This window comes from Burkholderia sp. SRS-25 (assembly GCF_004343765.1).
Classification (GTDB): domain Bacteria; phylum Pseudomonadota; class Gammaproteobacteria; order Burkholderiales; family Burkholderiaceae; genus Burkholderia; species Burkholderia contaminans.
Genome location: NZ_PTXM01000013.1, coordinates 169900 through 226719, shown reverse-complemented (window position 1 = coordinate 226719; position 56820 = coordinate 169900). Strand labels below are relative to the sequence as shown.

General features: G+C 68.4%; 50 protein-coding genes (1 of these 50 only partly in view). 21 read left to right on the top strand and 29 right to left on the bottom strand.

Annotation, left to right across the window (positions count from 1 at the left end; genetic code table 11):
• Positions 1 to 59 precede the first annotated feature (59 nt).
• Positions 60 to 1958, bottom strand: coding sequence for a penicillin-binding protein 2 (locus tag C5O79_RS19230; protein ID WP_122475650.1), 1899 nt, complete (start codon positions 1956 to 1958; stop codon positions 60 to 62).
• 421 nt (positions 1959 to 2379) lie between these two features.
• Positions 2380 to 2724: a DUF3564 family protein gene (locus tag C5O79_RS19225; protein WP_039356890.1), complete on the bottom strand. Its 345-nt coding sequence runs from the start codon at positions 2722 to 2724 to the stop codon at positions 2380 to 2382.
• 651 nt (positions 2725 to 3375) lie between these two features.
• On the opposite strand from C5O79_RS19225, the gene C5O79_RS19220 reads away from it, so the two are divergent.
• The gene (locus C5O79_RS19220) at positions 3376 to 4587 is read left to right on the top strand and encodes an SDR family oxidoreductase (protein ID WP_047850099.1); all 1212 of its coding nucleotides are present in this window, start codon (positions 3376 to 3378) and stop codon (positions 4585 to 4587) included.
• A 55-nt stretch (positions 4588 to 4642) separates the two neighbouring features.
• Here the strand turns inward: C5O79_RS19220 and hpaR are convergent, their stop codons facing one another.
• Positions 4643 to 5083 (bottom strand): homoprotocatechuate degradation operon regulator HpaR, encoded by a 441-nt coding sequence (gene hpaR / locus C5O79_RS19215; protein ID WP_039356885.1) that lies wholly within the window; start codon positions 5081 to 5083, stop codon positions 4643 to 4645.
• A 152-nt stretch (positions 5084 to 5235) separates the two neighbouring features.
• On the opposite strand from hpaR, the gene C5O79_RS19210 reads away from it, so the two are divergent.
• The 7 genes from C5O79_RS19210 to hpaI all read left to right on the top strand — a co-directional run bounded on the left by C5O79_RS19210 (position 5236) and on the right by hpaI (position 11250).
• Positions 5236 to 5925, top strand: coding sequence for a fumarylacetoacetate hydrolase family protein (locus C5O79_RS19210; protein WP_122475652.1), 690 nt, complete (start codon positions 5236 to 5238; stop codon positions 5923 to 5925).
• On the top strand, positions 5922 to 6686 hold the full coding sequence (locus tag C5O79_RS19205) for a fumarylacetoacetate hydrolase family protein (RefSeq protein ID WP_122475654.1): 765 nt from the start codon (positions 5922 to 5924) through the stop codon (positions 6684 to 6686). The genes C5O79_RS19210 and C5O79_RS19205 overlap by 4 nt, the downstream gene beginning before the upstream one ends.
• Before the next feature lie 22 nt (positions 6687 to 6708).
• Complete coding sequence (gene hpaE, locus C5O79_RS19200; protein WP_046547657.1) at positions 6709 to 8172, top strand: 5-carboxymethyl-2-hydroxymuconate semialdehyde dehydrogenase; 1464 nt, start codon at positions 6709 to 6711, stop codon at positions 8170 to 8172.
• Between the two features lie 160 nt (positions 8173 to 8332).
• On the top strand, positions 8333 to 9181 hold the full coding sequence (gene hpaD / locus C5O79_RS19195; RefSeq protein ID WP_046547658.1) for a 3,4-dihydroxyphenylacetate 2,3-dioxygenase: 849 nt from the start codon (positions 8333 to 8335) through the stop codon (positions 9179 to 9181).
• A 33-nt stretch (positions 9182 to 9214) separates the two neighbouring features.
• The gene (locus C5O79_RS19190) at positions 9215 to 9607 is read left to right on the top strand and encodes a 5-carboxymethyl-2-hydroxymuconate Delta-isomerase (RefSeq protein WP_122475657.1); all 393 of its coding nucleotides are present in this window, start codon (positions 9215 to 9217) and stop codon (positions 9605 to 9607) included.
• A 20-nt stretch (positions 9608 to 9627) separates the two neighbouring features.
• The gene (gene hpaH, locus C5O79_RS19185; RefSeq protein ID WP_039356866.1) at positions 9628 to 10431 is read left to right on the top strand and encodes a 2-oxo-hept-4-ene-1,7-dioate hydratase; all 804 of its coding nucleotides are present in this window, start codon (positions 9628 to 9630) and stop codon (positions 10429 to 10431) included.
• Between the two features lie 12 nt (positions 10432 to 10443).
• Positions 10444 to 11250, top strand: coding sequence for a 4-hydroxy-2-oxoheptanedioate aldolase (gene hpaI, locus C5O79_RS19180; RefSeq protein ID WP_046547660.1), 807 nt, complete (start codon positions 10444 to 10446; stop codon positions 11248 to 11250).
• Positions 11251 to 11331: 81 nt separating this feature from the next.
• Here hpaI and C5O79_RS19175 read toward each other — a convergent pair whose 3' ends face one another.
• Complete coding sequence (locus tag C5O79_RS19175; RefSeq protein WP_122475659.1) at positions 11332 to 12123, bottom strand: helix-turn-helix transcriptional regulator; 792 nt, start codon at positions 12121 to 12123, stop codon at positions 11332 to 11334.
• A gap of 95 nt (positions 12124 to 12218) precedes the next feature.
• Here C5O79_RS19175 and C5O79_RS19170 point away from each other — a divergent pair, with 95 nt between their 5' ends.
• Both C5O79_RS19170 and C5O79_RS19165 read left to right on the top strand, forming a co-directional pair.
• Positions 12219 to 12470, top strand: coding sequence for a hypothetical protein (locus C5O79_RS19170; protein WP_046547662.1), 252 nt, complete (start codon positions 12219 to 12221; stop codon positions 12468 to 12470).
• A 46-nt stretch (positions 12471 to 12516) separates the two neighbouring features.
• The gene (locus tag C5O79_RS19165; RefSeq protein WP_122475661.1) at positions 12517 to 13482 is read left to right on the top strand and encodes a zinc-binding alcohol dehydrogenase family protein; all 966 of its coding nucleotides are present in this window, start codon (positions 12517 to 12519) and stop codon (positions 13480 to 13482) included.
• 181 nt (positions 13483 to 13663) lie between these two features.
• On the opposite strand, the gene C5O79_RS19160 is transcribed toward C5O79_RS19165, so the two are convergent.
• The 5 genes from C5O79_RS19160 to C5O79_RS19140 form a co-directional block, all read right to left on the bottom strand.
• On the bottom strand, positions 13664 to 14755 hold the full coding sequence (locus C5O79_RS19160) for a porin (protein ID WP_122475663.1): 1092 nt from the start codon (positions 14753 to 14755) through the stop codon (positions 13664 to 13666).
• Positions 14756 to 14912: 157 nt separating this feature from the next.
• Positions 14913 to 15980, bottom strand: coding sequence for an ABC transporter ATP-binding protein (locus tag C5O79_RS19155; protein ID WP_122475665.1), 1068 nt, complete (start codon positions 15978 to 15980; stop codon positions 14913 to 14915).
• Positions 15973 to 17745: an iron ABC transporter permease gene (locus C5O79_RS19150; RefSeq protein ID WP_046547666.1), complete on the bottom strand. Its 1773-nt coding sequence runs from the start codon at positions 17743 to 17745 to the stop codon at positions 15973 to 15975. The genes C5O79_RS19155 and C5O79_RS19150 overlap by 8 nt, the downstream gene beginning before the upstream one ends.
• 112 nt (positions 17746 to 17857) lie before the next feature.
• Positions 17858 to 18958 carry an ABC transporter substrate-binding protein gene (locus C5O79_RS19145; RefSeq protein ID WP_046547667.1) on the bottom strand — a complete coding sequence of 367 codons (1101 nt, stop codon included), beginning with the start codon at positions 18956 to 18958 and terminating at the stop codon, positions 17858 to 17860.
• Between the two features lie 215 nt (positions 18959 to 19173).
• On the bottom strand, positions 19174 to 20664 hold the full coding sequence (locus tag C5O79_RS19140; protein ID WP_122475667.1) for a PLP-dependent aminotransferase family protein: 1491 nt from the start codon (positions 20662 to 20664) through the stop codon (positions 19174 to 19176).
• A gap of 102 nt (positions 20665 to 20766) precedes the next feature.
• Here C5O79_RS19140 and C5O79_RS19135 point away from each other — a divergent pair, with 102 nt between their 5' ends.
• The 3 genes from C5O79_RS19135 (at position 20767) to C5O79_RS19125 (ending at position 24414) form a co-directional block, all read left to right on the top strand.
• Positions 20767 to 22005, top strand: a complete 1239-nt coding sequence (locus tag C5O79_RS19135) for a multidrug effflux MFS transporter (protein WP_122475669.1) — start codon at positions 20767 to 20769, stop codon at positions 22003 to 22005.
• Between the two features lie 125 nt (positions 22006 to 22130).
• The gene (locus C5O79_RS19130; RefSeq protein WP_046547670.1) at positions 22131 to 22811 is read left to right on the top strand and encodes a response regulator; all 681 of its coding nucleotides are present in this window, start codon (positions 22131 to 22133) and stop codon (positions 22809 to 22811) included.
• Positions 22812 to 22992: 181 nt separating this feature from the next.
• Positions 22993 to 24414 carry a sensor histidine kinase gene (locus C5O79_RS19125; protein ID WP_122475671.1) on the top strand — a complete coding sequence of 474 codons (1422 nt, stop codon included), beginning with the start codon at positions 22993 to 22995 and terminating at the stop codon, positions 24412 to 24414.
• Positions 24415 to 24498: 84 nt separating this feature from the next.
• Here C5O79_RS19125 and C5O79_RS19120 read toward each other — a convergent pair whose 3' ends face one another.
• The 8 genes from C5O79_RS19120 to C5O79_RS19085 form a co-directional block, all read right to left on the bottom strand.
• Complete coding sequence (locus C5O79_RS19120) at positions 24499 to 25365, bottom strand: MOSC N-terminal beta barrel domain-containing protein (RefSeq protein WP_122475673.1); 867 nt, start codon at positions 25363 to 25365, stop codon at positions 24499 to 24501.
• An 88-nt stretch (positions 25366 to 25453) separates the two neighbouring features.
• Positions 25454 to 26407, bottom strand: a complete 954-nt coding sequence (locus C5O79_RS19115) for an ABC transporter substrate-binding protein (protein ID WP_122475675.1) — start codon at positions 26405 to 26407, stop codon at positions 25454 to 25456.
• A 37-nt stretch (positions 26408 to 26444) separates the two neighbouring features.
• Positions 26445 to 27629 (bottom strand): cytochrome c, encoded by a 1185-nt coding sequence (locus tag C5O79_RS19110; RefSeq protein WP_122475677.1) that lies wholly within the window; start codon positions 27627 to 27629, stop codon positions 26445 to 26447.
• A 50-nt stretch (positions 27630 to 27679) separates the two neighbouring features.
• Positions 27680 to 28507, bottom strand: coding sequence for an ABC transporter ATP-binding protein (locus C5O79_RS19105; protein WP_122475679.1), 828 nt, complete (start codon positions 28505 to 28507; stop codon positions 27680 to 27682).
• Positions 28501 to 29607, bottom strand: coding sequence for an ABC transporter permease subunit (locus tag C5O79_RS19100; RefSeq protein ID WP_122477416.1), 1107 nt, complete (start codon positions 29605 to 29607; stop codon positions 28501 to 28503). Before C5O79_RS19100 ends, C5O79_RS19105 begins: the two co-directional genes overlap by 7 nt.
• 4 nt (positions 29608 to 29611) lie before the next feature.
• On the bottom strand, positions 29612 to 30646 hold the full coding sequence (locus C5O79_RS19095) for an ABC transporter substrate-binding protein (protein ID WP_046547676.1): 1035 nt from the start codon (positions 30644 to 30646) through the stop codon (positions 29612 to 29614).
• A 32-nt stretch (positions 30647 to 30678) separates the two neighbouring features.
• Complete coding sequence (locus C5O79_RS19090; RefSeq protein WP_047850082.1) at positions 30679 to 31518, bottom strand: class II aldolase/adducin family protein; 840 nt, start codon at positions 31516 to 31518, stop codon at positions 30679 to 30681.
• A 33-nt stretch (positions 31519 to 31551) separates the two neighbouring features.
• Positions 31552 to 32637 carry an LLM class flavin-dependent oxidoreductase gene (locus C5O79_RS19085; protein ID WP_039356814.1) on the bottom strand — a complete coding sequence of 362 codons (1086 nt, stop codon included), beginning with the start codon at positions 32635 to 32637 and terminating at the stop codon, positions 31552 to 31554.
• Positions 32638 to 32943: 306 nt separating this feature from the next.
• Here C5O79_RS19085 and C5O79_RS19080 point away from each other — a divergent pair, with 306 nt between their 5' ends.
• Positions 32944 to 34296 carry an acyl-CoA dehydrogenase family protein gene (locus tag C5O79_RS19080; protein WP_122475681.1) on the top strand — a complete coding sequence of 451 codons (1353 nt, stop codon included), beginning with the start codon at positions 32944 to 32946 and terminating at the stop codon, positions 34294 to 34296.
• 64 nt (positions 34297 to 34360) lie between these two features.
• Here C5O79_RS19080 and C5O79_RS19075 read toward each other — a convergent pair whose 3' ends face one another.
• Positions 34361 to 35335, bottom strand: coding sequence for a LysR family transcriptional regulator (locus C5O79_RS19075; RefSeq protein WP_174242143.1), 975 nt, complete (start codon positions 35333 to 35335; stop codon positions 34361 to 34363).
• A 17-nt stretch (positions 35336 to 35352) separates the two neighbouring features.
• Here C5O79_RS19075 and C5O79_RS19070 point away from each other — a divergent pair, with 17 nt between their 5' ends.
• Both C5O79_RS19070 and C5O79_RS19065 read left to right on the top strand, forming a co-directional pair.
• Positions 35353 to 35919 carry a cysteine dioxygenase gene (locus tag C5O79_RS19070; protein ID WP_046547681.1) on the top strand — a complete coding sequence of 189 codons (567 nt, stop codon included), beginning with the start codon at positions 35353 to 35355 and terminating at the stop codon, positions 35917 to 35919.
• 116 nt (positions 35920 to 36035) lie between these two features.
• On the top strand, positions 36036 to 37664 hold the full coding sequence (locus C5O79_RS19065) for a rhodanese-related sulfurtransferase (protein ID WP_122475683.1): 1629 nt from the start codon (positions 36036 to 36038) through the stop codon (positions 37662 to 37664).
• 57 nt (positions 37665 to 37721) lie between these two features.
• On the opposite strand, the gene C5O79_RS19060 is transcribed toward C5O79_RS19065, so the two are convergent.
• Positions 37722 to 38864 carry a glycerophosphodiester phosphodiesterase gene (locus tag C5O79_RS19060; RefSeq protein ID WP_122475685.1) on the bottom strand — a complete coding sequence of 381 codons (1143 nt, stop codon included), beginning with the start codon at positions 38862 to 38864 and terminating at the stop codon, positions 37722 to 37724.
• 376 nt (positions 38865 to 39240) lie between these two features.
• Between C5O79_RS19060 and C5O79_RS19055 the strand changes: the two genes are divergently transcribed.
• Entirely contained in the window at positions 39241 to 40305 is a 1065-nt protein-coding gene (locus C5O79_RS19055; protein WP_131931571.1) for a phytoene/squalene synthase family protein, read from the top strand.
• A 491-nt stretch (positions 40306 to 40796) separates the two neighbouring features.
• Complete coding sequence (locus C5O79_RS19050) at positions 40797 to 42011, top strand: porin (protein WP_122475687.1); 1215 nt, start codon at positions 40797 to 40799, stop codon at positions 42009 to 42011.
• A gap of 223 nt (positions 42012 to 42234) precedes the next feature.
• Here the strand turns inward: C5O79_RS19050 and C5O79_RS19045 are convergent, their stop codons facing one another.
• The 8 genes from C5O79_RS19045 to C5O79_RS19010 form a co-directional block, all read right to left on the bottom strand.
• Entirely contained in the window at positions 42235 to 43725 is a 1491-nt protein-coding gene (locus C5O79_RS19045; protein ID WP_122475689.1) for an efflux transporter outer membrane subunit, read from the bottom strand.
• 10 nt (positions 43726 to 43735) lie between these two features.
• Positions 43736 to 44890, bottom strand: a complete 1155-nt coding sequence (locus tag C5O79_RS19040; RefSeq protein WP_046547686.1) for an ABC transporter permease — start codon at positions 44888 to 44890, stop codon at positions 43736 to 43738.
• Entirely contained in the window at positions 44887 to 45846 is a 960-nt protein-coding gene (locus tag C5O79_RS19035; RefSeq protein ID WP_046547687.1) for an ABC transporter ATP-binding protein, read from the bottom strand. Before C5O79_RS19035 ends, C5O79_RS19040 begins: the two co-directional genes overlap by 4 nt.
• Entirely contained in the window at positions 45843 to 46808 is a 966-nt protein-coding gene (locus C5O79_RS19030; protein WP_047850073.1) for an HlyD family efflux transporter periplasmic adaptor subunit, read from the bottom strand. The genes C5O79_RS19035 and C5O79_RS19030 overlap by 4 nt, the downstream gene beginning before the upstream one ends.
• Positions 46805 to 47503 (bottom strand): TetR/AcrR family transcriptional regulator, encoded by a 699-nt coding sequence (locus tag C5O79_RS19025; protein ID WP_122475691.1) that lies wholly within the window; start codon positions 47501 to 47503, stop codon positions 46805 to 46807. The genes C5O79_RS19030 and C5O79_RS19025 overlap by 4 nt, the downstream gene beginning before the upstream one ends.
• 267 nt (positions 47504 to 47770) lie before the next feature.
• Complete coding sequence (locus C5O79_RS19020; RefSeq protein ID WP_047850071.1) at positions 47771 to 48193, bottom strand: cupin domain-containing protein; 423 nt, start codon at positions 48191 to 48193, stop codon at positions 47771 to 47773.
• A 10-nt stretch (positions 48194 to 48203) separates the two neighbouring features.
• Positions 48204 to 48641: a carboxymuconolactone decarboxylase family protein gene (locus C5O79_RS19015; RefSeq protein ID WP_006479143.1), complete on the bottom strand. Its 438-nt coding sequence runs from the start codon at positions 48639 to 48641 to the stop codon at positions 48204 to 48206.
• A 94-nt stretch (positions 48642 to 48735) separates the two neighbouring features.
• Positions 48736 to 50220 carry a PLP-dependent aminotransferase family protein gene (locus C5O79_RS19010; RefSeq protein WP_047850070.1) on the bottom strand — a complete coding sequence of 495 codons (1485 nt, stop codon included), beginning with the start codon at positions 50218 to 50220 and terminating at the stop codon, positions 48736 to 48738.
• 232 nt (positions 50221 to 50452) lie between these two features.
• Between C5O79_RS19010 and C5O79_RS19005 the strand changes: the two genes are divergently transcribed.
• Positions 50453 to 51370 (top strand): LysR family transcriptional regulator, encoded by a 918-nt coding sequence (locus tag C5O79_RS19005; RefSeq protein WP_046547692.1) that lies wholly within the window; start codon positions 50453 to 50455, stop codon positions 51368 to 51370.
• A 151-nt stretch (positions 51371 to 51521) separates the two neighbouring features.
• A complete protein-coding gene (locus C5O79_RS19000; RefSeq protein WP_039356765.1) occupies positions 51522 to 52271 on the top strand; it encodes an SDR family oxidoreductase in 750 nt (249 codons plus the stop codon).
• Between the two features lie 96 nt (positions 52272 to 52367).
• Here the strand turns inward: C5O79_RS19000 and C5O79_RS18995 are convergent, their stop codons facing one another.
• Positions 52368 to 54005, bottom strand: coding sequence for a glycoside hydrolase family 32 protein (locus C5O79_RS18995; RefSeq protein WP_122475693.1), 1638 nt, complete (start codon positions 54003 to 54005; stop codon positions 52368 to 52370).
• Between the two features lie 176 nt (positions 54006 to 54181).
• On the bottom strand, positions 54182 to 55759 hold the full coding sequence (locus C5O79_RS18990; protein WP_046547694.1) for a glycoside hydrolase family 68 protein: 1578 nt from the start codon (positions 55757 to 55759) through the stop codon (positions 54182 to 54184).
• Positions 55760 to 55931: 172 nt separating this feature from the next.
• Between C5O79_RS18990 and C5O79_RS18985 the strand changes: the two genes are divergently transcribed.
• A protein-coding gene (locus C5O79_RS18985) for a substrate-binding domain-containing protein (protein ID WP_122475695.1) crosses the window boundary here: on the top strand, positions 55932 to 56820 show its 5' portion. 140 nt of this gene lie beyond the right edge of the window; the window shows 889 of its 1029 coding nt (coding positions 1-889); it begins with the start codon at positions 55932 to 55934; the stop codon falls past the right edge of the window.

The window sequence follows — 56820 nt, the reverse complement described above, 5'->3', positions numbered from 1 at the left end:
ATGACGAGGAAGTCTGAGGCGGCGACGAGGCCGGCGGCGCGTCGCGCGGGCTGCGCCGATCAACCCGCCGCCGTGTTTGCCTGCACTGGCGCTCTCGACGGCGCGGCAGTCTTCAGCGGTGCAGCGCTTTTCGGCGCAGCGGCCGTTTTTGCCGGCGTCGCCGCCGCTTTCGGTGCAGCCACCGTCTTTTGCGGCGCAACGGCCTTTGCCGGCGGCGTCTTCTCGGGCTCGACCGGCGCGTCGGGCGGCACGCCGAGCAACTGCAGCGAGCCGCTCGTGACCGACGCGAATACCGGGCCGGCCACGGTGCCGCCGTAATAGCCCTTGCCGCGCGGCTCGTCGATCATCACCGCGACGATCAGGCGCGGGTTGCTCATCGGCGCCATCCCCGCGAACAGCGCGCGGTACTTGCCCTTCGCATAGGTCGCGCCGACCTGCTTGCGCGCGGTACCCGTCTTGCCGCCGATCCGGTAGCCGTCGACGCGCGCGCGGCGCCCCGTGCCGCCTTCGCCGACCGCCATCTCGAGCATCGAGCGGATCGCCGCGGCCGTTTGCGGCGACGTCACGCGGTGGCCGCGATGCGCGTCGATCGTCTGCTGGTCGGTGCCGTTCTTCAGCAGCGACACCGGGTGCAGCGTGCCGTCGCCGGCATAGGCCGTGTAGGTCTGCGCGATCTGCAGCAGCGACATCGACAGGCCGTAGCCGTACGCCATCGTCGCCTGCTCGATCGGCCGCCAGCGCTTGTAGCCGCGCAGCCGGCCCGACGCGACGCCCGGGAACGTCAGTTCCGGCGCACGGCCGATCCCGTATTCCTGGTATTTGTTCCAGATCGTTTCGGCGGGCAGGTTCAAGGCGAGCTTCGCGAGCGCGACGTTGCTCGACTTCTGCAGCGCCTGCGACACCGTCAGCGACCCGTGGTTCGACGTGTCGTGGATCACGGCCGGGCCGATCTTGTAGGTGCCCGGCGACGTGTTGATGATCGTGTTCGGCGTGACCTTGCGCTCGTCGATCGACAGCGCGACGACGAGCGGCTTGATCGTCGAGCCCGGCTCGAACGTGTCGATCACCGCACGGTTGCGCAACTGCTGGCCGGTGAGGCGCGCGCGGTCGTTCGGGTCGAAGGTCGGGTAGTTCGCGAGCGCGAGGATCTCGCCGTTCTGCGCGTCGAGCACCACGACGCTGCCGGCCACCGCGTTGTTCTCGACCACGGCCGCCTTGAGCTGGCTGAACGCGAGCTGCTGGATGCGGCGGTCGATCGTCAGTTCGATCGTCGCGCCGTGCTGCGCCGGGACGAGCGGGCGCGTGTCCGACACGATGCGGCCGAGCCGGTCGCGGATCACCTCGCGCTGCCCGGACGTACCCACCAGGCGCGCATTCGCCGCGAGCTCGACGCCTTCCTGCCCCTTGTCCTCGACGTTCGTGAATCCGACCACGTGCGCGGCCGATTCGCCTTCCGGGTAGAAACGCTTCGAATCGGCGATCTGCGTGACGCCGTCGATCGCGAGCTTGTCGAGCTTGCCCGCGGTGTCCGCGTCGACCTGCCGCTTGAGCAGCACGAACGTCTTGTCGTTGCCGAGGCGCCGCTTGACCTCGGCGAGCGGCATGTCGAGCAGCTTCGAGATCTGCGGGTAATCGGTGTCGGCGACCTGTTTCGGGTTCGCCCAGATTTCATAGGTCGACAGGCTGACGGCAAGCATCGCGCCGTTGCGATCGACGATGCGCCCGCGCGTCGCGTCGAGCTCGATCGTGCGCTGGTAGCGCTTCTGGCCCTGGCCGACGTAGAACTCCTTGTTCGCGACCTGCACCCAGAAGGCGCGGCCGATCAGCGCGGCGAACGCGAGGAACACGAGGATCACGATCAGCTTCGAGCGCCACATCGGCAGGCGCGATGCAAGCATCGGATTCTTCGTCGCGGTCGCGTACGGATCGGCGGGGTGGGTCTTCTTTTTCACGCTCATGCAATGGCCGGGTCGGGCCGCCCGAGGGCGGTGAGTCAGTCTGAATAATGCGATTGTAATAAATGAGTAAACACCGTGTGGGGAAAGTATGTTCCGGCCCCGAGAAAAAGCGGTTGTCGGCGCGTTGACACTGGGTGGAAACGGGGAAGGGAATGCTGAGGCGGAAGCGACATTTCACCGAAGCAGCAGACGATGAAATTCGGGGGACTCGCGACGTGCAGGTCGGGGGCGGGCGATTTCAGGTACGGATCGATGCCGATCCTCCCCGGTGTGCGATCAATTGATCGGCACGCGGTTATTTCTTTAAACCGGAAAATGAAAAACGCCCCGAATTGGGGCGCCGTTAATGCTGAATATCGAAATGAATATCATTGAAACCGGAATAAACCCGAAAACCGCAGACGAATTACTTCGGTAATTTCTATCGGGCGACGGAAATGAATTCGCGGTATTCCGGCTCGCTCGTGCAACGATCGACAGCCTGCAGTCGCCACGCGCCGGGATGATTGCCGGCGAGTACGGCGGGCCCCTGTTCGCGCTGGGTCGCACCGAACGACAGACCCTTCAACTGGCACACGGCATTCCCGCCGTCGGCCGCGCAGAGCGCCATTGCGCCCTCGACGTCGCGAACCTTGCCCCAGGTCGGAAGATCCAAGCCTTGATGTGCCTCGCGCGACCACAGGCCCTCGTCGGTATCGACCCACAGTACCGCGAAGGCTTGCCGGGTTGCCGATTCGCTGCCATTAATCCGAATGGTGAGGCGCATTGTGATCGTCTCCTAAAAAAATGACACATTCGACCGTTTTGACTTGATCAGTCTAGATAGACTGGTGTGAAACGCAAGTGATAATCCGCAATAAATCCGAATTGAGTTCATTGCGGTTTCAGATGGAACGACGTCTGACGATTCATGGTTATGCCGATGGAGCAGCCGCAAACACACGCGTAGCGGCGATCGCGGTGCCGAGGGGAGGATGGCCGGCCATCGAGACATGGGATGACATGGCCGCGAGGCGCGTCGATCGGTCGCGCCTGACTCGCCGGGGAAACCCGGCCGACCGGGCGACGCCCCACCGTCGGAACGCGGGCCGACCGGATGTCGCGGCATGTTGGCGGCGCGCCCGGTACGACACACTCCGACAATCCCGTACAAATCGGCACACTTTCGCGAAACTTTCGGGACAGACTTGCTTGCGGTCGGGCCCCACACTGGGGTCTTCCCGATCCAGTGCCGCGGACGCCCGTCCTCGGCGGCTGCCGCCGCCTCGTGCCAGAGACGCGATCGACGCGATCGCGGGCCGCACGCCCGATCGGGACTGCCGGGGCGCGCGTCAGGCCCCGGCCCGGCCGGTGAGCCGTGCGCAGCCCGCAACCGCGGGCGTCGCGCCGCCCGGCCGACTCTTCGAAGGAGACTATCGTGCTGATCTGGAAAACCGCGTTGTCGCTCAACTGGCGGACGAGCCTCGTGTCGCCGGCCAGCGCACCGGTCGCGGCGGCGAACGTCGGGCGGCTGGTGCTGACCGGCGCAACCGGCTTCATCGGCAGTACCGTACTGACGGCGCTCGTCAATGCGGGGCTGCTCGACCGCATCGTGTGTGTCGTGCGTGCGCAGGATCGCGGTCACGCCGTTGCGCGGCTGCGCGAAGCGGCGCTGCGCGCGGGGCTGGCGCCGTACTGGGCGTCACGCCTGACCGATGCGAACGTGATCGTCGGCGCGCTAGGCGACGTGTGGCAGGGCGCTGACGCGCCGCGCCTCGCCGCCGCGACGCACGTGATCCATTGCGCAGGCCATGCGTCGCCGGCCGACGGCGCGCACCTGCGGGCCGACATCGCCGACGCGGTGCGTTTCGCGGAGCGCTTCGCCCGGGCGCCGCGCCTGCAGCGCTTCGTGTACGTCGGCACGGCCTATGCGCACGCGGGCCGCGGCGGGATCGTGCAGGAGCAAGCCGCGGCCGACGCGGCGAACGACGTCGCGCGCGACGCAGAAGGCTTGCCGGGTGCGGTGCTCGCGGCGGACTACCTGCATGCGAAGGTCGAGACCGAGCAGCGCCTGCGGGCGCTCGGGCTGCCGCTCGTCGTGGTGCGGCCGTCGCATGTGGTCGGCCACACGGTGCTCGGCACGCGGCCCGCGCCGAATTCGTTCTGGATGTTCCGGCTCGCGCATGCCGCGCGCCGCTTCACCGCGCGGCCGATGACGCGTATCGACATCGTGTCGGTGGACGACGTGGCGCGTGCGACGATGCTGCTGGCCGTCAAGCCGACGCTCGCGCACGACCTGTATCACGTGTCGGCCGGCGACGAGGCGCCGCAGGTCGCGCAGATCGTGCGTGCGATGGACGAGGCGGCGGGGATGACGGGCGCGCCGCGCTACGCGGCGTGTGCGCCGGCCGAGTTGCCGCTCGTGGTGCGCGATGTGCTCGGGCGGACCGATCCGGCACTCGAACGCGTGATCGGCCGGGCACTGCAGCGCTGCGGGGAATTCGCGACGGTCGATCGCGTGTTCGACAACCGCCGCGTGCGCGACGAAATCGATTTCGAGCCGTTGCCGTTCATCGATTACGTCGAGGAATGCATGCGCACGTCGCGTGGCGTGGCCGTGACCGAACTGATGCGCGGCGCGGTGCACTGATCGCCCGCGCCGCACCGGCGCCCGTTCCCGCGGCTGGCGGGAATGGGCGCCGTTTTCACGTGTTGCCGCCGAGCTCGATGAGCCGGTCGAGCGCGCGATAGATGTCTTCGAGGCCGTCCTGGCCGAATCGCGATTCGAGCTGCCGGTACTGCTCGTCGATCCGCGGACCGATTTCCGTGACCAGTTTCCTGCTTTGCGGCGTCAGGCTGACCAACAGCCGGCGCTGATCTTCCTGCGCGCGCGTGCGCGTGATCAGGCCGTCGCGCTCCATCCGTTCCAGCACGCCCGTGAGGCTCGGGCTCAGGATGCAGCAGCGCCGTGCGATCTGTCCCGCTTCGAGCGCCTGCGCCGGTTCGCCGTCGAGCACGCGGATGATCCGCCATTGCTGTTCGGTCAGCGCGAATTCCTTGAGAATGGGGCGAAACAGACCCATCAGCGTTTCGCGGGCCTCGAGCAGCAGCATGGCCAGGTTGCGGTGGTCGAGCGTACGGTTCATCGGGGAGAGCAGAGGACGGGGACGCATCAATCTTAACAGCCGCGGGTAGTGAATTTCGCCTATCAGGGTAATCGAGGTTGCCAGCGTTCGATTGTTTACTTAAGATATTAACTATTGACGATGCGCCGCGACGCGCGGCAGGGGAATGACGCATGGAGCTGTCTTGCACGACCGCCGCGGCGCCGCCGTTGCCGGTCGCCATCGGTACCGTCTACGGTGCGCTGCTCAACGAGCGCGCGGCGCTCGATGCGCTCGGCGACGCCGTGAACGCACCGCCTTACGGCCGGCCGCCGCAGGCGCCGATCCTGTACATCAAGCCCGCCAACACGCATGCGAGCGACGGCGCGGCCGTCGTCGTGCCGGCCGGCGTCGACGCGCTGGAGATCGGCGCGTCGGTGGCCGTCGTGTTCGCCCGCCGCGCGACGCGCGTGCCGGCCGAACGGGCGCTCGACCATGTGCACGGCTTCACGCTCGCAAGCGATGTGTCGGTGCCGCATCCCGACTACTACCGCCCGGCCGTGCGCTTCAAGTGCCGCGATGGTTTCTGCCCATTGGGCCCGGTCATCGTTCCGGTTGCCGCGCTCGACGATGTCGACGCGATCGGCCTGACCGTGCGGATCGACGGCGAGGTGGCCGTGTCCGCTTCGACGGCCACGCTGATTCGCCCGGTGCGCGAGCTGATCGCCGACGTGACGGCTTTCATGTCGTTCGATGCGGGCGATGTCCTGCTGCTCGGCGTTGCCGGCGGCGCGCCGCGTGCCCGCGCGGGCAGCACGATCGAGATCGCCGCGGCGGGCATCGGCACGTTGCGGCACACGTTGATGGCGGAGGAACCACGATGAAGACGGCGCGCGTGATCTACAACGGCGCACTGCATGCGGCCGAACCGGCCGGCGACGGTGCGATCCGCCTCGATACGGGGCGCGTCGTCGCGGAAGAGCGGGTCGAATGGCTGCCGCCCGTCGCGCCGCGCACGACGTTCGCGCTCGGTCTCAACTACGCCGACCACGCGAAGGAGCTCGCGTTCAAGGCACCGAGCGAGCCGCTGATCTTCCTGAAGGGGCCGAACACGTTCATCGGCCACCGGTCGCGCACCGTGCGCCCGGCGGATGCCACTCACATGCATTACGAATGCGAGCTGGCCGTCGTGATCGGCCGGCCTGCGCGCAACGTAAGCCGCGCGCAGGCGCTCGACTACGTGGCCGGCTATACGGTTGCGAACGACTACGCGATCCGCGACTATCTCGAGAACTACTACCGTCCGAACCTGCGCGTGAAGAACCTCGACACCTGCACGCCGCTCGGGCCGTGGTTCGTGAGCCGCGACGAGATCGGCGACGCGGGCGACCTGACACTGCGCACGACGGTGAACGGCCGGGAGACGCAGCGCGGCAGCACGCGCGACATGATCTTCGACGTGCCGGCGTTGATCGAACACATCAGCGGTTTCATGACGCTCTCGCCGGGCGACCTGATCCTCACCGGCACGCCCGAGGGGCTGGCGGACACGAAGCCGGGCGACGAGGTCGTGACCGAGATCGAAGGGATTGGCCGGCTCGTGAACACGATCGTCGGCGAAGCAGACTACTATCGCGCCGGCTGAGCCCGTCGCCCAAGGAGAGAGCATGACCATCAAGCACTGGATCGACGGCCGGGAAGTCGAGAGCCGCGAGCGGTTCACGACGCTGAATCCCGCGACGGGCGATGTCATCACCGACGTCGCGTCGGGCGGCGAGGCCGAAGTCGACGCGGCCGTGCGCGCGGCGAAGGAAGCGTTCCCGAAATGGGCGGGCACGCCGGCGAAGGAGCGCGCGAAGCTGATGCGCAAGCTCGGCGAGCTGATCGAGAAGAACGTGCCGATGCTCGCGGCGCTGGAGACGCAGGACACCGGCCTGCCGATCGCGCAGACCAGCAAGCAGCTGATTCCGCGCGCGTCCGAGAACTTCAACTTCTTCGCGGAAGTGTGCGTGCAGATGAACGGCCGCACCTATCCGGTCGACGACCAGATGCTGAACTACACGCTGTACCAGCCGGTCGGTGTGTGTGCGCTGGTGTCGCCGTGGAACGTGCCGTTCATGACCGCGACCTGGAAGACGGCGCCGTGTCTCGCGCTCGGCAACACGGCCGTGCTGAAGATGTCGGAACTGTCGCCGCTGACGGCCGACCAGCTCGGTCGCCTCGCGCTCGAAGCCGGCATTCCGCCCGGCGTGCTCAACGTGGTGCAGGGCTATGGCGCGACGGCCGGCGATGCCCTCGTGCGCCATCCGGACGTGCGTGCGGTGTCGTTCACGGGCGGCACGGTGACCGGCAAGCGGATCATGGAGCGTGCCGGTCTCAAGAAGTATTCGATGGAGCTTGGCGGCAAGTCGCCGGTGCTGATCTTCGACGATGCCGATTTCGACCGCGCGCTCGATGCATCGCTGTTCACGATCTTCTCGATCAACGGCGAACGCTGCACGGCCGGCTCGCGGATCTTCGTGCAGCGCACGATCTACGACCGTTTCGTGCAGGAATTCGCGCGCCGCGCGAACAATCTGGTGGTCGGCGATCCGTCCGATCCGGCCACGAACCTCGGCGCGATGATCACGCGCCAGCACTGGGAGAAGGTGACGGGCTATATCCGCATCGGCGAGCAGGAAGGCGCGCGCGTGGTCGCGGGCGGCGCGGACAAGCCGGCGGGCCTGCCCGACCATCTGCGCAACGGCAACTTCGTGCGGCCGACCGTGCTGGCCGACGTCGACAACCGGATGCGCGTCGCGCAGGAAGAGATCTTCGGGCCGGTCGCGTGCCTGATCCCGTTCGAGGACGAGGAAGAAGGGCTGCGGCTCGCGAACGACACGTCGTACGGGCTGGCTTCGTACATCTGGACGCAGGATGTCGGCAAGGTGCATCGTCTCGCGCGCGGAATCGAGGCCGGGATGGTGTTCGTGAACAGCCAGAACGTGCGCGACCTGCGCCAGCCGTTCGGCGGCGTGAAGGAATCGGGTACCGGGCGCGAGGGCGGCGAGTACAGTTTCGAGGTGTTCGCGGAGATCAAGAACGTGTGCATCTCGATGGGTTCGCACCACATTCCGCGCTGGGGCGTGTGACGGGCGCGGGTCGTCCGGCAGCGCGAATGATTCTTTGGCCGGCAAGCCGGCCGAGCATGGGGCTGGAGTAAGCGCTAAAGCGCTAACTCCAACCGACCGCGAAGCATGGGGTTGGAGTAAGCGCTAAAGCGCTAACTCCAACCGACAGGAGACTTGAACGATGGGCAAACTGTCCCTCGCCGCGAAGATCACGCACGTGCCGTCGATGTACCTGTCGGAAATGCCCGGCAGGCATCACGGCTGCCGCGAAGCGGCGATCCGCGGCCATCAACTGATCGGCGAGCGCTGCCGCGCGCTCGGCGTCGACACGATCGTCGTGTCGGACGTGCACTGGCTCGTCAACGCCGGCTATCACGTGAACTGCAATGCGCAGTTCTCGGGCACGTACACGAGCAACGAGCTGCCGCATTTCATCCGCGACATGCAATACGCGTATCCGGGCAACCCGGCGCTCGGCCGGCTGATCGCCGAGACGGCCACCGAGCGCGGGATCGCGACCCGCGCGCACGAGATCGACAGCCTCGAACTCGAATACGGCACGCTCGTGCCGATGCGCTACATGAACGCCGACCAGCACTTCAAGGTCGTGTCGATCGCCGGGTGGTGCATGTGGCATCAGCTCGACGAAAGCCGGCGCTTCGGCGAGGCGCTGCTCGAAGCGATCGAGAAGAGCGATTCGAACGTCGCGTTTCTCGCGAGCGGTTCGTTGTCGCATCGTTTCAACGACAACGGCAGCCCCGAGGAATCGATTCACGAGATCAGCCGCGAATTCTTCCGGCAGGTCGACCTGCGCGTGGTCGAGCTGTGGAAGCAAGGCGATTTCAAGACCTTCTGCGCGATGCTGCCCGAGTACAACACGCATTGCCACGGCGAAGGCGGGATGCACGACACGGCGATGCTGCTCGGCTTGCTCGGCTGGGATCGATACGACAAGCCTGTCGAGATCGTCACCGACTACTTTGCAAGTTCGGGAACCGGGCAGATCAATGCGATCTTTCCGTTGTCCTGAACGCTGCGCCACGCCTTCGACAGGAGACCAGCCATGCCCCATATCGTCGTCGAGTACACCGCGAACATCCGCGACGACGCGCACATTCCCGCGCTGCTGCGCACGATCAACGCCACGCTGATCGCGCAGGGCGGCGTGTTCCCGACGGGCGGCATCCGTTCGCGCGCGATCGAGCTGCAGGACTATTGCGTGGCCGACGGCACGGAGGACGACGCGTTCGTCCACGTGACGCTCAAGATCGGCTCGGGCCGCACCGACGAGCAGAAAAAGGCCGCGTGCGATGCACTGTTCGACGCAATCAAGACGCATTTCGCGGCGCTTTACGCGAAACGCTACCTGGCGCTGTCGATGGAACTGACCGAGTTCAGCGAAAGCGGCTCGTACAAGCACAACAACATCCATGCCCGCTACAAGCGGGCAGGATGAACCCCATTCCCGATCCGACCATGCTCGAACCCGCCATCATCGACCAGCTTGCGCGGCGTCTGCACGACGCCGAGCGCGAGCGCACGCAGATCCGCCAGATCTCGCTCGACCATCCCGACATCACGATCGACGACGCGTATGCGATCCAGCGCACGTGGGTCGCCCTCAAGCTCGCGGAAGGCCGCACGCTGAAGGGCCACAAGATCGGCCTGACGTCGAAGGCGATGCAGAACACGTCGCAGATCGACGAGCCCGACTACGGCGCACTGCTCGACGACATGTTTTTCGCCGACGGCGGCACGATTCCCACCGGCCGCTTCATCGTGCCGCGCGTCGAGGTCGAGCTCGCGTTCGTGCTCGGCAAGCGGCTGACCGGCCCGGACTGCACGATCTTCGACGTGTACGACGCGGTCGACTACGTGGTGCCGGCGCTCGAGATCATCGACGCGCGCAGCCAGTCGATCGACCCCGACACGAAACGGCCGCGCAAGGTGTTCGACACGATCGCCGACAACGCGGCGAACGCGGGCGTCGTGATCGGCGGGCGGCCCGTGAAGCCGCAGGACGTCGACCTGCGCTGGGTCGCGGCGATCATGTCGCGCAACGGCGTGGTCGAGGAAACGGGCGTCGCGGCCGGAGTGTTGAACCATCCGGCGAACGGCGTCGCTTGGCTCGCGAACCGGCTGGCGCGCTTCGACGTCGCGCTGGAACCGGGGCAGATCGTCCTCGGCGGCTCGTTCACGCGGCCGTGCGCGGCGCGCCCGGGCGACACGTTCAGCGTCGACTACGGCCCGCTCGGGACGATCCAGTGCTACTTCGAATGAGGTAAGCGAACGATGCAGATTCCTTCGAATGTCTTCAAGACCGCGCTCGCGCGTGGCGACGCGCAGATCGGGCTGTGGCTCGGGCTCGCGAATCCGTACAGCGCAGAGGTGGTCGCGGGCGCTGGTTTCGACTGGCTGCTGATCGACGGCGAGCATGCGCCGAACACGGTGCCGACGATCCTCGCGCAACTGCAGGCGATCGCGCCGTATCCGTCACATCCGGTCGTGCGCGTGCCGTGGAACGATCCGGTGATCGTCAAGCAGGTGCTCGACCTCGGCGCACAGACGTTGCTGGTGCCGATGGTGCAGAGCGCCGACGAGGCGCGCGCGGCGGTGGCGGCGACGCGTTATCCGCCGCATGGGATTCGTGGCGTGGGCAGTGCGCTCGCGCGTGCGTCGCGGTGGAATCGCGTCGGTGACTACCTGCATCGCGCGAACGACGAGATGGCCGTGCTCGTGCAGGTCGAGACGCGGGCGGGGCTCGAGGCGATCGATGCGATTGCGCGGGTCGAAGGTGTGGACGGCGTGTTCATCGGGCCGGCGGATCTCGCCGCTGATCTCGGGCATCTCGGCAATCCGGGGCATCCGGACGTGCAGGCCGCGATCGACGGCGCGATTCGGACGATCAAGGCGGCCGGCAAGGCGCCGGGCATTCTGAGCGCTGACGAGGCGGCCGCGCGGCGCTATCTGGAGGCGGGGGCGTTGTTCGTCGCGGTCGGTGTCGATACGACGCTGCTGGCGAGGAGTGCGGAGCGGTTGGCTGCGCAGTTCAAGGGGAACGGCGGCGAGGCCGTGAAGAAGGGCGACGGGACGTATTGACGCAATGGCGGCGGCTGGCGTTTTCCGTCTACCGGGCGCCAGCCTTCCGCACGGCGGATTCACCTCTGCAGGTCGCCACGCTTATTTTTCTCCACGGCGCCCTGTTTCCATATACCTCCCCGGCGTCGTCCCCAACGCGCGCCGAAACATGTCGATGAACGCGCTCACGTTGTCGTACCCGAGATCGAGCGCGATCGTCGTCACCGGCGAGCCATCGGCAATGCGCTCCAGCGCCCGCTGCAGCCTGGCCTGCTGACGCCACTGCGCGAACGTCAGCCCCGTTTCCGCGACGAAGCGGCGGCTCATCGTCCGCGCGCTGATGCCCGCCCATTCGGCCCATTCCTCCAGCCGCCGGTTGTCCGCGAGATCCGCGGCAAGTGCATCTGTAATCCTCATCAACCGCGGGTCCTGCGGCCGTACCAGCCCAAGCGCCTCGACTTCCGATGACGCGATTTCATCGAGGATCACGTCGGCGATCCGCGTCTGCGCGGCATCCAGCGCCGCACCGTCCCAACTCGCCGCGCGCTGCACGGCCTCGCGCAGCAGCGGCGTCGTGCGGATCGCACGCGGCGTATCCGGCAGCGCCGCGCAGCGTGCCTCGGCAACGAACGCCGACCAGCCGGAAATCGGCCCGAACGAGTGCAGCGAATGCCGGCAATGCGGCGGAATCCAGATCGCGTGGATCGCCGGCACGACCCAGTCCTGGTCGTCGAGACCGATCGTCAGCAGCCCGCTCAACGCGCCGACGAGCTGGCCACGCGCATGCGAGTGGGGTGGCGTCACGCGCGGGTCGCGTTGCGACAGGACGGCTGCGACGACGAACGGGCCGTCGTCGGACGTGACGAATCGAGCGGGCAGGAGTGGATCGGACATGGCCGGATATCGGTATCGAATGGCTGTTATACCGGAGATTGGCCGGATTCGCACGCCTACACTGCGTCCATCGATGACAACCGGAGTACGACACGATGCGAGCCGAACAGATGCTTCCCGACCATGCCGACCGGATCGAAGCCGACGGAACGACGATCCGCAAGGGGACCGTCGGCGCGTTCCTGGTCAATGCGCGGGTGCTGACCGACCCGAACGCCGCGCCCGCCGACCGGGCGCGCGCGGAAGCCGACACGATCGATGCATTGCCCGCGTTGCGTGCACTTGGCCTGTTCGACGTGCTGGACGTACGCGATCCCGCGCTGCGTGCGTGGCTCGATGCGCGATGACGCGCGTCGCGATCTTTGACCGAGACCCCCGATTCAAGGAGTCACCATGAAAGCAGCAGTCGTGACGGGCGCCGGCGCGCGTCCCGTCCATATGGAATTCGACGCGCCGCGCGCGATGCCGGACCACCGCCTGATCGACGTGACGGCGTCCGCGCTGAGCCGGATCGCGCAGGGGCGGGCGTCCGGCACGCATTACTCGTCGGACGGGCGTTATCCGTTCGTCGTCGGCGTCGACGGCGTCGGCCGCTCCGACGACGGGCAGCGCGTCTATTTCTTCGGCGCACCCGCACCATTCGGTGCGATGGCCGAGCGCACGATCGTGCCCGATACGCGGTGCGTGCCGTTGCCCGACGGGCTCGACGACGTGACGGCCGCGGCGATCGCGATTCCCGGGATGTCGTCATGGGCCGCGCTGACCGAGCGTGCGGGGCTCGTCGCGGGCGAGACGGTGCTCGTCAACGGCGCGACGGGTACGTCGGGGCGGCTGGCGGTTCGGATCGCGAAGCATCTCGGTGCCGCGAAAGTGATCGCGACCGGACGCAATGCGGCCGCGCTGCAGGCGTTGCTGAGATCGGGCGCGGATGCCGTCGTGTCGTTGCAGCAGGACGACGTGCATCTGGCGCGTGCGCTCGAGCCGCATTTCCGCGCCGGCGTGGATGTCGTTCTCGACTATCTGTGGGGGAGCAGCGCGCGGGCATTGCTGGTTACTGCCGCGAGGGCGACGCCCGACGGCTGTCGGCTGCGCTTCGTACAGATCGGCTCGATCGGCGGTGCCGATGTGCTGCTGCCGGGCGCGGTGTTGCGGGCGACCGCGATCGAGCTGATGGGTAGCGGCCTCGGCAGTGTGCCGCTGCCGCGCCTGCTGGCCTCGGTGCGGGGCGTATTCGACGCGGTCGGCCAGGCGGGCCTGGCGATCGAGACGCGGGCAGTGCCGCTGGCGGACGTCGGCGTGCATTGGGGCGATACGAGCAGCCTCGTACGATCGGTGTTCACGATGGGCGAGGACAGATGAAGAAAAGGCGGCGCACCGCGTGGCCGAACACACGTCGGGCACCGTTTGCGCAGGCGTTTCTCGTCAGCATTCCGATGGGTCCGGCGAGCACGCTTCGTGCAATAACCCAGTGCAGGGCGGCCCGTCGCGAGCGAGCCGGAGACGCGGCACGCAACACGCGTGCCGCCGCCCTTCGTCAGCCTCAGAACCGCTGCTGAATCCCGGCCGTCACCCCGACCTGCGTGGTGCCGTATCCATTGAAATCGCGCGATACACCGACCTTCTGCCCATGCTTTCCGATCGCGAATGCGCCGGCTGCGTACAGCACCGTGCGCTTCGACAGCGCGTATTGCGCGCGCATCGACACGAGCGTCGGATCGGCATCCGTGCCGCCCTTGATGTTCTGGTGATACACGGCGCCGATCAACGAGAACGTCGGCGTGAACTGGTATGAGCCGCCGACCCAATACATGTCGCTCAACTGGTTCGCGGCGCTCGTACGATGCGTGCGCTTGTAGTTGCGGTAGCCGGCCATCGTCTTCAGGTTGCCGAAGTCGTAGCTCAGGCCGGCATGGATGCCCTGGATATAGTTGACGGTATCGGCCGGCGTGACGCTGTCGGCGGCGCCGTTCTGCCGGTCGAACGTGACGACGGCGGCGAACGGGCCGGTTTCGTAGCCGAGCGCGAAATCATACTTGGAACTGGTCTTCACGCTGCCGGGCACGTTGCCGAAGCCGTACAGCGCGCCGAACTTGAAGCCGCTGAATTCGCCGTCGTAGCGTACGGCGTTGGATGAGCGCGAGAAGATGCCGTCCTTGCGCCCGCCGGTCGCCATCGACGACGATGCCCATGAGTAGTTCTGCGAATAACCCATCGGGTCGAACGGCATCATGTAGTCGTACGTGACGGTGAAGTTGCGGCCGAGCGTCAGTTCGCCCCATTTGCCTTTCAGGCCGACCGTCGCGCGCCGCGCGAAGATCGAGTCCGGGCCGTCGTCGGACGCGCCGTTCGCGAGATCGATGCCGCTTTCGAGCCGGAACACCGCCTTCAGCCCGCCGCCGAGATCCTCGACGCCGCGCAAGCCCCAGCGCGACGTGTTCTTGTTGCCCGACTTGAGCTTGACAGAATTGCCGCCTTCCGGCGCCGCGTGGTTCGCGAATTCGATGCCGGCGTCCATGATCCCGTAGATCGTGACCGACGACTGCGCGTGCGCGACAGGCGCGGCGAGGCAGGCGGCCGCAGCCGAACCGGTGAGGACTACTGTTCGAATGGAACGTTCTGCGCGTGACTTCATTTTGACGGTGTCTCCGTGGTTGTTTTAGGCGGGGTGAAACAGAAAACGGGTCTTCGGCGTGCCATCGGCGGACGCCATGAAGCGTCCGCCGTTGCGAGTTGCAAACGGATGCGCGCCTGACTGCCTGCGCGACGGCGAGCGAGCCGCCGCGATCGGGTCAGCCCGCTTTCGCGAACGCCCAGCAGTCGTTGGCCGGGAATTCGATCCAGTGCTTGCCGGCCGCGCGCGGCACATGGCCGAACGCGCGCAGGCGCATTTCGCCGCAATGGAACAGGTATTCCCAGCGATCGCCGAGATACATCGACGTGACGAGATCGGCCTGCAGCCGGTTCGCGCCCGGGCCGTCGGCGACCTGCACGCGCTCGAGGCGAATCACGGCCTGCGCGTCCTGGCCCGGCGCGAAGGTGTCGCGGGCGAGCGCCTGCAGTTCCCAGCCGTCGCCGGCGAGCGTCACGCGTTCGCCGTCAATGGCAGCGACACGCGCATCGATCCGGTTGTTGCTGCCCATGAACTCGGCCGTGTACAGCGAGCGCGGCGCGCCGTACAGCTCGGCCGGCGTGCCTTCCTGCTCGATACGGCCGTTGCGCAGCAGCAGGATGCGGTCGGACATCGCCATCGCCTCGGTCTGGTCGTGCGTCACGCACAGGGCCGACAGCCCGAGCGACACGATCAGCTCGCGCAGCCACGCGCGTGCTTCCTCGCGCAGCTTCGCGTCGAGGTTCGACAGCGGCTCGTCGAGCAGGATCACCGGCGGGTTGTAGACGAGCGCGCGCGCAATCGCGACGCGCTGCTGCTGGCCGCCCGACAGCTGGTGCGGAAAGCGCTCCGCGAGATGGCCGAGGCCGAGCTGGTCGAGCGCGCTCTGCACGCGGCGCTTCTGCTCGGCCGGTGCGACGCGGCGCAGCTTCAGCCCGTAGCCGACGTTGTCGGCGACGGTGCGGTGCGGCCACAGCGCATACGACTGGAACACGAGCCCGAGCGAGCGCTGCTCGACGGGCAGGTCGACGCGGTTCGCGCCGTCGAAGAACACGCGGTCGTCGAGCTGAATGCGGCCGTCGGACGGCTGTTCGAGGCCGGCCACCGCGCGCAGCAGCGTGGTCTTGCCGCTGCCCGACGCACCGAGCAGGCACACGACTTCGCCGGCCTTCAGTTCGAACGACACGCCCTTGAGGATCGGATTGGCGCCGTAGCTGAGGTGCAGATCGTCGACGATGAGCTTATCCATGAAGTTTCACTCCGAAGCGCAGGGCCACGCCGAGACCGGCGCCGACCATCGCGATGTTGATGACAGAAAGCGCGGCAACCTGGTCGACGGCGCCGGTCGCCCACAGCGACACGAGCAGCGCGCCGATCACTTCGGTGCCGGGCGACAGCAGGTAGACGGCCGTCGAGTATTCGCGCTCGAAGATCATGAAGATCAGCAGCCAGGCAGCGAGCAGGCCGAAGCGCACGAGCGGCAGCGTCACGTCGAGCGACACGCGGCTGCGCGTGGCGCCGACGCTGCGGCCCGCTTCCTCGAGCTCGGGGCCGACCTGCAGCAGCGCGCTCTGGATGAGCCGCATCCCGTACGCGAGCCACACGACCGTATACGCGATCCAGATGCTCCACATCGAATTCTTGAGCTCGCGCAGGCCCGGTACGAACAGGAAGATCCACAGGAACGCGAGGCCGGCGAGCAGGCCGGGCACCGCGCGCGGCAGCAGCACGAGGTAGTCGAGCAGCTTGGTCGCCCAGTCGGGGCGGCGGTGGCCGGCGAACGCGACGAGCGAGTAGAAGCCGATCGCGAGCGCGCCGCCGATCACGCCGATGCCGAGCGTGTTGACGATCGCGCGCACCAGGTTGTCCTGCTCGAACAGCTCGACGAAGTTAGCCAGCGTCAGCACCTCGGCGAGCGCGACGCCTTCGCCCCAGTTGGTGACGAACGCGCGCAGCACGATGCCCGAGATCGGCACGATCACGGTCAGCATCAGCCACAGTGCGACGATCGCGAGCGCCACCCAGCGCCACACGCCGAGCGGCAGCACCGTCGCGCGGCCGGCCTTGCCCTTCACGGTGACGAAGCGGTTGGCCGTCTTCAGCAGGCGGCGCTGCAGCAGCACGAGCGGGAACGTGATCGCGACGATGCACACGGCGACCGCGGCCATCAGGTGATACGACGGCACGCCGAGCTTGTTGGTCAGCTTGTACAGGTAGGTCGCGAGCACGAGGTGGCCTTCCGGATCGCCGAGCACGAGCGGCAACCCGAACACCTCGAAGCCGAGGAAGAACACCAGCACGCCGGCGAACAGCAGCGCGGGCATCGTCATCGGCAGGCTCACGTCGAGCGCGACGCGGAACGGGCGGGCGCCCGTCACGCGCGCGGCTTCCTCGACGTCCGAGCCGAGGTTGCGCAGCGCGGCCGACGAGTACAGGTACACGTGCGGCACGTGCGTGAGGCCGACGATCACCGTGATCGCGAAGACCGAGTACACATTCCAGGGCACGTTCTGCACCCCGAACAGTTCCTTGAACCACACGGAGTAGAAGCCGACCGGGCCGGCCGCGACCACGTAGCCGAACGCGAGCACCATCGGCGACACGAACACCGGCGTGAGCAGCAGCGGTTCGAGCCAGCGGCGGCCTGGCAGGTCGGTGCGCACCATCAGGAACGCGAGGATGCCGCCGAGCGGGATCGAGATGAACAGCATCCCGCCGGCGATGATGAACGAGTTCTTCACGGCCGACCAGAAATCGGGATCGCTGAAGACGAAACGGAAGCCCTCGATGCCGAGCGTCTTGTTCGCATCGAAGAACGGCGCGGACAGCAGGCTCTGGAACAGGATGAAGCCGAGCGGCAGCGCGACCGCGATGGTCAGTACCGCGACGACGATCCAGCGCAGCATGCCGGCGAGCGGCTGCAGGCTGCTGACCGGCAGCGCGGGAATCGCGCCGCGCGGGCCGGTGGCGGGCGGAACGGCCGGTGCCGTGCCGCGTGTGCTGGTTGAAAGCATGAGTTCGCCCCTGCGGCCATCCGGATGGCCGCCTCTAGGAAGTCGGTATGGGGAAGAGGCCGCCCGCGCGACGTGGCGGGCGGCCATTGGCCGGCCGAAGCCGATCAGCGGATCAGCTCTTGATCGCCTGCTGCCATTGCTTCAGGAACGCGAGCCGCTTCGACTGGTCGAGATAGACGAGCAGGCCGGTGCCGATCTGGATCGGCTTCAGCGAATCGCCGAGTTCCTTCGTGAGGCTCGCGGCCGACGTCTCGCCGGTCACGTCCGCACGGATCGCGAACAGGTTCGCCTGGTTTGCGATCAGGGTCTGGCCGCGCTTCGACAGCAGGTAGTCCACCCACAGCTTGGCGGCGTTCGGGTTTTTCGCCTTCTTCGAGATCGTCGCGAGGCGGCTCACGATCTGTGTGTAGTCCTTCGGAAAAACATAGCCGATGGACTTGTCCTTCTTCGCCTTCGCGTACGCATACGAACCGATGATGTTGTAGCCGATCAGGTTCTCGCCCGACGAGATCCGCTCCATCATCGCGCCGGTGCTCGACTGCAGTTTCGGGCCGGTCGCGCCGATCGCCTTCACGAGTTCCCACGTGACCTTTTCGTTCAGGTGCGCGTCCTGCGTCAGCGCGTTGAAGCCAACGCCGGATTTCTCGACGTCGTACGTCGTGAGCTTGCCCTTGAACTTGTCCGGTTGCGACGCGAGCAGCTTGATCAGCTCGGCGCGCGTCTTCGGCACTTCGTTCTCGGGGATCAGGCGCTTGTTGTAGACGATCGCGAGCGGCTCGAACGTCGTGCCGTACGCCTGCTTCTGGTACTGCGCCCATTGCGGCACGTTCGCGCTTTCGGGGGAATCGTACGACGCCATCAGGCCGTCGTTGACGAGCTTGACCTGCAGGTCCATCGCCGAGCTCCACAGTACGTCGGCGCTGGTGCTGCTCGCCGCGTTCTCGCTGATGTAGCGGTTGTACAGCTCGGTGCTGTTCATGTCGTTGTACTCGACCTTCACGCCGTACAGGCTTTCGAAGTCCTTGATCAGCGGGCGCACGAGGCCCGTGTCGGTCGTCGAGTAGACGATCAGCTTGCCTTCCTTCTTCGCGGCGTCGATCACGCCCTGGTAGCTCCCCGGATACCCGGCCGGAACCTGCGCGGCGGCGCTGCCGGCGGCAGTGCCCAGAACGACCGCCAGCGCGGCGGCGAGGTGCTTCGGTGCAAACGGCATGTCTTCCTCCAGTTACGTCTAGGTGTTGTTCGAGTGGAGCGGATGTTAATTGCGGGGCACTTTCAGCCCGCTTTCATTTCTGTTCACAATCGTGTTGTTCGTATCATGGATTTCCCGAGGTCGAAGCGGCGGCCGCGCGCTTTGCAGCGCTCGGCAACGATCCGGAAATGGCGGGAAGCGGGTGCCGGCGGGCGCGGCAAGGGTGGAAGGGGCGGTCAGGCGGGTAGCGCGAGCAGCTTGCCGAGCAGCCGGCCGCCGAGGCGCGCGTGCGCGGCCGTCAGCGCGGAATACCCGACGACGACACCCGCTTCGCACCGGGCGCTTCGACTGAATGCGCGAATCGGCTGCAATTCGATACCGCTCGCCTGGGCCTGCGCGACATACGTCGCGTCGTCCATCCCGGGCGGCAGCCACAGCACGAAATGAAAGCCCGCGTGCTCGCCGGACACCGTGTACCGTCCGCCGGCGTGTTTCGCCAACTGGTCGAGCACGATGTCGCGCCGCTGGCGGTACGCGTGACGCGCGGCGCGCAGGTGCTTCGCGAAATCGCCGTGGCCGATGAAGCGGGCCAGCGCCAGTTGGGGCGCCACGCCGACCGAGCGCGCGGTCGCATGCCACACGGCCGACAGCGCCGGCCGCAATTCCGCCGGCACGACCATGAAGCCGATGCGCAGCCCCGAGAACAGCGTCTTGTTGAACGAGCCGCAGTAGATCACGCGGTCGCACGCATCGAGCGATTTCAGCGCGGGCAGCGGGGCGGTCTGGTAGCTGAATTCGCCGTCGTAGTCGTCCTCGATGATCCATGCGCGGGTGCGCTGCGCCCAGTCGAGCAGTTCGAGCCGGCGCGACACCGACATCGTCACACCCAGCGGCGCCTGATGGGCCGGCGTCACGTAGGCCGCGCGCGCATCGGGATGCCGCTCCAGCGACGCCGTGTCGATGCCTTCGCGATCCACCGGCACGTCGAGCACGGTCGCGCCCGCGATCGTGAAGATCTGCCATGCCGACACATAGCCGGGATCCTCCATCAGCACCGTCGAGCCGGGCGTGAGCAGCGTGCGCGCGACGAGATCGATCGAATGCCGGATGCCGGTCGTGATGAAGATGTCGCCAGCGTCGCACGGGATGCCGCGGTATTCCCGCAGGTACGCGGCGATTTCATTGCGCAGGCTCTCGACGCCTTGCGCCGGCGTGGCCCCGAGGTCGTTCGCGGTCGCGGCCAGCAGGCTGGCTCCGAGCGCCTTCTTCCATTGCTGCATCGGCAGCAGGCCGGGATCGGCAAGCCGTGCGACGAACGGGACGCCCGGACGCACGCCTTGTTCCGGCACTGCGTCGTCGGTCGGCCGTACCGGCGCGGGGCGTGCGCCGGAAGGGAGGAGGCCGTTGGTGTCGCGCGATTGCACGGTCGCGCGCAGATAGCTGTCCGGCACCACCGCGCATACCCTCGACCCGGACCCTTGCGTGCGGGCGATGTAGCCCTCGGAGCACAGCCGGTCGTACGCCGCTTCGACCGTCCCCCGGGCGACGCCCCAGCGCGCCGCGAGCGTGCGGCTGGACGGCAGCGGGCTGTCGCCGGGCAGCAGGCGCTTCAGGATCGCGTCGCGCAGCGCGTCGGCTATGCACTCCTGTTTCGATTGCGGACTGCCCGTGGACAGCCCGGCCGGGCACGGCAGGTCAAGCGGAATCGCGGTTTTGCCTCGCGGCATAGTGGTCCAGTCGATTATGGATTTAATGGCACTTCAGCTTATATCACTTTGATCCTAGATTGCTGTCGACCACATCAATCCGACCGGAGACGGGCTCATCGCATGAAAACGCGTTCATTACCCCACTGGGGCTGGCTGTTCCTGTTGATGCTCGTCGTGTGCCTGCCGCGCGTCACGATCGATGCGTACCTGCCGTCGCTGCCGGCGATGGCGGATTCACTGCACGGCACCGACGCCCAGTTGCAACTCACGCTGACGCTCTACATGGTCGGCTACGCGCTGTCGATGCTGGTGTCGGGGCCGCTGTCCGACCGTTACGGCCGCCGTCCCGTCCTGCTCGGCGGCCTGTGCCTCTACGTGATCGCGAGCGTCGCGTGCGCGTGGTCGACCAGCGTGACGGCGATCGTCGCCGCGCGCATCTTCCAGGCGTTGGGCGGCTGCAGCGGAACGGTGATCGGGCGGGTAATCGTGCGCGAGCGTTTCCCGACCGCGACGCAGGCCACGATGCTGGGCCGGATCTCGGCCGGCATGGCGCTGTCGCCGGTGATTGCGCCGCTGGCCGGCAGCGCAGTGGCCGAGGGGCTCGGCTGGCGCGGCGTGTTCGGTTTGCTGGCGGCGGGCGGTCTGGTCGCCACGGCGATGGTGCTGCGCTACCTGCCGGAGACCCGCGAACGCGACGCTCGGTCGGCGCCGGGCAAGGGCCTCCTGGGTACTTACGCTGGCCTGCTGCGCGAACGCGGTTTCCTGCGCTACTCGCTCGCCATCAGTTTCGCGTACTGCACGTACTACCCGTTCATCGCGGAATCGTCGACGCTGTTCCAGCGGCAACGCGGCGTATCGGGCCCGGTATATGCGGTCATCTTCGGCCTGACCGTGCTCGGCTACCTGATCGGCTCGAACCTGTTCGCACGGACGGGTACCCGCTGGAAGGCCGATTCGGTCATCGCGGCGGCGGCGGGCGTCAATCTGGCCAGCGCCGCCGTGTTGTGGATCGGCGGTGCGATCGCGCCGACGGCGGTGGCGGCGCTCGTCATCCCGATGTTCTTCGTGATGATTGCCGTCGGGATCGCGATCCCGGCCTGCCAGTTTTCGGTGATGCAGCCGTATACGACGATCGCCGGGACGGCGTCCGGGCTGTTCTTCTTTATCCAGATGGCGATCACGGCCGCGTGCGGCGGCGTGCTGGCGTGGCTGTCGGATGGCACCGCACGCCCGATGATCGTCGTCACGATCGGCGCGAGCGTCGCGTTCGTGGCGGTGGCGGTCGGCCTGCGCGAGCGGCGGCGGGTAGGCGACGATTCGCGCTTCGCGACGCGGAACCGGCCTGCCGCCGAGCGTTGAGCGATCGGTGGACGGCCCGGCCGACGCGCGCCCACGCCGGCTGCGCAACCGGTGTTTCCGCGAGGCGTCGCGATGGAAAGGATCATGTAATGTAGCGGCCTGTCGCTGACCTTACCGGAATCCCCATGCGTGTGCTGCTCGTCGAAGACAATCCGAACCTTGCCCAGTCGCTGAACGACGCGCTGAGCGCGGCGCGCTTCGCGGTCGATCACATGGCGGACGGCGAGGCGGCCGACCACGTGCTGCGCACGCAGGATTACGCGCTGGTGATCCTCGATCTCGGGCTGCCGAAGCTCGACGGGCTGGAAGTGCTGCGGCGGCTGCGTGCGCGGCGCAATCCGGTGCCGGTGCTGATCCTGACCGCGCACGGCTCGGTCGAGGACCGCGTGAAAGGGCTCGATCTCGGCGCCGACGACTATCTGGCGAAGCCGTTCGAACTGACCGAACTGGAGGCGCGCGCCCGCGCGCTGATCCGCCGCAGCCTCGGCCACGAGCATGCGCGGGTCGAATGCGGGCCGCTTTCGTACGACAGTATCGATCGCAGTTTCCATTTCGCCGGCGAGCCGTTGTCGCTCACGCCGCGCGAGCGCTCGGTGCTCGAGGTGCTGATCCTGCGCAACGGCCGCGCGATCAACAAGGAAACGCTGTCGGAGAAGATCTTCGGGCTCGACGAGTCGGTCAATGCCGATGCGATCGAGATCTACGTATACCGGCTGCGCAAGAAGCTCGAGAACACGGGCGTCGCGATCGTCACGCTGCGCGGGCTCGGTTATCTGCTGGAAGCGAAGGCGGAGACGGCGGAATGAGCCGCCGCTGCGCTCACGAGCTCTGCACGGAACCGGTGTACGCGTTGACGCGCTACGCCGGATCGACACGGTCGCGGCCCGCCGACGACACGCATGCGGTTCACGGCCGACCACACGGGCGCGGAGAGGCGCGCGGTGCATGCGCCGCGGTGTCCCATCGGGCGGCCTGGCGGGAGGCCGAGTGATCCGCCCGAACCTGCGCACCCAGGTCGCATTGTGGCTGCTGCTGCCGCTGCTCGGCCTGCTGGCGCTCGACTCGTGGCTCACGTACCAGCGCGCGATGAGCGCCGCGCACGTCGCGTTCGACCGCACGCTGTCGTCGTCGCTGAAGTCGATCCGCGAAGGCGTGCGGCTCAACGACGGCGAGATCGAGGTCGACCTGCCGTATCTCGCGCTCGAAATGCTCGAGTCGAGCGACGGCGGCAAGGTCTACTACCTGATCCGCGAGGACAACGGTCACACGATCACCGGCTACCCGGACCTGCCGCTGCCGCAAGGGCGCGACGCGGGCGACGGCGCGCTGTTCGTCACGCGCTACTACGACGCCGTCTATCGCGGCGAGCAGTTGCGGATGGCCGCGCTGCGCATCCCGGTGCACGACGTACCGACCGCGCAGTCGCGCATCGTGTGGGTGATGGTCGGCGAGACGATCGAGGCGCGCCAGGCGCTCGCGCGCGAGATCCTGGTGGGCTCGCTGCTGCAGGAAGGGTTGCTCGTCGTGCTCGCGCTCGGCATCGTGTGGCTCGGCGTCGGGCGCGGGCTGCGGCCGCTGAACCGGCTGTCGGCGACGGTCGCCGCGCGCAGCGAGGACGATACGACGCCGCTCGATACCGGCGCGGTGCCGAGCGAACTCGCGCCGCTCGTCGAGTCGATCAACCAGTACATCGGCCGCACGCAGCGGATGCAGGTCGCGCGACGCCGCTTCTTCGCGGACGCGGCCCATCAGCTGAAGACGCCGCTCGCGGCCGTGCAGGCGGGCGTCGAGCTCGCGTTGCGGCCCGACGAGCAGCCGCGCGCGAACGGGCACCTGCGGCGTGCGAACGGCGCGGTGCGGCAGGCCGCGAAGATCGTCCAGCAACTGCTGTCGCTGTCGCGGCTCGATTCGGACAGCGGCCATGCGGTCGCGCACAAGCCGGTCGCGCTGCACCGGCTCGCGCGCAGCGTGACGCTCGACTGGTCGCCGGTCGCCCGCGCGCGCGACATCGATCTCGGTTTCGAGCACGAGGCCGACCTCGACGTGCAGGGGCAGTCCGACCTGCTCGGCGAGATGATCGGCAACCTGATCGACAACGCGATCCGTTATGCAGGCGATCGCGCGGTGATCACGGTGCGCGTGTCGCGCGACGGCGAGCACGCGCGGCTCGACGTCATCGACAACGGGCCGGGCATTCCGGCGGACGAACGGGACGCGGTATTCGAGCGATTCCATCGCGGCAGCAAGACGCAGACGGTCGAAGGGACGGGGCTCGGGTTGTCGATCGTGCGCGAGATCGCGCGCGTGCATCAGGGCAGCGTGACGCTGGCCGACGCGGCTGGTGGTGGATTGGTCGTGACGATCCGGCTGCCGGCGGCGAACGATGATGCCGCGCCGCGCGCCGCGTGATGGCAATCAGCGATGCGGGAAGCGGCTAGCCGTGAGTAGCGGCTTCCCGCGAGTGAAGGAGGCGAGCGGTTCCGCGCGCCCGGCTCAATCGCCGAACCCGATCTCCGCTTCCAGCGACTGGCCGACTTCGAGCCACGTGCCCGCGCCTTCGACGACGATCGCATTGATGCCGAACGTCAGCGCACCGCCGTAGTTCGGGTTCGCGCGATAGGTCTGCATCGTGTCGGTCGGCTCGTGCGGCCACGCCGGATCGGGCGCGCCGGTGGCCTGGTCGATCGTCGGCATCGGGCAACGCGTGCACGGCTTCACGAGGCGCAAACGCACGGGCGTCGCGCCATCCGTGTCGAGATGCTCGACGAAATCCTCTTCGAACGCGTCGAGATCCGACACGACGATATTCGGGCGGAAGCGGTTCATCGGGATTGCCGGCGCGCCCTTCGCTGCGAGCCGCGCGTTCAGGTCGTCGAGCGACGACTGGCCGATCACGAGCAGCGGATAACCGTCGGCGAACTGCGTGTGCGTATCGATTTCGCCGGTCCATTTCCGGTTGCAGCCGCGGCGCGCGTCGGGGCCGAAGCGCGCGAGCTTCGTGGGCGTGCCGAGGAATTCGGTGAGCCATGCGGCCGTTTCGCCGCCCGTGTCGATCGCGTCGACGGTGTCGCGCCACACGGTCGCGGCCATTTTCGGCGTGGCGGGCGATACGTCGCCGTCGAGCGGCGTGCGGATCTCGCGCATGCCCGGCGCGTTCAGCACGAGCGCATCGCTGTCGAGCGCGGTGCGGATCAGCGCGAGGCGCGGGTGCGTGCGCTGCGTGATCATCTGCCCGGCCGGATCGGTGATCAGCCAGTGGCGGTCGTACGCGAGGCCCGTTTCGAGCAGTTGCGCGCGCGACAGCGCGATGCCGGCACAGGATTTGATCGGATAGACGAAGAGTTCGGCGATGGCTGGCATGACGCTGGCTGAAGGCGAATGGCGAGACTGCGATTGTGCCAGATCATGCCGAAACCGTTCGGGCGGCTGCGCGCCGTCGCGCGGCCGGTCATGCGAGCGGGAAGCCGGAGTCGAACGTCGTGCGCACGTCGAGCGGCTGGCGCAGTAGTCCGGCCTTCAGGTAGAAGTCGGCCGTGCGCTGTTGTTCGGCGATGACCGTCGCGTCGATCGGCAGCCAGCGCGTGTTGCGGCGCTCGAACTGCAGCTTCGCGGCCGCCGGCGGAATGCCGATGATGCGCGCGAGCGCAGCGGAATACGCATCGGCATGCTGGTACGACCATGCCTGAGCACGCACGACACGCCGCAGGAAATCGTGCAGGACGTCGCGCTTGGACGCGATTGCCGCATCGGTTGCCGCTAGGTAGCTGAGGCCCGACCACAGTCCGCGGCCATTGACGAGCACGCGCGCGCGGCCGCTCGTTTCGGCGAGTGCGGTATAGGGTTCCCAGGTTGCCCACGCGTCGATCGAACCGGTTGCGAGCGCAAGCATCGTGTCGGCCGGCGGCAGGAAGCGGAACGACACGGCGTCGGGCGGCAGGCCGGCCGCATCGAGCGCCTTCAGCGTGACGAAATGGCCGATCGAGCCACGCGTGGTGCCGATGCGCTTGCCCTTCAGGTCGGCCGCGCTCTTCAGCGCCGCATCGGGCCGCACGAGCACGGCCGTGCCGTACGGGTCGGAACGGTTCACGCCGATCACCTTGATGCGTGCGCCCGACGCGAGCGCGAAGATCACCGGTGCATCGCCGATCGGCCCGCAGTCGACGGCGGCCGCGTTCAGCGCTTCGGCGAGCGGCGCGGCGGCCGGGAATTCGGTCCACGCGATGTCGTACGCAAGGCCGTTCAGTTCGCCGGCCGCTTCGAGCAGCGCGCGCAGGCCGCCTTTCTGGTCGCCGGCGCGCAGCAGCGGCCGCGTGCCCGATTGCGCGCGCAGGGCAGCCGGGGCCGTGGCGATCGTGGCGAGGGCGCTCGCTTGTGCGAGGAAATGGCGTCGGGTCGGATTCATCGTGAAGCTCGGTTGGAAGAGAAGTTCAGGGATTCATTCAATGCGCAAGCCCGGCCTGCACGTCGCGCACGGGTTCGGTATCGACGCGCAGCAGCAGCGCGGTCAGCGGATCGCCGGTCGCTGCCGGTGCGGCCGGTCGTGCGGTGGTGTCCGAGCGGCACAGCAGGTCGGCATCCGACCAGCCGGCGCTGCCCGGCAACGCGCGTGCCCGCAGCCAGCCGCGCCGATCGGCGAGGAGCTGCGTGCCGCCGAGCGCGTCGGGCGCGACGCCCGCGATCGTCGCGAATGCGCGCCATGCATCGGGCGTCGATGCGACGCAATCGGCTCGCGCGACGCCGGTTGCCTGCGTCACGGGCGCGCCGCGTGCCGTGACGAGCAACGTTTGCCAGCGCGCATCCTCCGGCGGCGGCGTCGCGCCCGGCGCGAGCGCGACGATGCGCACACGCTGGCCTTCGCGCCAGCGCTCGAGCGGCTCGGGCGCGGCGGCGCCGCAGCGTACGTCGAGCGCCGGCAGCGGGACGGGCACGGGCCACGCGCCTTCCGCCTGCGCGCCGCTGCCCGCGGCGAGCGCTTTCAGGTAGTCGAGCACGGCCCAGGTGTCCTGGGGGCCGAGTGCTGCGGCGAAGCCGGGCATCGTCGGCGCGCCGTGTTCGTCGCGCGTGCCGTGGCGCACGCGCCAGAACAGTTCGCCGTCGAGACGTCGGGCGAGCAGCGCGCCGGTGAAAGTCGGCGGCCAGTGCGGGAGCGTGGCCGCGAGCGGACCTTCGCCGCGTCCGTCCGTGCCGTGGCACGCCGCGCAGTGTTGCGCATACAGGTGCGCGCCGCGCATCACGTTCGACACCGAGAACGGCGCGGGGTCGCGCTGGAAACTCGTCGGCACGGCGGGCGAAAGCCACAGCGAGGACGGCGGCCACGGTGCGAACCACGCGACGGCCAGCGCGGCGAGCGCGGATGCGACACGCCACTTGCGCGAAGCGAGCGCGACGCACGCAAGCACGACGGCCAGCGCCGTCGCCGCCACGGCGAACGCGAGCTGCCGCGTGAGTCCCGCGTCGATGCGCAGCGTTTCGAGCGCGATGCGATGCGCCCACGGCCACGCGCCTTGACCATCGACGTCGCCCGTCAGCCCGATCGCATGCAGCACGCGCGCCAGCGCGATTTGCGCGCGGTACAGCCCCTGCAGAAACACGAGCGCCCAGTCGGCGAACGTCGGCGCGTTCATCGGCTATGTTCCGGCCGCCTGGCGGCCGTTCGTCGAACGACACCGCGCATCTACCAGCTCGCGTCGAGCCCGAGGTGCCGCAACGCGTCGTGACGCAGTTCGGCGAGGCGCGGGTCGCCGCGATGGCGCGGGTAGGGCAGGTCGACGTGCAATTCGGCGACGATCCGTGCGGGGCGCGGCCCGAACACGATCACGCGCTGCGCGAGGAACAGCGCTTCCTCGACATCGTGCGTGACGAGCAGCGCGGAGAAGCCGTCGCGTTGCCACAGTGCGGTGAGCTCGGCCTGCATCGTGAGCCGCGTGAGCGAATCGAGCTTGCCGAGCGGCTCGTCGAGAATCAGCAGGCGCGGATCGTTCACGAGCGCGCGGGCGAGCGCGACACGCTGCGCCATTCCGCCGGACAACTGATGCGGGAACGCGTTCGCGAATTCCTGCAGCCCGACGCGCGCGAGCGCATCGTCGACGCGATGCTGCGCGGTGCGCGCCACGCCGCGCGCCTCGAGGCCGAGCGCGACGTTCGCACGCACGCGTCGCCACGGGTACAGCGTCGGGTCCTGGAACACGACGATGCGCGACGGATCGGGTTGCTCGATCGGCACGCCGTCCTGCGCGATCGTGCCTTGCCGCGCGGCGTCGAGGCCCGCGACGAGGCGCAGCAGCGTCGACTTCCCGCAGCCGCTCGGGCCGAGCAGCGCGACGAATTCGCTGGCCGCGACCGACAGCGTGACGTCGTCGAGTACCGGCAGCGCACCGCCGGGACCGTCGAACGCATGGCTCACGCGGCGGATGTCGATGCGCGCGCCGCGCGGTGCCGCGACGGCGGACGCAGCGGCGACGGACGATGCAACGGACGATTCGAGTACGGCGGCGCTCACCATTTGACGGTTCCTTTCTGCCAGGCGAGCACGCGATCGCGCACCGCGAACAGCAGCGCGATCAGCCCGGAAAACAGCAGCGCCATCACGATCAGCGCCGCATACATGTTCACGTACGATGCCCAGCCCTGCGCCCAGCTCAGGTACCAGCCGAGCCCCGACTTGACGCCCATCATCTCGGCGACGACCAGCACCGTGAACGATGCGCTCAGCCCCATGAAGATGCCGACGAACACGTGCGGCAGCGCGGCCGGAATCGCGACGCGCAGCACGAGGAAGCGCGCGTTCGCGCCGAGCGTGCGCGCGACGTCGTAATACTGCTTGTTGACGCTCGCGACGCCCGACCACGTGAGCACCGCGACCGGGAAGCCGGTTGCGAGCGCGATCAGGAACGCGGCCGCCGAATAGCTCGACGGGAAGAAGTAGAACGTGAGCGGCAGCAGCGCGGTGGCGGGCACGGGCCCGAGCACGCGCAGCACCGGATGCACCCAGTAGCCGATCCGGCGCGACCAGCCGATCGACACACCGACCGCGAAACCGACCGCGACGCCGTACGCAAAGCCGAGCGCGAGCAGCTTCAGCGTGTTGCCGGCGCTGCCGAGCAAGCGAGGCCAGTCGTCGACGTAGACCTCGATCAGCGCCTGCGGCGGCGCGAAGAACGGGGTCGGCAGCCAGCCGGTTTTCGCTGTGACGATTTCCCACGCGGCGAGCACGAGCGGCAGCGCGACGAGCCACGGGCCGGCCGGGCGCACGCGCGCGAGCCGCGTACGCGTCGCGGGAACGAGATGGCCGAGCGTCGCGGCGACGAGCAACAGCGCGGCGATCGTCCACGCGCCAACGGCGAATTCGCCGGTGTACGCCCAGTCGCTGAAACCGACGACGCGGTTCGGCCACAGTTGCGTGAGGGCGCCGAGCGCGCCCCAGGCGAGCGCGGCGGCGATGCCGATCGGCCAACTGCGAGCGCGGCGGGCTTCGGCGGCCAACGTGGCTTCGCAGGCGATGCACGCGACGCGCGACGCGGGCGCGGGCGCGGATGCGGCGGCACTCCCGCCGGAAGGGGCGGACGCGGAGCGTGCGGCGGGCGCGTGTTCGATCGTCGACATCACATCACCCCAGCACGTTCGCATAGACCTGCTGCGCGAAGCGCTGCGGGTCGGTGCTCTTCTTCAGCACGCTGATGCGGCGGAAGTCGTCCGCGTAGAACGCGATTTCCTGCTGCAGGTCGACGTTGGTCGGGTGGTGATTGTAGGTGAGCGTCGCGTAGAGCTTGCGCAGGTCCTCGGGGTTGATCTTCGGCGAATACTTCGCGAACACCTTCGCGGCTTCGTTCGGGTTGTCGTGCGTGAACTCGGTGGCCTGCACGATCGAGCGCGCGAGTGCGGCGGCCGACGGCCGGTCGTTGCGCACGAGGTCGCCGCGTGCGCCGATCACGCAGCACACCTTGCGCGCGTATTCGCCGGACAGGTTCGTCGCCAGTTCGGTGTACGCACCGTTGCTGCGCTTTTCGAGCAGATAGAGATTCGGGTCGCCGTCGGCGATCGCGTGGATCTCGCCCTTGTCGACCGCCACGCCGAGCAGGTCGGCCGGATACTGGCGCCACGTGATGTCGCGCTCGGGATCGATCCCGTTCTTCGCGAGCAGGATCGAGAAGAAATGCTTGCCGGGCGCGGCCAGGTCGCTGACGCCGACCGTCTTGCCCTTCAGCGCCTGCAGCGTCGTCACGCCGGCCGCCTTCGCGCCGACGAGCCGCACGCAACCGCCATGCGAGCTGCCGATGATCTTCACGTCGAAGCCGGCTTCGAGCGGCTTCAGCCAGCGGTGGATCATCCCGACCGCCGCATCGGCCTTGCCGGTCGCGATCGATTCGAGCAACTGGTCGGTCGAGCCGCTGTAGTTGATCAGATCGACCTTCAGGCCGTTCTTCTCGAAGAAGCCGCGCTCCTGCGCGACGACGATCGGCGTCAGGCAGAACGCGTTCTGGTTCCACGCGAACGTGAGCTTCTTCAGCGGCGGCGCGGACCAGGCCTTGCGGCCCAGCGTGATCGCGGGCGCGGCGAGCGCGACGGCGCCGGCGGCGCGCAGCAGCTTGCGGCGTGTGTCGTCGTGCGCGTCGGTGGGCGCGGGTGCGGTGGTTCGGGTCATGTGGTCTGGTCTCCGGTCGTGCGGAAAGGCGCTCAGTCGAGCAGGTCGGGTTCGTCGGCGACGACGCGTGCGAACAGGCTGTCGAATGCGTGCAGCGCGCCCTCGGGGCCGCCGATCTGGCCGTGCGTGTGGCGCGCGGTCGCGTGATCGATCGGTTGCGGCGTGCCGGCCGCCTCGGCCAGCAACTGCGTGTGCGCGGCGTTGTCGAGCGCGATGTACCACCATGCGGCGGCCTCGACGGTCGGGCCGGCGCTCAGGATTCCGTGATTCTTCAGGATCGCGCCCTTGTGCGTGGTGCCGTCCGGCTTCGCGAGGGCCTGCGCGATCCGTGCGCCTTCGCTCGTGTCGACGACCATCCCCGTGAAGTCGTCGAACAGTGCGTGGTCTTCGTAGAACACGCAGGCGTCCTGCGTGAGCGGATCGAGCAGGCGGCCGAGCGTCGACCACGCCTTGCCGTACGTCGAGTGCGTATGCGCGGCGGCGACGATGTGCGGATGCGCTTCGTGGATCGCCGCGTGGATCGCGAACGCGGCCTTGTTCAGCGGCCGCGTGCCGATCGCGGTTTCGCCGCGCGCGTTGACGAGCAGCAGGTCGGACACTTTGATCTGCGAGAAATGCACGCCGAGCGGATTCACCCAGAAGTGGTCGGGCAGTTCGGGGTCGCGTGCGGTGATGTGGCCGGCGAGCCCCTGTGAGAAGCCAAAGCGGGCGAACAGGCGGAATGCGCCCGCGAGCCGTTCCTGACGGTGACGGCGCTCGGCGGCGACGTCGATGCGCGGTGCCGGCGGATCGAACCAGAAATGCTGGCGCGGCGCTTCGGCGAGTTCGAGGCCCGATGCGGTGCGCACGGGCGAGGCAAGGACGGCGGACATGATGGCGGATGGCTCCAGTAGGCTCCGTTGGGCTCAGGCCGCGCGGCGTGCCGCGTCGCGGGCGGCGACGGCGCTGCGCACGCGCGGAATCAGTTCGCGGCCGTAGTCGATCGCGTCTTCCAGCGGATCGAAGCCGCGGATCAGGAACGTCGTGACGCCGAGGTCGTAGTAGTCGAGCAGCGCGTCGGCGACCTGTTCGGGCGTGCCGACGAGCGCCGTCGAATTCGAGCGTGCGCCGGTGAGCTTCGCGATCTCGGTCCACAGCCGCTTGTCGACGCGCGAGCCGCGTTCGGCCGCGGCGAGCAGGCGGCGCGCGCCTTCGCTCTGCTGCGGGCCGCCGGCGCCGAGGCCGGCCGCTTCGCGCAGCCGGCGCGTTTCGTCGAGGATGCGATGCGCGCGCGCCCAGGCTTCGTCTTCGGTCGCGGCGAGGATCGGGCGGAACGACACTGAGAAGCGCACCTGGCGGCCATGCTTCGCGGCTTCGGCGCGCACGCGCGTGGTCAGGTCGCGCACCTGGTCGAGCGATTCGCCCCACAGCGCGTAGACGTCCGCGTGCTTGCCGGCCACTTCGAGCGCCGCTTCCGATGCGCCGCCGAAATAGATCGGCACATGCGGCTGCTGGAACGGCTTCACTTCCGAAAAGCCCTGCTTGAACCGGTAGTGCGTGCCGTCGTGATCGAACGGCTGCGCTTCGGTCCAGATCCGTCGCAGGATGCCGAGGTATTCGTCGGTGCGCGCATAGCGCGCGTCGTGGTCGAGGAAGTCGCCGTCGCGCTGCTGTTCGCTGTCCGAGCCGCCGGAGATGAAGTGCACGGCGAGCCGGCCGCGGCTGAACTGGTCGAGCGTCGCGATCTGCCGCGCAGCGAGCGTCGGCGCGGTGAAGCCCGGGCGATGCGCGAGCATGAAATGGATGCGCTCGGTCGCGGCGGCCGCGAACGCGATCGTCAGCGTCGCAGACGGGCCGGTCGAGTGATGCGGCACGAGAATCCGGTCGAAGCCGGCTGTCTCGTGGGCGCGCGCGAAGTCGCGCACGTAGTCGGGATCGACCACGGGGCCGGATGCCGGATGGATCTCCGACTGCTTCTGGCTCTGGATCATGCCGATGAATTCGACGCTCATCTGGGTCTCCGGTGCAGGGACGACCCGGCGCGTGGCCGGGCAGGAATGGAGCGCAGGTTAACGCCGGGATCATGCGAAACGGAAATAATCAATCCCGAATTGAATATCAGATTTGCATGGTTTGGGCGGGGGTGTGCTGCGCATACGCTGTGGGCTCAGGAACGATCGGGCGCGCGGGCGCCAGCGAAGCCGGCGCCGCGTGTTCCGGATCGCCTGCTTCACGAGAAACCGCGCCGCGTGGCGATCGATTGCCGCTATTGCCGCCTGTCCTTGTTACTTTGCGTATTGCCCAGGGAATCCGTCTCGATGTCCGCCAGCCTTGCCGCTTCCTCGCCGTCGGCGCAGCCGCGTTCGCTGCGTCTCCTGCCCACCGACGATGCCGACGCCGACGGCGCCCGCATTGCCGCGCTGCTCGACCGCCTCGCGCCGGAACTGGCCGCCGATGCGGCCCGCAACGACGCTGACGGCCGCTTTCCTCACGAGAACTTCGCGCGGCTGCATCGTGCGGGGCTGATCGCGCAGGTCGTGCCGCGCGAGCATGGCGGCGCCGGTGCGACGCTTGCGCAGGCGAGCCGGATCGTGGCCGCCGTCGCGCGGGCCGATCCGGCGACCGCGCTGGTGCTGACGATGACGTACCTGCAGCATCGCGCGCTCGGCCGTGCCGACAACCGCTGGCCGGCGCAGGTCCGGCGGGCGGTGTTCGACAGCGCGGTCACCCAAGGCGCGCTGATCAACGCGCTGCGCGTCGAGCCCGCGCTCGGTTCGCCGTCACGGGGCGGGCTGCCGGAAACCCTTGCACGGCGCGACGGTGACGGCTGGCGATTGTCCGGCCACAAGCTGTACAGCACCGGGATTCCGGCGCTGCGCTGGCTGGCCGTGTGGGCGCGCACCGATGAGCCGGCGCCGCGGGTCGGCGTGTTTCTCGTGCCGCGCGACCGCGATGCGGACGGCGATCGCATCCGCGTGATCGAAAGCTGGAATCACCTCGGCCTGCGTGCGTCAGGCAGCCATGAGGTCGTGTTCGACGACGTGCGGCTGCCGGCCGATCACGCGGTCGACGTCCGCGCGCCGGACGCATGGGCGGTGTCGGCGGCGACCCATGCGGATGCCGATGCGCAGGCCGACCAGCAGGCGTGGATGGTCGCGCTGCTCGGCAGCCTGTACGACGCGGTGGCGCGTGCGTCGCGCGACTGGCTGGTCGGGTTCGCAACGACGCGTGCGCCGAGCGGGCTGGGTGCGCCGCTTGCGACGCTGCCGCGCGTGCAGGAAGCGGTCGGCGAAATCGAGGGCTGGCTGCATGCGAACCGTGTGCTGCTCGACGATCACATCGCGCGCACCGACGCGGGCCATGCACCGACGGTCACGACGAGCGGCCTCGTCAAGCGGACCGTGACCGAGCACGCGATCCGCGTGGTCGAGCAGGCGTTGAAGCTGTCGGGCAATCACGGGCTGAGTCGCGTCAATCCGCTCGAACGCCACTATCGCGACGTGCTGTGCAGCCGCGTGCATACGCCGCAGGACGATGCGATCGCGGTGGCGGCGGGGCGTGCGGTACTGGAAGCGGCGAGCCGGAGTGAGACGGAGCGCGCAACGAAGGGCGAGACGGAGACGAGCGGGGCGTCGGTCGACGAGACCGAACGCGGCCGCGGCGATGCGTGACGGGAGCAGGGCGGGCGCGGCCGCCAATCGGGCGGCGGGATGCCGGCGCCGCCCGATGGTCCGGTCAAGCGGCCTTGCCGTGAGCCTGCTCGGGCAACGCGAACGCCGTGCGCGCATGCGCGGCAACGGCGGCGAGCGGCGCGTCGAAACGGGCCGCATCGTGCCGGCGCAGCAGCCACAGATCGATCTGCGGTTTGAAATCGGCGAGCGGCACGATGTCGAGCGCATCGCGCAGCGGACTGCCTTCGACGAGCGGCAGCGGCATCAGCCCGATGCCGAAGCCGTTCGCGACGCTCTGCAGCTGCAGGTCGCGGCCGTAGGTGTCGAGCGTGACCGGCATCGGCAGGCCCTGCGCGTCGAGCGCGCGCCGCAAGCCCGCGCGAAAACCGCAGCCGTCCGGATTGAGCACCCAGCCATGCGCGTGGCAATCGGCGAGCCGGTAGCTGCGGCGCGGCCAGTCACCCTTGCGGCCGACCGCGACGAGCCGCGTGGCCAGCAGCCGTTCGCCTTCGACCTGCGCCGGCAGCACCATTTCGCGTGCGAGGAACACGAGCGCCGCATCGAGTTCGCGGCGGGCGACGCGCTCGACGAGCCTGCCGCCCCACGCGGTCGTGACCTGCGTCGCGAGCGCGGGCCACTGCGCGGCGAGTTCGGCGATCAGCGCGGGCAGCATCAGCTCGCCGAGGCCCTGCGTGAGCCCGATCCGGAACTCGCCGGCAGGCGGCTGCTCGCCGGCCGTCAGCTCGCGCAGCGCATCGACTTCGCGCAGGATCGCGCGGCACTGCTCGAACACCCGCCGGCCGATGTCGGTGGGGCGCGGCGGCTTGGTGTTGCGATCGAGCAGGGTCACGCCGAGCGCTTCCTCGAGATTCTGGACGCGCCGCGTGATCGCGGGCTGCGTCATCCCGAGCTCGGCCGCGGCCTGGCTCAGGGTCTGGCAGCGGACGACTGCTGCAAAAGCGTCGATATCGCTAATTTTCATGTTTGTTCTGCATGGTCTTTCGGGTGCATCATGACGATCCATCATATTCGGCATCATATTCGAGGAGTCAGCCGATGAGTACGCTTTCGTTGCATCAGACGCCGCTGCGGCCGTTCGTCGATGGCCTGGACGCATTGCTCGCGTCCGGCGCGAACGAGGCGCGCATCCTCGACGAGGGCGGCGCGCTGCTCGCCGCGCTCGTCGAGCACGACGACTGGTTGCCCGACGCGTTCGCGCAGCCCGACCCCGCGCGCTATCGGCAGTACCTGCTGCATCTCGACCCGGACGAGCGGTTCTCGGTCGTCAGCTTCGTGTGGGGGCCGGGCCAGACGACGCCGATCCACAACCACACGGTGTGGGGGCTGATCGGGATGCTGCGCGGCGGCGAGCTCTCGCAGCCGTACCGGTTCGACGCAGCGGGCAAGCCGGTGCCGGCGGGCGACGCCGTGCGGCTGCAGCCCGGCGAAATCGAGGCCGTGTCGCCGCGCATCGGCGACGTTCATCGCGTGACCAACGCGTTCGACGATCAGGTATCGATCAGCATCCACGTGTACGGCGCGAACATCGGCAAGGTGGAGCGCGCGGTGTTCCTCGACGACGGTACCGTGAAGCCGTTCGTGTCGGGTTATTCGAATGCCTGATGCCTGATGCAACGCCCGCAGGCGTGGCCGGTTCCCGGCACGCGCCTGCAGGCTCACGATTCATCCGTTCCGCTTTCTTCACCGACTTCAACGCATTCAATCAACACAGAGACACCGTGACGCAATCCGCCGACTCCACTTCCCGCTTTCCCGTCGCTTCGTACCAGGACGTGCGCGCCCGCCTGCTTGCCCGCGACGAGATCGCGCTGATCGACGTACGCGAGGAAGATCCGTACGCGCAAGGCCACCCGCTGTGGGCAGCCAACTTTCCGCTGTCGAAACTCGAACTCGACGCGTGGACGCGGATTCCGCGCCGCGACACGCCGATCGTCGTGTTCGGCGAAGCGGGCGGCGAGGATCTCGCGCCGCGCGCGGCCGCCACGCTCGCGCAGCTCGGCTACACCGATGTGAGGCTGCTCGACGGCGGCCTGGCGGGCTGGCTCGCCGCGGGCGGCGAACTGTTCATCGACGTGAACGTGCCGAGCAAGTCGTTCGGCGAATGGGTCGAGGCCGAGCGGCATACGCCGTCGCTGTCCGCGCAGGAAGTGCAGGCGCTGATCGATGCGAAGGCCGATGTCGTGATCGTCGACGCGCGCCGTTTCGACGAATACCAGACGATGAACATCCCGACGTCGACGAGCGTGCCGGGCGCGGAGCTCGTGCTGCGCGTCCGCGCGCTCGCGCCGAACCCGGCGACGCAGGTGATCGTCAACTGCGCGGGCCGCACGCGCAGCATCATCGGCACGCAGTCGCTCGTCAACGCGGGGCTGCCGAATCCGGTTGCCGCGCTGCGCAACGGCACGATCGGCTGGACGCTCGCGGGCCAGACGCTCGAACGCGGCGCCGCGCGGCGCTTTCCGGACGACATCGACGCGACGCAGCGCGCCGACGCACGCCGGACGGCGCGCGCGGTGGCCGAGCGCGCGGGCGTGCCGCGCATCGCGCTCGCGGACGTCGCGGCGCTCGACGAGCCGGGCCGCACGTTGTACCGCTTCGACGTGCGCACGCCGGAGGAGTACGAAGCCGGCCACCTGCCGGGCTTCCTGAGCACGCCGGGCGGCCAGCTGGTGCAGGAGACCGATCATCACGCGGCCGTGCGCGGCGCGCGGATCGTGCTCGCCGACGATGACGGCGTGCGCGCCGACATGACCGCGTCGTGGCTCGCGCAGATGGGCTGGGACGTGCGGGTGGTCGAACCGGAGGACGGTGCGGCGAAGTTCAGCGAGCGGGGCCAGCCGCCGCGCGACGTGCCGGCGACCCCGAGCGTGACGGACATCTCGCCCGCGACGCTCGCAGGCTGGCTGAAGGAGGCCGCGCCGGACGAGCTGGCGATCGTCGACGTGACGGCCAGCGCGAACTACGTGAAGCGGCATATCCCGGGTGCGTGGTTCGCCGTGCGTGCGCAACTGCGTGATGTGCTCGCGGCGATTCCGCCCGCGAAGCGTTACGTGTTCACGTGCGGGTCGAGCCTGCTGGCGCGGTTCGCGGCGGACGACGCCCGTGCGCTGCTGCCGGCTTCGGCGGACATCTCGGTGCTCACCGGCGGCACGGCCGCATGGATCGACGCGGGACTGCCGCTCGAAAGCGGCGAGACGCATCTGGCCTCACCGCGCGTCGACCGCTACCGCCGCCCGTACGAAGGCACCGACAACGCGGCGGCCGCGATGCAGGCGTATCTCGACTGGGAGTACGGACTGGTCGATCAGTTGAAGCGGGACGGCACGCATCACTTCAACGTGATCTGACCGATACGGTGCAACCGGGCGCGTCGCGTCGTGCGTCGCGCCCGGTCAGCGCGCCTGTCAGCGCTTGAACGTATCGACGGCCGTGCGGCCGACGGCCGGATCGTCGGTGAAGAAGCCGTCGATGCCCGCGCGCAGGTACGCGTGGATCTCGCGCACCGAGCCGGCCGTGTTGCGCGTGGCCGGCGTGCCGCCATCCTTCAGCGACGCGGGCAGGAAGTTGTTTTCCGGGCGGAACGTGTACGGATGCACGACGAGGCCGGCTTCGTGCGCATAGCGCACGTACGGCGTCGGCTGCTGCAGCGTGCCGTCCGCGGCGACCGCGATGATCGACGTCTTGTACGGGCCGACGCCGTTCGCATAGGTCGCGATCTCGCGCATGCCGTCGCGCGTCGACAGGTCGCCGTAGGTGCGCTTGTCGTTCGCCTTCACGAAGTCGTACGGGCGCTGGTCGGCTTCGTCCATCAGCTGCACGAGCTTCCAGTTCGGCTGGCTCGACTTGATCCGGTTGCGGATCGTCTTCAGGTTCGCGACCTCGAACGACTGGATGTAGACGGTCGCCGTGCGCGCCGTGTAAGCGTCCTTCAGCAGCGCATCGACGAGACGGTCTTCGAGCGGCAGGCCGATCGACTGGAAGTAGGTCGGATGCTTGGTTTCCGGATACAGGTGGATCGTGCGGCCGGTCTGCGTGGACATCTGCTTCGCGAGCGCGACGATCTCGTCGAACGTCGGAATCTCGAACTGGTCGTTGTACGCGGTGTTCGCGGGGCGCACCTGCGGAATGCGCTCGCGGGCGCGCAGCGTCTTCAGCTCGGCGAGCGTGAAATCCTCGGTGAACCAGCCTGTCAGCTCCGCGCCGTCGATCGTCTTGGTCGCCTTGCGGCTCGCGAACTGCGGCAGCGTCGACACGTTCGTCGTGCCCGAGATCTCGTTCTCGTGACGCGCGACGAGCACGCCGTCGCGGGTCGACACGAGGTCGGGCTCGATCACGTCCGCGCCGTCCTCGACCGCCTTGCGATACGACGCGAGCGTGTGCTCGGGGCGCAGCGCGCTCGCGCCGCGATGGCCGACCACCTGGACCTTCGCGGAAATGGGCTGGGTGGGATCGGACGCGACGTCGTCGCCGCCGCACGCGGCGAGCAGGAACGCGGCGGCACAGGCGAACGGAACGTAGCGCAGGGAGGTCGGGCGCTTGAAGAGCATGTCGATGAACCTTCGAAACGAGAGTCGGAAAGGGGCGATCGATCCGGCGGCGCGGCTGTCGTGGCGTGTCGCACGGAGTCGAATGGGACGCGATCGTCGCATCGAATAATTACATATGTATTACTCTCGCCTTTCCGTTCTCTATTTTTAGGGCGCAATGGCTGCGGCAGGGCGGTTGAATGCGGCCTGACGGAGCGCGCCTTCCAGCCGTCTCGGGCAGGCCGGCCGCCGGATGCACTAAACTTGCGGGAATTTTGCATCGTCGCGCCGGGGCCAGACGCCCGTCTGGCGCGACGATGCGGCGACTCGCGGGCCGGCGCGGGCGCCCGGCGCCCGTGTGCGTCCGGGGCCCGCGCCGGCCGATTTTTCCCGACCCATGACGACTCGAACCGATTCCGCTTTCCTGCTCGGCGACCTGCTGAAGAACGTTTCCCGCTCCTTCTACCTGACGCTGCGCGTGCTGCCCGACGGCATGCGCGACCCGGTCGGCCTCGCGTACCTGCTCGCGCGCGCGGCCGACACGATCGCCGACACGGCGCTCGTCGCACCGGATCGCCGGGCGGCGTTGCTGACCGACCTGCGCGACGAGGTCGAGCGGCTCGGCGACGGCGTTGCGCTGTCGCGGGTGCTCGAGGACGTGACGCGGATGCAGGCCGATTCGCACGAGCACGTGCTGCTCGGCTCGATGGAGCCGATGCTCGCGCTGCTGCGCACGCAGCCGGAAGCCGACCGCGCGTCGATCCGCAAGGTCGTCGCGACGCTGACGGCGGGGATGGTGTTCGACCTGCGCACATTTCCCGACGAGCAGTCGGGGCGCGTCGTGTCGTTGCCGACGCGCGGCGAGCTCGACCGCTACACGTATCTCGTGGCCGGCTGCGTGGGCGAGTTCTGGACCGACATGACGGGCATGCACACGCCGGCCGCGCGCGGCTGGAACCTGCCGGACATGTGCGAGAAGGGCATCCGTTTCGGCAAGGCGCTGCAGATGACCAACATCCTGCGCGACTGCGGGAAGGACCTGCGCATCGGCCGCTGCTATCTGCCGGACGACGTGCTGGGCGCGCATGGGCTCGGTGTTGCCGACCTGATGGCGCCCGATGCGTCGGCGCGCGCGCGCGGCGTGCTCGTCGACCTGCTGCGCGTGACGCTCGACCAGTATCGCGACGCGGGCCTGTATACGCTTGCGATCCCGCGCCGCTTCGTGCGGCTGCGGCTCGCGTGCCTGTGGCCGATCATGATCGGCCTCGAAACGCTCGAGCTGCTGGCCGGCCATGCGGCGTGGCTCGATCCGGCGAAGCCGGCCAAGGTGCCGAGAAAGCGCGTCTACCGGATCATGGCGTCGTCGCTCGCGCTGGTCGGTTCGAACGCCGCGATTCGCGCGCGCCTGACCGCGCTCGCCGATGCCGTGAACGCGCATCTCGTGCAGCCGGCCACGCGCTGACTCGCACCGAACGATGCCGGCGCGACAGGTGCCGGCATCGCCCCTCGGCCCGCGTTCGCCGGGCCATCATCGTCCGCCCCTTCACGCGTCGACTAAAAACGTTTTCATTATTTCGTGTCGCGAAACGTGGGTGTCATGAACGTCAGCGATCCTTCGCGGCGGCGTGAGTCGTGGCATCAGCTACGGTTGCGTTTTTGTAAGACGATATTTCGCCGAAGGCATCTGACGACATCCGACGGACGCGTTGCACCCGTAAAAATGTAAAGCTAGGGTTTTCACCGGGAAATGCCGGAAAGGCCCACCGCGTAAGCGTTTTCAGGTGTTATGTAACCGCTTGGTGAACCCGTGCGTTGCGTCGATCATACGACGACCGACTGCGCGTGTTGGGAAATATTCGGTAATCCGTCAGAATCGCGTCGGCATGTACTCGCACATGTGTCAGTCACAAAACCACACCAGAAAAGAAATCATTCTTTGAGGACGGAGAATCAATGAAAAAGCGCGTCGCTTTCGCCATGACGGCAGTTGGCCTTGCAGCCGCTACCGCCGCCCACGCTCAAAGCAGCGTGACCCTGTACGGTATCGTCGACAACGGTCTGGCTTGGCAGAACAACTCGTCGGCAGTCGGTGCTACCACGGGTGGTCACTCGAAGGTGCAAATGTCCACCGGCGTGTGGGCAGGCAGCCGCTTCGGCCTGAAGGGCAGCGAAGATCTCGGCGGCGGCACGAAGGCGATTTTCCAGTTGGAAGCCGGCGTCAACACGGCTAATGGCTCGTCGCAGTGGACCAACGGCATCTTCACGCGTCAGGCGTGGGTTGGCCTGACCAACAGCACGTACGGTACGCTGACGGCTGGCCGCCAGTACACCGCGTACTACACGCTGCTGTCGCCGTACAGCCCGACGACCTGGCTGACCGGCTACTACGGCGCGCACCCGGGCGATATCGACTCGCTGGATACGAGCTACCGTGCGAACAACTCGCTCGTCTACATGTCGCCGAAGTTCTACGGCTTCACGGTCGGCGGTTCGTACTCGTTCGGCGGCGTCGCAGGCGCGACGAACCGTGGCTCGACGTGGAGCGCGGCGATCCAGTACCTGAACGGTCCGGCAGGCATCGCCGTCGGCTATCAGAAGGTCAACAACGCCACGCTCGGCGGCGGCGTGTGGGGCGCGAACTCGACGGTCCAGAACGGCCTGACGGCAACGGGCGACGGCAACCAGCCGGCCGTTTCGTCGATCAACAACGGCTATGCCACGGCGCAATCGCAACAGCGTATCGCTGTGACGGCGGGCTACCAGTTCACGCCGGCATGGGACATTTCGGCATCGTACTCGAACGTCCAGTACACGCCGGGCACGGGTTCGGCGTTCCGCAACACGGCCATCTTCAACACGGCAGGCGCCGTGCTGCACTGGAAGGCAGCCGCTCAGTGGGACTTCGCAGCGGGCTACTCGTACACGGCAGCCACGCAATCGAACGGCATCACCAGCTCGGCCAAGTACCACCAGGTCACGCTGTCGCAGTACTACAGCCTGTCGAAGCGTACGGGCCTGTACGCAGTTGAGGCTTACCAGCACGCCAGCGGCAACACGCTCGGCAAGAGCGGCATCATCGCCGCAACGACGTCGATCGGCGACGGCGTGGGCGCAGGTTCGAAGCAGAACCAGATCGGCGTCGGCGTCGGCATGATCCACCGCTTCTGATGTCGCGCGGCGCGTGAGCGCCGCTTGTGGCATGCGGTTGATGAACCGGCCTTCGGGCCGGTTTTTTTATGCGCGGTACGTATTGCGCGTAGTCCGGTTCCGTTACCGGCCGGCACCGACCGGATGCGGAGGGCGACGAAAGCCGCGCCTGACAAGCGCATCGCTCACGCGGCGCCGGCCTGCAGACGGCAGCATCCGGCCCGTGCCAATGTCGTCCAGCCGATCACTCCGTCGCGCCATCCGTCCAGCTTCCCGCCAGCGCCTGAAACAGCGCCGCCGTATCTGCTAGCCGGTCGGCCTGCGCGCGCGTACGATCGAGCGCCGTCTGCAACGTCTGCCGCTGCGCGTCGAGCAGGTCGAACGTGCTGATCCCGCCCGCCGCGTAACGGTCGCCGGCAATCCGGTTGCTGGCCGCCGCTTCCTCGGCGGCGGTGTCTCTCGCCTGCAATGCTGCCGCATCGTGCTCGACGGCACGCATTGCATCGGCCACCTGCTGCAGCGCCTCGAGCACGGTTTCCCGGTAGCTCGCGAACGCTGCGTCGTATGCCGCTTCGGCCGCACGTTTCTTCGCGCGCAGTTCACCGCCGTGAAAGAGCGGTTGCGTCAGCCCGAGGCCGACATTCCACACATTGAGCCCGCTCACGAGATCCGCGATGCGCGTGCGCTCCGAGCCGATTCCCGCCGAAATCGAAAAGCGCGGATACAGGTTCGCGGTGGCCACGCCGACGTTCGCGCTGGCCTGGTGCAGCACGGCTTCGGCGGCGCGGATGTCGGGGCGTTCGCGTGCGAGCGTCGACGGCAGCGCGACGGGCAGCGTGCGCGGCAACACGAGCGTATCGAGTGTGAGGTCGGGCAGCACGGCTTCGGACGGCGGCACGCCGAGCAGGATCGCGAGCCGGTGGCCGGCTTGTGCGAGGCGGGCCTCGAGCGGCGGCAGCGACGCCCGCGTCTGCGCGAGCAGCGCGCGTTGCGCATGCACGTCGGCCTGCGAAACGCCGCCCGCGGCGAAACGCGCTTCGACGATGCGCAACTGCCGCGCCTGCGCATCGATCAGTTGCCGCGTGAGCGCGACCTGCCGCGCGAGCGACGCGTGCAGGATCGCGGTCGCGACGACGTTGCCCGCGAGCGTCAGGCGCGCGGCGTCGAGCGTGTACGCCTGGTAGTCGACCTGTGCGCGCAACGCTTCGAGCGCGCGCCGGTTGCCGCCGAACACGTCGAGCACATACGACACGCTCACCGACGCGTCGTACAGCGTGAACGGCCCGGGGCTGGGCACGTTGGCGGGCAGGCCGAACGCGGTCGTGTCGACCTGCTCGCGCGTGGCGGACAGGCCCGCATCGATTTTCGGCAGCATCGTTGCGCCGGCTTCGGCCGCATGGTTCTGCCGCGCTTCGTCGAGTCGCGCACGGGCCTCGGCAAGCGTCGGGTTGTTGTGCCACGCGGTATCGACGAGCCGGTTCAGCGGTTCGGAGCCGAACTGCGTCCACCAGTGCTGCGGAGTATGCGTGGTCGATGCGAACGTCTGCGCATCGCCGGTCGGTCCGGCGGTGGAGGCCGTCGTCGCGGGCGGCTCGCCGCGCGTGTAGCGCTGCGTGGCGGGCGCATCCGGCGCGTGGAAATCCGGCCCGACCGCGCATCCGGCAGCGAGCAGCGCAACGGCGATCAGCATGCAACCGCGGGCGGCGTGGAAGGGGCGACGCGAAGCCGGTTTCATCGTGCGGCACCTAGTCGAGCGTACGCCGGTAGAACCGCAGCGCGACGCCCATCACGACGACGGTGAACAGCGCGACCGGCCACACGGACGGCCACAGGTCGCTCCAGCCGTTGCCTTTCAGCAGGATGCCGCGCACGAGGCGGTTGAAGTAGGTGAGCGGCAGCAGGTTGCCGATGAACTGCGCCCACTTCGGCATCCCGGCGAACGGGAACATGAAGCCCGACAGCAGGATGTTCGGCAGGAAATAGAACACCGCGAGCTGCATCGACTGCAACTGGTTTTGCGCGAGCGACGACAGCGTGATGCCGACCGTCAGGTTCGCGGCGATGAACAGCAGCGCGGACAGGTAGATGGCGAACACGCCGCCGACGAACGGCACCTCGAACACGAAGCGGGCAGCCGCGAGAATGATCGACACCTGGATCAGCCCGATCAGCACGTACGGGACGATCTTGCCCGTCATGACCTCGAGCGGCCGCACGGGCGTCGCGAGAAGATTCTCCATCGTGCCGCGCTCGCGTTCGCGGGTGATCGCGAGGCCCGTCATCATCACCATCGTCATCGTCAGGATCACGCCCATCAGGCCCGGCACGACGTTGTACTGGGTGATGCCCTCGGGGTTGTACAGCCGGTGCAGCACGACGTCGAACGCGGCCGGGCGGCCGTTCAGGTGGGCGAGCGGGCCGGTCAGGTCCTTGTCCGCGACCGGCTGCACGAGGCCGGACAGCGCGCCGATCGCCGACGCGGTCGCGACGGGATCGGTGGCGTCCGCCTCGACGAGCAGCGACGGCCGCTCGCCGCGCAGCAGCCGGCGCGAGAAGTCGGCCGGCACGTTCAAGACGAACAGCACGTCGCCGCGTGCGAGCGCGCGGCGGCCGGCCGCTTCGTCGGGCAGCGTCTCGACGACGTCGAAGTACGCGGAATTGCGCATCGCGGCGACGAAGCTGCGCGCGAACGGGCTCGCATCGGCGACGATCACCGCAGTGGGCAGGTGTTTCGGATCGGTGTTGATCGCGAAGCCGAACAGCGCGAGCTGGATGATCGGCACGCCGACGATCATCGCGAACGTCACGCGGTCGCGCCGCAGCTGCAGGAATTCCTTCAGCACGATGCTCCACCAGCGGGCGACCGAGAACGCGTCGCGCAGGCGCGCCCACGCGTTCATGACGATGCTCCGCGGGGCGGCCCGGAGGCACGGCCCATCATGTAGATGAAGACATCCTCGAGCCCTGTGTCGATCGGCGCGACCTGCAGCGCGGCAGGCCCGTCGGCTTGCGCCGCGACCTGCGCGAGCGTCGCGTCGAGCTGCGCGCGATCGCGGCCGCTCACGTGCAGCGCCGAGCCGAACACGACCGTCTGGTCGACGCCCGGCATCGTGCGCAGGCGCGCGGACAGTTCGCTCAGATGCGCACCGGTGATCGCGCGGGTCGCGAGCCCTTGAGACGCGACGATCTCCGCCGACGTGCCCTGCGCGAGCAGCTCGCCGTACGCGATGTACGCAAGCTTGTGGCAGCGCTCGGCCTCGTCCATGTAGTGCGTGCTGACGAGCACCGAGATCCCTTGCGCGGCCAGCCGATGCAGTTCTTCCCAGAAGTCGCGGCGCGCGGCCGGATCGACGCCGGCCGTCGGCTCGTCGAGCAGCAATAGCGCCGGCTCGTGCAGCATGCAGGCGGCCAGCGCGAGGCGCTGCTTCCAGCCGCCCGACAGCGCGCCCGTGAGCTGGTCCGCGCGGCTCGCGAGGCCGAGCCCGTCGAGTGCGCGCGCGACGGCCGCCTTGCGGTCGGGCATCCCGTACACGCGCGCGACGAAATCGAGGTTCTCGCGGATCGACAGGTCTTCCCAGTACGAGAAGCGCTGCGTCATGTAGCCGACGCGCCGCTTGATCTGCGCGCTGTCGCGCACGATGTCGTAGCCGAGGCAGGTGCCGCTGCCCGAGTCGGGCGTGAGCAGCCCGCACATCATCCGGATCGACGTGGTCTTGCCGCTGCCGTTCGGCCCGAGAAAGCCGAAGATCTCGCCGCGCGCAACGCGCAGCGACACGTCCTTCACGACGTGCTTGTCGCCGAAATGCTTGTTCAGGCGATCGACGTCGATCGCGTACGGTGCCGGCGGCGCGTTCACGGCACCCTCACGGCGACGGGCTGGCCCGGATGGAGCTTCGCCGCGTCGGCGACGGCCGGGCGCGCCTCGATCATGAACACGAGCTTGGTCCGGCTTTCGTTGCTGTAGATCACGGGCGGCGTGTATTCGGCCTCGCTCGAGACATAGGTGACGCGCGCGGTCACGTCGGCCGCACAGCCGTCGCAGTGGATCGCGACCGTGCGCCCCGGCGCGAGCGATGCGATGGCGGCCTCCGGCACGAAGAAGCGCACCTTCAGGTTTTGCGGCGGCAGCATCTGCACGACCGGATTGCCGGCCTGCACCCATTCGCCGACGCGGTACAGCGTGTCGTACACGCGCCCGGCCGCGGGTGCGGCGACGCGCTTCTGATCGAGCTTCCATTGCGCCTCGGCGACTGCCGCCTGAGCGGCGTCGACCTGCGCGGCCTGCGCGGCGACCTGCTGCGCGCGTCCCGGCAGACGCGCGACGTCGACCTGTTTCTGAAGTTCGTGCATCTGCGCGGCGGTCGTTTGCGCGGACGTGCGCGAATCGTCGAGCTGTTGTTTCGACAGGCCGCCAGCCGCGTACTGGCTTTCGTCGCGCACGAGCTGAGCGGCGGCCCGGGCGGCTTGTGCGGTGGACTGCGCGAGCTGCGCCTGCGTGACCGCGATTTCCGGCGGGCGCTTGCCCGTCTGCAGATCGGCAAGCTGCGCGCGGGCGGCCGCGAGCTGGTGCTGCGCCTGCAGCAGCGCGGCCGTTTCGCTGACGGCTTCGAGCGAGAAGGCCGGCGCGCCGGCAGCGAGGGCCTGGCCGCGCGCGACCGACAACTGCGTGAGCGTGCCCGATTGCGACGACGACAGGTACACGAACTCGCCTTCGACGTAGCCCTGGTAGGTCGTGCCGTTGCTCGCTTGCCGTCCGCAACCGGCGAGCAGCGCGACGGCGGCGGCCAGCGCGAGCGGCAACGCGCGGGCCGGGTTCACGACCGCCTCCGTCGCGAGCGGACCGGCGCGCGAGGCGGAGCGGCCGGCGGCTGCAGGCCCGAACCGAGCAGTGCGCGGACATGGCGATGCAGCACGTCGCGGTCGATCGGCGGCAGGCCGCGCGCGCTTTGCCACAGTTTCGCGGTCGCGAGCGGCAGCATCACCAGCGCGATGATCGAATGGAACAGGAACGCGGGTTCGAGCGCGGGGTTCAGCGTGCCGGCCTGTTGCGCGCCGCGGATGCGTTCGGCGAAGCGCCCGATATGTTCGAGCGGAATGCGCCGGACCATCCGCTCGCGCAGCAGCCCGCCCTCATGGATGATCTCGCGCAACCAGATCGACGGTAGCCACGGCATGCGGTGCGTGACGTCGAAGAAGCGGTCGACGAGTTCGGCGACGAGCGCGAACGGGTCGTTTTCGACCTGCGGCTCGGTCGGTCGCCACACGAACGCGATGACCTGCACGAGCCGCTCCTCGACGATCGCGTCGAGCAGTTGCTCGCGATTCGTGAAGTAGTAGTGGACCATCGCCGACGTGACGCCGGCGGCGGCGGCGATCTGCGCGACCGTCGTCGCGGCGATGCCGCGCTCGGCGAACAACTGCATCGCGACGTCGAGCATGTGGTCGCGCAGGTCGAAATCGTCGACCGACGGGCGGCGCCCGCGCGGCCTGGCGACGGTGGATTTCGCGTTCATGAAATCGACGCTAATTGATGAGTTAGTTAATTTCAAGGAAGGGTTTTCGCCGGAGTTGATCGCGATCAGGCGAGCGTCGAATGCGGACGCGGGCGGGCGAGGCGGGGACGTGACGCGGCGCGGTGCGGCAAACCGGTGGCGGAGTGTAGGGAGCAGCTAATGGAGAAGCGGCGAGCGTGGCGGGGCCACGGCACGGAACCGGCAGGGAGCCCGCTCGTGAAGCGAGGGCGCGTGCCTGGACGATGGCACGCCCCCCCCGTAAAGCGGTTACTGATCGATCGGCGACGTCAGCGGCACGTGTTCGCCGGTCAGCCCGAACACGACGAGCTGCGCTGGCTCGGTCGCGCTCGCGTTGCGCGACACCTGGTGGCGTGAGCCGGGCGCCTCGTACCAGCCCTCACCGGCGCGGTAGCGGTGCAGCGGGCCGCCGTTCACCTGCGACAGCACTTCGCCTTTCGACACGACCGCGAACACCGAGCCGAGGTGCTGGTGGGCGTCGGAGGCCTGGCCGGGCGCATAGTCGACGGTCGCGACGACCGCGAGCTTGCCGGGCGCTTCGGGCACGGCCTGCTGCATGATCGTGTGCACGTTGTCGCGGGCATCGTGCGCCCGGGCAGCGGCCGGCAGGAGCGCGACGCCGGCCGCGAGCGATGCGCACAGGGCGGCGCGACGGAGCGTAGCGTCCATCATCGTCGGCTCCTTACTCGGGCATCTTGCGGAACGCGATCGCGAAGCGGTTCCACGAGTTGATCGTCGCGATCAGCATCGACAGGTCGAACAGCTCCTCATCGGTGAAGTGCGGCTTCACGGCTTCCCAGACGGCGTCGGGCACGTGGTTGCTGGCGACCAGCGTCAGCGCCTCGGTCCATTCCAGCGCCGCGCGTTCGCGCTCGGTGAAGAACGGCGTCTCGCGCCACGTGACGACGGTGGCCAGGCGGCGATCCGTTTCGCCGCCCTTGCGCGCGTCGGTCGTGTGCATGTCGACGCAGAACGCGCAGCCGTTGATCTGCGACGCGCGCAGCCGGACGAGTTCGGCGAGCGGCTTCTCGATCGAGCTCTTCGCGAGGAATTCCTCGGCGTTGCGCATCACCTTGATCGCATTCGGGCTGGCGGCGTAGAAGTTCAGGCGGGGTTGCATGGCAGGTCCTTTTTCGGTTGGAGCGCGCGGTGGCGCGACAGGACCCACTTTAAGACGCACACTGGCCTGCTTGAATGGCCAATTTCCGGAAAATTCAGGTAACCAGTGGCGAGCTGCCCATGGCGTCCGAATCCAGCAGGCCGGCCAGCGTCGCGAGCGCCGTGTCGATGCGCAGCGTGTCGATCCCGCCATAGCCGAACAGCAGCCCCGCACGGACCGGCACGCCGACGTGGAACGCCGAGATGCCGTACAGGCCGATGTCCTGCGCGCGGGCCGCGCGGACCAGCGCCGCTTCGTCGAGCCCCGGCTTCAGGTAGGCCGCGAGGTGGATGCCGGCGGTCGGCACGATCGCGTCGAACCACGGCGCGAGTTCGCCGCGCAGATGCGCGATCAGCATCTTGCGGCGTGCATCGTAGTGCTTCTGCGCGCGCTTCAGGTGCCGCGCGAAATCGCCTTCGAGCATGAAACGCGCAAGCGCCGCCTGCGTCAGCGTGCAGGTGTGCCAGTCGACGATCTGCTTCGCCTTGGTCAGCGCGCCGCGCAGCGCGCGCGGCGGAATCGCGTAGCCGATCCGCAGTTCCGGAAAGATCGTCTTCGAAAACGTGCCGACATACGCGACGAGCCCCGTGCGGTCGAGGCTCTTCAGCGATTCCACCGGCCGGCCCTCGAAGCGGAACTCGCCGTCGTAGTCGTCCTCGATGATCACCGCGCGGCGGCGCTGCGCCCATTCGAGCAGCGTGACGCGCCGGTCCAGCGTCATCGGCATCCCGAGCGGGAACTGATGCGACGGCGTCACGTAGACGAGGCGCGCGTCGTCGGGCAGCCGCTCCGTCACCAGCCCTTGCGCGTCGACCGGCACGCCGATCACCGTCGCGCCGAGCGACGCGAACGCGGCGCGCGCGGGCGGATAGCCGGGATCCTCGACCGCGACCACGTCGCCAGGCCGCACGACGACGCGGGCGATCAGGTCGAGCGCCTGTTGCGCGCCTTGCGTGACGAGCACGTCGTCCCAGCCGCTCGCGACCGCGCGGCTGAACGCGACGTAGCGCGCGATCGCGCCGCGCAACTGCGGATCGCCGGCCGGGTCGTGGTACCGGGCGGGGCCGCGCATCTGCTGGCGCAGCGCGTGATGCAGGCAGCGCCGCCACGCGTCGAACGGGAACAGCGCCTTGTCGGTCACGCCGCCGCGGAAGTCGAAGCCCGGCGCATCCTGCGGCGCGGGCATCGCGAGCGCGTCGGGCAACTCGTCCCACAGCGCGCGCGCATCGACCGCGTCGATGCGCGGCGTGTATTCGACGAGCGAGGGCGCCGACATGGCCGCCGCGTGCGGCACGCGCGCGAGGCCGTCGGCGACGAACGTGCCGTCGCCCGCGCGCGTCGTCAGGTAACCCTCGGCGACGAGACGCTCGAACGCGTCGAGCGTCGTCTTGCGCGATACGCCGAGCTGTTTCGCGAGGTCGCGCGTCGACGGCAGCCGCGCGCCGCCGGCGAGCCGCCCGTCGACGATCGCGGTGCGCAGTTGACGGAAGATCTGCCCCGTGAGGTCGTGACGGCCTTCGATACGGATCGCGATGTCCATCGCAGTGGTTACCTCGATTGCGTTCAATTCGTGCCGATCAGCATACCGGAAGTCGGCTGCGGCGTTGGCTTGGCGGCACGCCGGCACCGATCGCCAGGCCGCCAGGAATCGGAAAGGCGGGCGGAAGCGGCCGGACAGCCCAGTGACCGGCATCCGCTGCCCGTATCCTCCGATTGGACCCCGGCCCGCCGCTGCCTTACGATCCACGACAAACTCACACCGGAGCGTGCCCATGCTGTCCGAAGACGAACTTGCGCTGCTCGACGCGATCCGCGCCACCGGCAGCCTGTCGCGCGCGGCCGCGCGGCTCGGCAAGGCGCCGTCGACGGTGTCGCACGCGGCGCGCCAGCTCGAAACGCGCTTCGACGCACTGCTGTTCGACCGCCGCGGCTACCGGCTGCAGCTCACGCCGGCCGGCCAGTTGCTGACCGACGAAGCCGCGCGGCTGGCGCTGGACGTCGCACGGCTGACGCAGCGGGTGCGGCAGGTCGCGAGCGGCTGGGAGGACCGGCTGTGGATCGTCAGCGACGAGGTGCTGGAGTTCGACACGCTGCTGCCGGTCGTCCGCGCGTTCGATGCGCTCGACTCGGGCGTGTCGCTGCGTTTCACGCACGAAGTGCTCGGCGGGACCTGGGAAGCGCTGCGCGACGGGCGCGCGGACCTGGTGATCGGCGCGACCAACGAGCCGCCGGCGATTCCCGGTTTCAAGTGGTTCGAGCTGGGTGCGATGGAGTGGGTGTTCGCGGTGTCGCCGCGCCATCCGCTGGCCGCCGTGAGCGGCGCGCTGACGCGGGACGCGATCGGTGCGCACCGGGCCGTCGTCGTCGCCGATTCGTCGCGGCGCGCGGCCGGCCGCGCGTATGGCCTGCTCGGCGGGCAGGCCGTGCTGGCGGTGCCGTCGATGCGTGCGAAGATCCTCGCGCAGCGTGACGGGCTCGGCGTCGGCTGGGTGCCGCGCCGGCGTGTGGCGTCGCTGCTCGCGCGCGGCGAACTCGTGGAAAGGCAGACGGCCGATCCGCGCGAGCCGAACCTGCTGTATGTCGCATGGCACGGCGACCGGGACGGCCGCGCACTGCAATGGTGGCTCGAGCAATTGCGCGAGCCGCGGCTCGCGCAGCGCCTGCTCGACGGCATCGACGTGGCCGGCTGACGCAGCACGGAACAGGACAGGGCAAGCGAACCCGCCCGCCTAAACACGTTCGAAGATTTCGAACATGTTCGTCACGCCCGTCGTACGGCACGACCGGGCGCCGCGCGCATCCTGTGTTCACGGTCAACTCACCGGTTCACAGGAGAACATCATGCAACGCTTCGAAGGAAAGACGGTCCTCGTCACGGGTGGCAACAGCGGTATCGGCCTGGCGGCCGCCAAGGCATTCGCGGCAGAAGGCGCGCGCGTCATCATCACCGGGCGCGATGCGCAGACGCTCGAGGCCGCGCGGCAAACGCTCGGCGAAGGCGCGCTGGCGATCCGCAACGAGGCCGGCAGCGTCGCGTCGGCCCGTGCGCTGGCCGATGCAATCGCGTCGGCGGGGGCGCGTCTCGACGCCGTGTTCATCAACGCGGGCGTCGCGAAGCTCGCGCCGTTCGCCGACAGCGACGAGGCCATGTGGGATCTCGTGTTCAACACCAACGTGAAGGGCGCGTATTTCCAGATCCAGTCGCTGGTGCCGCTGCTGAACCGCGGCGCGTCGATCGTGATCAACGGCTCGATCAACGCGCACATCGGGATGCCCGGCTCGTCGGTGTATGCGGCGAGCAAGGCGGCCGTCAATTCGTTCGCGAAGACGCTGTCGACGGAGTTGCTGCCGCACGGCGTGCGCGTGAACGTCGTGAGCCCGGGGCCCGTGCAGACGCCGCTCTACGGCAAGCTCGGGCTCGACGCGGCCACGCTCGACGAAACGGCAGAGAAGATCAAGGGCCTCGTGCCGGTCGGCCGGTTCGGCACGCCGGACGAGATCGCGTCGACGGTGCTGCACCTCAGTGCGCCGGAATCCGCGTTCATCGTGGGCGCGGAGATCATCGCGTCGGGCGGGATGGGCTTGCTCTGATCGGTGGGGCTCACGCGGGGGCTGCAACCGACCGGCGTCATGCCGGACGGACAGCCCCCGTCTCATGCAGGACCAATGGCCGTCCGCCCATCGCATCTATCGCGCCGCACAGGCGCCATGCCCGTCACCACCGGCTTCGAGCTGCGTCACCGTGAGCCCGGAGAACGTCGCGCGGCCGTGTTCGGCGAACACGGCGACGCGGTCCGCATCGAGCGGCGGGAAGATCAGGTCGGTGAGCGCGACTCGGCCGCCGTTCGCGAACACTTCCACCGAACCGCGATCGACGACGATCTCGAGCCGCAACCGCCCATGCTCGAGCGGCAGGTCCACGATGTGTTCGCGGCTGAACGTGTCGGCGAAATTGGTTACGCCGGACATCGAACGGTCGAGCGTCAGCGTGCGCTTTGCCGTGTCGTACACGATCCGGGTGCCGACCGAGCCATCCGCCGAGCGCCGGACGATCAGGCCTGCCCGTGCCGCATGCTGCGGCGCGATCGTGACCGTGATGCGCTGGACGACGCCGCGCGTCGCGGCCGACAGCGCGCGCGTCGTGGAATCGACCGTGAGGTCGCCTTCATGCACGGCGGGCCTGCCGTCCGCCCAGGCATCGAACGCGGCGGCCGGTTCGACGACGAGCGTCGGTTCGCCGTCGATCGTTTTCAGCGACAGTTCGCGCGGCAGGGTCGTCGCGCCGCGCCACGGCGTGGTCGGCACTTTCGCCGCGTAATCCCAGTTGCTCATCCACGCGATCGCGACCGGCCGTGAGCCGGGCGCGCCCGAAAAGGTGCCGGCTGCGTAGAAATCCGCGCCATGATCGACCCAGCGGAATTGCGCGGGATCCGAGCCGGCGGGCGCAACGCGATCCGGCGTAAACGTGCGGCCGTCGAAGTCGCCGACGAAGTACATCGCGCCGGAGCCGCCGGCGATCGACCACGGATTGACGTTGACGATCATCACCCAACGGATGCGGGCGGGGTCGCCGTCGAGCGGAAGCGGCACCAGGTCGGGCATTTCCCACAGCGTGCCGTCGTGCGGCACGCCCGGCCGCGTGAAGTCGCTGAGGAAATTCCAGTGGATCAGGTCGTCCGAGCGATAGAGCTTCACGACGTGCGCGTCGGCAACGACCGTCGTCATCAGCCAGTAGCCGCCCGGCGCATACCACGACACTTTCGGATCGCGAAATTGCTTCGATTCCGGATCGAGCGTCAGCACCGGATTGTGTGCGTACGGCTGCCAGGTCGCGCCGTGATCGAGGCTGTACGCGAGCGATTGCGCCTGGACGCCCGGCGCGTGACCGGAGCCCGTCTTGTACACGCTCGTATAAAGCGCGACGAGCGGCGTGTGGCCCGGCGTGCCGAGCCCGGACGTATTGAGCGTGTCGGCGACGATCGAGCCCGAGAAGATTTCCTCCGTCGCGTTCGCGCGCATCGCGACCGGCTGCTCGCGCCAGTGGACGAGATCGGTGCTCGTCGCATGGCCCCACGACATGTTGCCCCAGTCGTTGCCGAGCGGATTGTATTGATAGAACAGGTGATAGCGGCCGTTGTCGTAGACGAGGCCGTTCGGGTCGTTCATCCAGTTGCGCTGCGGCGTGTAGTGGAGCGCGGGCCGCCATTGCGGTGTGCCCTGTTCAGCCGGTGCGTTGCAAGGCGCGGCAGCGACCTGGGTGCAGGCCACGCAGGCGAGCAGCAACCGGGTGATCCGGATGGAAAAGCGGAAAGACGTCGATATCATGCGGGGGGCCGTGCTTCGTCGTGCAAAGCGGGAAAGGAGGGCGCATGCCGCCTTCAACGGCGATGCGCACCATGGATGGAAGAAAAAAGAGGAGGCGCGCACGCGACACGCGCGATAGGCGCCTCCCTAACCCCGTGCCTCTACCAGCGTTCGTTATTGTTGGGTATCCCGATTTTTCACTGGCCGTTGCCGCCGTTGTGGCCGGCGCCGGTCGCGGGCAGGTTCGCCGGAATGTCGCCGTAGCCGCCGAGCCCGCCGCGTCCATAGGCGCGATCGACCGCCGTCGACGTTCCGTTGATGTTGACCTTCACCGTCGGCGCGAGCGTGCCGCCGCGGCGCGCGCCGATCGCATCGATGAACGACTCGACGAGCCCGCCCGGCATCACGTAGTGCGAATACGACTGGAATTCACGCGGGTTCTGGTTCGGATCCTGCGAGTACGGCGCGCCGGCCGGCGCGGAGAAGTCGGTCGGGTTGCCGAGCACGAGGCCGCTGCCGCCGTTCAGCGGCAGGAAGTCGCTGCGGATGCCGTTGCCCACGAAGCCGTACACGCCGTCCGGCCCGTCGACGCCGGCGGCCATCGTCGTGCGGTGGCTGATCGTGAACAGGTAGTACTTGCCGTCCTTCAGGTAGATCTGCGGGCGCTCGGTCTGGTCGTCGACGCAGTTCGCCGACAGGATCGGCGGCAGGAACTTCCACTCGGTCAATTGCGGGTTCGTCGCGACCGCCAGGCCGACATTGGCCTTTTGATACACTGCGCCCGAATTCATCACCGCGTTGAGATCTTCCTTGTACGGATCGTTCGGCGCGTAGCCGAGATCGGCTTCGTTGCAGGTGCGTGCGCCGCGCGGGCCGCCCGTGTTGCCCTCGAAGACCATGTAGGTCTTGCCGGGGTGCGCCGGATCGGTGAACACGAACGGGTCGCGGAACGAGAAGTAGGTGTTCTGCTGGCCGGACTGGTAGTAGTTGCCGTCCGGTTGCAGCAGCGCCTTGTGATCGTCGAAGCCGCTGAACCAGACGTGCGTGGCGTCGGCGTGGATATGGCCGTCGGTGCGCGTGATGATCGCCTGCGGCGGCGTGATGTCGGCGCCGCCGGGCGCCGAGCGGTTGAACGACGTCGCGGTGTAGTAGAGGCTGACGTTGTCGCCTTGCGTGAGGCGCGCGGAGCCTGACCATTCGGCGTTGTTGGTCATCGGCGCGGTGCCGAACACCTTGGCGCTGGCGCCGTCGGGGAACAGGTGGCCGCCCCAGGTCCAGCCGCCGTTCGCGGGGCGCTGCGACGCGGGGATGCCCGCGCGACGGTAGAAGAAGCCGATGCGCGCATGGACGTGACGGTCGTCGAACGTGTAGCCCGCATGCGGATCGGCGGTGAGCGAGAAGATCACCTCCCAGCCCTTGTAGCTGAGCTGGTTCGCGCGCAGGTCGGCCAGCGGCCACGTGTCCCACACCCACACGTTCGAATTGATCAGCGGGAAATCCTGCGGGATGTCAGGCATCGTCAGCGCCTGCGGCAGCGAGTTCTTGTCGGCGCCGGCGGTATGCGACTGCGCGACGATCTGGCGAATGTCCGCCCGCGTCCAGCGCATCGTGAAGTTGCCTTCGGGATCGTAGGCCTGTTGCGTATGGGGCGTGGGCATGGGCGCGCCCGTGCCGCCGGACTGCGCATGCGCGACGGACGCGAAGGCGGCGAGTGCGCCGCCAGCGAGGAACAAGCGTTGGGCCGCCGTCGGGCGGAAAAGGGAAAAGTATGTCATCTCGTCGTCGTTTCCTGAAAAGGTGAAAGTGAACGGCTGAGTGGGCATCGATGTCCAAACCGGTTTGGATGCTATTTCAAACCGGTTTGGACGTCAAAAGATAATTATTTGACGGTAATCACTACCGAGCGGAAATAATTGCCGCCAATCGGCATGCCGTGCGGCACATGGAATGCGAGGAACGACGGTGAAGGTGAATCTAAAGGCGCTATCGGACGCGCTCGGGCTGTCGCGGACGACGGTCAGCCGCGCGCTGAACGGTTACGACGACGTCAGCGAGGCCACGCGCGAGCGCGTGGCGCGGGCCGCCCGGGAAATGGGCTATGTGGCGGATCCGACCGCGCGCCGGCTCGCGACCGGGCGGGCGGACATGATCGGGATCGTCTACCCGTTCGGCGCGGGCGATCTCGGCGATCCGCGTTTCGGCGAGGTCGTCGCGGGCATCACCGAGCGGCTCGCGGAACGCAATCTCGATTTCATCATCGCGTCGGCGCGCCCGAACGCGGAACTGGACACCTATCGGCGCATCGTCGACGGCAAACTCGTCGACGGCCTGATCGTCGCACGCACGCTGGTCGACGATCCGCGCATCGCGTATCTGCAAGAGAGCGCGTTTCCGTACGTGGCCTACGGCCGGACGCAGGTGGCCGAGCCGTATGCGTGGTTCGACTTCGACAACGAGGCCGGCGCGCGGGACGCGGTGCGTCGGCTGACGGCGTTCGGGCATCGACGCATTGCGATGATCAGCGCGCCGCTGGCGCTGAATTTCGCCGCGCAGCGCCGTGCAGGCTATCTGTCGGCCCTGCGCGAAGCCGGTATCGAGCCGGATCCGGCGCTGCTGGTCGAGTGTCCGTTTACGCACGACGGCGGGCTGCAGGCGGCGCGGGCGCTGCTCGCGCGCGACGAGCGGCCGACGGCGCTGCTGGTCGACAACAATATCGCGGGCGGCGGCGCGTTTCGGGCGCTCGTGGACAGCGGGCTGCGCCTGGGCGAGGGCATGTCGCTGATCGTCTACGACGGCGTGCCGCCGGGCCTCGCGCATCCGCATCGCGTGACGGCGG

Bases quoted from the DNA above. Each gene is read 5' to 3' on its own strand.
- C5O79_RS19025 (WP_122475691.1), bottom strand. From the start codon at position 47,503: ATGAACGCGAAATCCACCGTCGCCAGGCCGCGCGGGCGCCGCCCGTCG.
- C5O79_RS19075 (WP_174242143.1), bottom strand. From the start codon at position 35,335: ATGATGCCGAATATGATGGATCGTCATGATGCACCCGAAAGACCATGC.
- C5O79_RS19150 (WP_046547666.1), bottom strand. From the start codon at position 17,745: ATGCTTTCAACCAGCACACGCGGCACGGCACCGGCCGTTCCGCCCGCC.
- C5O79_RS19115 (WP_122475675.1), bottom strand. From the start codon at position 26,407: ATGAATCCGACCCGACGCCATTTCCTCGCACAAGCGAGCGCCCTCGCC.
- C5O79_RS19085 (WP_039356814.1), bottom strand. From the start codon at position 32,637: ATGAGCGTCGAATTCATCGGCATGATCCAGAGCCAGAAGCAGTCGGAG.
- C5O79_RS18995 (WP_122475693.1), bottom strand. From the start codon at position 54,005: ATGATATCGACGTCTTTCCGCTTTTCCATCCGGATCACCCGGTTGCTG.
- C5O79_RS19110 (WP_122475677.1), bottom strand. From the start codon at position 27,629: ATGAACGCGCCGACGTTCGCCGACTGGGCGCTCGTGTTTCTGCAGGGG.
- C5O79_RS19050 (WP_122475687.1), top strand. From the start codon at position 40,797: ATGAAAAAGCGCGTCGCTTTCGCCATGACGGCAGTTGGCCTTGCAGCC.
- C5O79_RS19010 (WP_047850070.1), bottom strand. From the start codon at position 50,220: ATGGACATCGCGATCCGTATCGAAGGCCGTCACGACCTCACGGGGCAG.
- hpaI (WP_046547660.1), top strand. From the start codon at position 10,444: ATGCAGATTCCTTCGAATGTCTTCAAGACCGCGCTCGCGCGTGGCGAC.
- hpaD (WP_046547658.1), top strand. From the start codon at position 8,333: ATGGGCAAACTGTCCCTCGCCGCGAAGATCACGCACGTGCCGTCGATG.
- C5O79_RS19090 (WP_047850082.1), bottom strand. From the start codon at position 31,518: ATGTCCGCCGTCCTTGCCTCGCCCGTGCGCACCGCATCGGGCCTCGAA.
- C5O79_RS19005 (WP_046547692.1), top strand. From the start codon at position 50,453: ATGCTGTCCGAAGACGAACTTGCGCTGCTCGACGCGATCCGCGCCACC.
- C5O79_RS19160 (WP_122475663.1), bottom strand. From the start codon at position 14,755: ATGAAGTCACGCGCAGAACGTTCCATTCGAACAGTAGTCCTCACCGGT.
- C5O79_RS19165 (WP_122475661.1), top strand. From the start codon at position 12,517: ATGAAAGCAGCAGTCGTGACGGGCGCCGGCGCGCGTCCCGTCCATATG.
- C5O79_RS19230 (WP_122475650.1), bottom strand. From the start codon at position 1,958: ATGAGCGTGAAAAAGAAGACCCACCCCGCCGATCCGTACGCGACCGCG.
- C5O79_RS19105 (WP_122475679.1), bottom strand. From the start codon at position 28,507: ATGGTGAGCGCCGCCGTACTCGAATCGTCCGTTGCATCGTCCGTCGCC.
- C5O79_RS19070 (WP_046547681.1), top strand. From the start codon at position 35,353: ATGAGTACGCTTTCGTTGCATCAGACGCCGCTGCGGCCGTTCGTCGAT.
- C5O79_RS19120 (WP_122475673.1), bottom strand. From the start codon at position 25,365: ATGCCAGCCATCGCCGAACTCTTCGTCTATCCGATCAAATCCTGTGCC.
- C5O79_RS19060 (WP_122475685.1), bottom strand. From the start codon at position 38,864: ATGCTCTTCAAGCGCCCGACCTCCCTGCGCTACGTTCCGTTCGCCTGT.
- hpaH (WP_039356866.1), top strand. From the start codon at position 9,628: ATGCTCGAACCCGCCATCATCGACCAGCTTGCGCGGCGTCTGCACGAC.
- C5O79_RS19095 (WP_046547676.1), bottom strand. From the start codon at position 30,646: ATGACCCGAACCACCGCACCCGCGCCCACCGACGCGCACGACGACACA.
- C5O79_RS18990 (WP_046547694.1), bottom strand. From the start codon at position 55,759: ATGACATACTTTTCCCTTTTCCGCCCGACGGCGGCCCAACGCTTGTTC.
- C5O79_RS19170 (WP_046547662.1), top strand. From the start codon at position 12,219: ATGCGAGCCGAACAGATGCTTCCCGACCATGCCGACCGGATCGAAGCC.
- C5O79_RS19155 (WP_122475665.1), bottom strand. From the start codon at position 15,980: ATGGATAAGCTCATCGTCGACGATCTGCACCTCAGCTACGGCGCCAAT.
- C5O79_RS19020 (WP_047850071.1), bottom strand. From the start codon at position 48,193: ATGATGGACGCTACGCTCCGTCGCGCCGCCCTGTGCGCATCGCTCGCG.
- C5O79_RS19190 (WP_122475657.1), top strand. From the start codon at position 9,215: ATGCCCCATATCGTCGTCGAGTACACCGCGAACATCCGCGACGACGCG.
- C5O79_RS19100 (WP_122477416.1), bottom strand. From the start codon at position 29,607: ATGTCGACGATCGAACACGCGCCCGCCGCACGCTCCGCGTCCGCCCCT.
- C5O79_RS19175 (WP_122475659.1), bottom strand. From the start codon at position 12,123: ATGTCCGATCCACTCCTGCCCGCTCGATTCGTCACGTCCGACGACGGC.
- C5O79_RS19080 (WP_122475681.1), top strand. From the start codon at position 32,944: ATGTCCGCCAGCCTTGCCGCTTCCTCGCCGTCGGCGCAGCCGCGTTCG.
- C5O79_RS19135 (WP_122475669.1), top strand. From the start codon at position 20,767: ATGAAAACGCGTTCATTACCCCACTGGGGCTGGCTGTTCCTGTTGATG.
- C5O79_RS19140 (WP_122475667.1), bottom strand. From the start codon at position 20,664: ATGCCGCGAGGCAAAACCGCGATTCCGCTTGACCTGCCGTGCCCGGCC.
- C5O79_RS19210 (WP_122475652.1), top strand. From the start codon at position 5,236: ATGGAGCTGTCTTGCACGACCGCCGCGGCGCCGCCGTTGCCGGTCGCC.
- hpaE (WP_046547657.1), top strand. From the start codon at position 6,709: ATGACCATCAAGCACTGGATCGACGGCCGGGAAGTCGAGAGCCGCGAG.
- C5O79_RS19205 (WP_122475654.1), top strand. From the start codon at position 5,922: ATGAAGACGGCGCGCGTGATCTACAACGGCGCACTGCATGCGGCCGAA.
- C5O79_RS19130 (WP_046547670.1), top strand. From the start codon at position 22,131: ATGCGTGTGCTGCTCGTCGAAGACAATCCGAACCTTGCCCAGTCGCTG.
- C5O79_RS19000 (WP_039356765.1), top strand. From the start codon at position 51,522: ATGCAACGCTTCGAAGGAAAGACGGTCCTCGTCACGGGTGGCAACAGC.
- C5O79_RS19045 (WP_122475689.1), bottom strand. From the start codon at position 43,725: ATGAAACCGGCTTCGCGTCGCCCCTTCCACGCCGCCCGCGGTTGCATG.
- C5O79_RS19225 (WP_039356890.1), bottom strand. From the start codon at position 2,724: ATGCGCCTCACCATTCGGATTAATGGCAGCGAATCGGCAACCCGGCAA.
- hpaR (WP_039356885.1), bottom strand. From the start codon at position 5,083: ATGAACCGTACGCTCGACCACCGCAACCTGGCCATGCTGCTGCTCGAG.
- C5O79_RS19055 (WP_131931571.1), top strand. From the start codon at position 39,241: ATGACGACTCGAACCGATTCCGCTTTCCTGCTCGGCGACCTGCTGAAG.
- C5O79_RS19040 (WP_046547686.1), bottom strand. From the start codon at position 44,890: ATGAACGCGTGGGCGCGCCTGCGCGACGCGTTCTCGGTCGCCCGCTGG.
- C5O79_RS19015 (WP_006479143.1), bottom strand. From the start codon at position 48,641: ATGCAACCCCGCCTGAACTTCTACGCCGCCAGCCCGAATGCGATCAAG.
- C5O79_RS19145 (WP_046547667.1), bottom strand. From the start codon at position 18,958: ATGCCGTTTGCACCGAAGCACCTCGCCGCCGCGCTGGCGGTCGTTCTG.